The following is a 55,868-nucleotide window of genomic DNA, read 5'->3' on the forward strand; positions in this document are numbered from 1 at the left end:
ATCGGCTAAACGGAACTGGACACCGGAACCGGCGGAAAATGATCGGACCAGCGATTGGGCTGGTGAAACGAACAAGCAGGAAGGCTGTGGAGTTTACCCGGAAATGGGTTTTTCTACAGTCTCGTTAGGTCCTATTAATGAAAGTGTTATTACGCAGATCTTGGTTTCGGATTACGCTAGTTGCTATAGCGCTGATTGCTGTGGCTGCAGCCTATCCACACTTTGATGAAGTCAGGCTCAGAGAAAATGTAACAGATGCCTTACGGTCAACAACTCTTTTGTTCGCCGTCTGCACAGCTCTGTCGTTATCAATGTTGAATAACTACATTAAAGGTTTAAAGGATTCTGCTATCAGCCACATCTCCAACATTAGAGCAATGTTGGAAAGCTATTACGATAAGTTCAATGAATCAGAAGACGAAAATTTGCAAGAGATTGTTAATGAATATATTCTTCCGTTACTTTCCTTCTCTACCCATGAATGGTTGGCACACGACTCACTGAATCCTGTGTTAAGTCGAATTGTCGACCCTCTAACTAGATTGGTTGAGACTAATCCAGAAATCGCCCCACGATATTTTCTGCGACTCGAAGACGAGATTAATGAGCTCGGTATTAATTACGTAAAGCGGGTCATCTCTGGCCTCCATGCAAAAAATCGTGGGGTCTTTTGTTCTCATAAGTGTAGGCATTGTTACCATATTCTTGGTGGCCTTACTGCCAAACAGCTTTAATTTCAATTTTGTTGCCGTTCTAGCCGCGACAGCTGTAATAATGTTTGCGGTCTTAGAGCTTCTGTTGTTAGTGAGTTACCTTCGGCAGGAGGCACGAGAAGAACTCCCAGAGGAAGGAACTGATGAGATGGACGGCGAGAAGACCTAATCAGGGCGTGCACGGTGACGCCCATTACATTGCGACTTCGAATCCATTCCATAGGCGCACGTGCTGCAAGCGTTAGAGGGCAAGGTATGTCTTGCGGTTCGGATGATTTTACGTTCAGAAAATTTCCAGCGAATAGTTGGGAAAAAGAAGTTAAACAATACATCTCCGGGTTGGACTCTTCAACGGACAGGATTTGGTACAGGAGCCCAACCCACAAAAAGCTTAATGAAGAACTAGTTACTCTCGGTTATTACGTCAAATATGATCGAGGTGAGGTCGATCATATTTGGTTCCAATTACTCAGGAGTGCTGAGAGCGCGGACGGTGAAATTGGCGAAGGGGAGGAGGTCACGGAAAGAGTTCAAATTGCTATAGCGCACTATCAAGCAGAAGAAGCAAAGCTAGATGATCGAATGGAGTCTGGCCAGGAACCGGTTGATAGTGGCTGGGCTTCAGAACGCTTGGTTATTTTGCGGGACCGCATTATTGATCGGCTGTCAAAGAAAGCTAATAAACACTATTCGGGAGTTGGGACACTGTGTGTCGGCTCAAAAGGTTGGTTCGTGCGAAGGGCACTAGCAGAACACCCCTCTTTAATCGAGGATCTCAGAACTCATTGGAAAACGATAAACGACGGCACCTTCAGGAAAGTGGTGATCGTTGACACGGATTTAGTCGGTAGTGGGACGTACTGTGTCCTCTAACAAGGTGGTCAACGGGACGCTGGACTTCCCCCACTTTGCGGCTCCAAAACCGCTGCAAAGCTTAACGTTGATGTCACAACATTCCGTGCTGCGCCTCCTCCAGGCGTGTCCGGAACTTCAACGCAGAAACACTGCTGCAAGTAAATTTGTGCTTTTCGTCGCTTTTAACGAGCTCGCTACCAATTTTCCGGATCTGTTTGAGTGACCACTTGATGCCGGGCCTGGCGCCAACAGGGGCCACCGGCTTGGGGACGTAGTCCATCCATTCCGAACAGTCCCTGGATTCGGCAACCATCTGGCCGACCACACGGACTACGTCTTCGTTAATGGGTGAAATGCGCGCGGCCATACCCTCGTTGATGAAAGCACCGATAACTTTACGGACGTAGGTGCGATCTCTGTCCTTGATCTCGACTTGCTCAGACATGGTTTACCTCCTTGTGATGGATTCAATAACGGTGTCGAAAGAGCGGTCCGTGGCTTCCACTATCATGAAGAAGCGCTCGCTCTTTTCGTCGGCAATGTAGGCCGTGTTCCTGGCCTCCGAGCGGAACAGGTAGCCATTTATGCCTTCCTGGATCTCAATGACCTCGTGCTCTTCCGCGTCTTCCAGCATGCTTTTGCGTGCCGGGAGAAAGTCGGGGTTATCGGGTTCTTCTTCGCCATAGACGGCTTTGACGAACTCAGAGGGGGTAAGGTCCTGCGGAAAGGAGGATTCCTGGTAGTCGATCACGGAGAGCGTGATTCTGGAATCATCCTTGAAGCGGACTGAGAGGCTGTCCTTGATAACGCCCAGCTGATTGATTTCGGCTTCCGGCAGGGTGATTGAGTGTTGCCAGATGCTGACCGGGATTCTGTTGGCGGTATCAGAGCACCCTTGCAGGGCAAGAAACAGAAGTACGGAAAGGCAGGTAATGGAGAGCGTTTTCCATTTCATGTGGGTTCATTCCTTTGAAGATCGCTGATGCAAAATCGTGTTGATTGGGGGAATGATACTTGGCCGGATTTTTGTGTCAATTTGAAGGGTATGGGTGCCGGTCTGATGGCCAACCTAGACGCCATCGGCCTCGATGCCAGCGCCATCGACAGAGTCCTCACCACTCACAAGCATTCCCGCCATGTCGGCCGGAGTCATGTAGATTTCAGAGGGCTGGTCTTGCTGCGATCGACTAAAAACGCAACGTCAGCCCCGCGCTCGCTTCCACCTGAATAAAGCCACTGCTATCAAAGACGGCCGTACACCCGCCGGAGCAGAACACAGCGCCGCCACTGTCGAGGACTGTGTAGATGCCTCGCAGATCAAATCGCATCAGCAGGTTCTCTTGCAGAGGCAGTTTGTAGCCTCCGCCCAGGGAGATGGAAGCACGGTTATGGTCTCTGAGGCCATTCGGTTTGGGCTCCAGCCGGGTCAGACCCGCCACGCCGGACACAAATGGGCCGGTCGTCCCGCCTTCGGGGAAATACAGGCCCCCGAGCTGCAACTGGTAGATCACCACATCCAGGGCAGTAGCCGGCGGGGTGAAAAGGGGCTCGGAGGAACGGACCCGGGTTTCCTGTCGGGCGACGTAGAGTTCCAGCTGTTTGCCCGGCTCCGCCAGATCCGCGTTCAGGGTCAGGCCCAGGCTGCGGGAGTCGTCGAAGGTCAGATCCTCCGTGGTGCTGGCGCCGGCAGTGCGGACTTCAAAATCCCCGCCCAGCCGGTATCCGACAAACGGGGTCAGCTCCACGCCGGCCTGTGCAGCCATGGGCAGCAGGCAGGCGGAAAGCACCAGGCTGTGGCGTCGACCCATGGCGAGTCTCCTCTGGAATAGGGAACCGTTATTCCCTGAGCTTCAGAACCAGTTGACCGTCCTCAACATGAACGCTGTCGATGCCCTCTGAAAAGGATCGCCAGAATCCCGGGTCGTCAGCGAACTCGTTGACCAGATCAACGTTCTTAAGGTTGCCCAGCCACGCGTTGGGAAGGGGCACACCCATGACGCTGACGCCCTTGAGTCTGACGACGCGCTTGTCGTTGTTAACGGCCAGCTCCACACCGGCATGAACCCGCAGGGTCTGCCCGCCGAGCACGGGGAAACCCTCCTCAAGCGGCACCAGCAGCACGACACTGAGCAGGTCCTGGGACAGATCAACCGCCAGCTTCCGGGCCAGATCCGTGTTGTTCGCCAGCATCCCGTTGAGTTCACGCTCACTCAAGCGAACCTCCCTGCTGGCGCCCTCCTCGCTGTAGGGTTCGGGCTCCGCGGCAGGATTTGAGGGTTGCCGCGCATCAACGCCCAGGACCTGCAGCTTGCTCTGGAGTGTTCGCTGTTCGGAGGTGTTCAGTTCAACGGGCTCGAACGCTTCAACAAAGACATACTGGCTCAAGACCCAGTAACTGATCCCGGCGGTGACAACCATGGCGAGCAGTACAATCCCCAGTACCTGCCAGCCACTGAAGCCCTTTTTGACAGCTTGGCTCTGTGCCTGCTGACCGGATTCGTCCATAACGGGCTCGTCTCTCACGGATGCCTCACCTTACCCCTCTTCACGGTTCATCTTCTCGCAATCCTGCCCAGGCCGCTACCACCCGCCGGATCATGACCGGATCGGCCAAGTCCCGGGAACTGGTCGGCGAGCATCATTCGGATTTTCCGGGGATGGGGTTGGGTTTTGCCACATGTTTAACGGCCTACGCTTTAGCGCACCCAGGTCCTGAGTGCAGTATTCCCCTTATCTTTTCGGTGCGGTATCGTTTGGGCTCAGGAGGTGTTTTATGAACCCAAGTATCAGAGACTTGCCCGTAGACGAGCGTATCCAGCTCGTGGAAGACGTCTGGGACAGCATCGCTGAAGATCAGCAAAAGCTTGAGTTGACTCAGGCGCAGCGCGAAGAACTGGATCGAAGGCTGAATGCTTATGAGCAGGATGGCCAATCAGGCAGTGATGCTGGAGCAGTTCTGGAAGGGATACGCCGGAGACTATGACTTACAACGTTCGGATTCGTCCGGACGCCGAGAGGGATATTGAAGACGCAGCCCAATGGTATGAGTTGCAGCGCCAGGGATTGGGGCATGAATTCATGGATTCGGTGGAGCAGACACTGAATCGCATCAGTGAGAACCCTTCCCTTTACCCTGTTGTTCACAGAGACTCACGCCGAGCTCTGATCAGGAAATTTCCTTTTGGCGTTCATTATGTGGTTACCGGGGATTCGGTTGTGGTGATTGCGGTTATGCACGTACGCCGTGATCCGCGCCGATGGAAAAGTAGAACCTGAACTCAGGACCAATATGCTTCTCAAGCGCAGAAAAACAAACTAGAAGCTGCGTACAGTGGTGTTCGGCGATGCTGGAAAAGTTCGTATCCGAGAAAACGGTGCTCCTTTGGATCATCTCCACTTTCAGCTTTACTCTCGTTCTCGCACTGCTGGGCGGTTTGATTATCCTCGGAATCGACGGCTGCTGGCCCATAGGCAGCAGCCACGCGGCGAGCAATTGTCTGTCAGGAATAGAGCCAGGTTTCCTATCTTTTATGCCCTCCATACTCGGAGCAATAGCTGGCACCGTCTGGACGATCAGGGAGCGAAAGGTACCCTGAAAAGGAGATTGTAAGCCTCTAAACAGTAGATCCTGAGAGCGTGCTACCGGGCCACTCGCCGGACCATTCCGGGAACTGATCGCCGGGCACCATCTGGATTTTCCGGGGATTGGTCATCTGGCCGAGGACAGTGGTGAATTTCGGTTTTTGCCGCATGTTTGGAGGCCTACGGTTTGATCAGAACCAGTTAGGGTTGTAGCTGGTTTAAGATTTCTCTATTTTGTTAAGTATGGCTATACGAAATAGAGAAAAACTAAACCAGTTAACCCAATTACTTCCGGAAGGCCTCCTGGTGGATGCGGCGTGGCTGGAGCGGCATGGTTATTCCCGTGCGCTACGTAGTCAGTACGTTACTGCTGGCTGGCTGGAGCAGCCGGTACGAGGTGTGTTTCGTCGGCCGCGAGGGGAGGTGAGTTGGGAGCAGGTTGTAATCTCCCTCCAGACCCTGCTGCAGTACCCGGTTTCAGTAGGTGGCCGCACTGCTCTGGAATTTCAGGGCTATGCCCATTATCTCCCGTTCCAGCAGCTGCAGGTCCATCTTTACTCGGATGTGAAGTTGCCAGGCTGGGTGAACAAACTTCCGATTGAACCGGAGTTTGTGGTGCATAACCGTCAGCGGTTTCTGCCCGCCGTGGAATTGCCATCCTGGGCAACTTCTTTGACAGACTCATCCGCTGGAAGCGGGACGCCGCTTCCGGGAGCTTTAAGGGTTAGCTCCTGGGGCCACTGGAGCTGGCCCTTGATCGTTTCCACGCCTGAGCGCGCCTACCTGGAGTTCCTGGATGAGTTACCGAACCGAGGGACCTTTCACATGGCGGATACGTTTATGGAAGGGCTGGGCAACCTTCGGCCCCGGTACTTGCAGTCGCTGTTGGAATCCACACGCAGCATTAAGGTGAAGCGGCTGTTCTTTTTCTTCGCTGACCGCGAACGTCACGCGTGGCTTAAGCGTATCGACCGAAACCGGATTAATCTGGGATCCGGGAAGCGAATGCTGGTTAAGGGGGGAGTCCTGGACCAGGAATATCAGATTACCGTACCGACTGAATTTGCCAGGGAGGAAGGCAATGGCATTTAACGAGCAATATCGACGTCAGGTTGAGTTGCTGGTTCGAATCCTGCCACATGTGGCTGAGGAGGGCTGTTTCGGCCTGAAGGGCGGCACTGCCATCAATCTCTTTGTCAGGGATATGCCCCGTCTATCGGTGGACATCGATCTGACCTATCTGCCCATCGAGCCATGGGCTCGTTCATTGGCCGAAATCGACGCGGCACTGAAGCGCATTGAATCCCGTATCCAGTCCTCAGAGCCTGACGCTCGGATAACGCGGTCAACACCCGCCAGCCAGGATGAGATCACCAAACTGCTCATCCGCTCCCGGGATGGTGTACAGATCAAAATTGAGGTGACTCCGGTCCTGAGAGGCGCGGTCTATGAGGCTCAATGGATGCCGGTCTCACAGTCGGTGGAAGATGATTTTGGCTTTGCAGAGGCACAGGTTCTTTCCTTTGCGGATCTCTATGCCGGGAAGATTATTGCGGCCCTGGATCGTCAGCACCCAAGGGATCTGTTTGACGTTCACCATCTACTCGCGACCGAAGGGATCAATGAGTCGCTTCGAGCCGCGCTGATCGTCTACTTGGTCAGTCATGACCACTCGCCTCATTCCCTGCTTGATCCAATTCGGAAGGACATCACCCAGGATTTCATGCAGAGTTTTGCTGGTATGGCTGATGACGGGGTAACTCTGGAACAGTTGATAGAGGCCAGGGAACAGGTGATCGCGGACGTTGTGAAAAACATGCCGGATTCCCACAAGCAGTTTCTTCGGTCATTTTACCAACGTAAACCGGACTGGGAGCTGGTTGGGCTCCAAGGAGCCGAAAAGCTTCCCGCTGTACGCTGGCGAGAGCTGAACCTGGATCGATCCGGGGAGGGGACTTGTGATGCGATCCTGCGTAAGCTTGAAAACGTTATTTGAGTGGTGGAGGGAATATGGACAACATCAAATTGGAACAGGATGAGCAGGAAGTTCTGGACGCGTTTGAGGCCGAGGAGTTTGTGTCTGCCCTGGATGACGAGCGTCGCGATTACATCGCTAAAGCTGCAGAAGAATCCCTTAGAGAGGGTTGAGCCTTGAGGCGTTGCAGCGGCGCGCCCTGACAGAATGCTTCCAGGCCGCGCACCGCGTCATCGCCGCCGCCGGTTTGTCGTATTCCTCGTACTCAAGCAATGTTTTGACTGTGTTTAAAGGAAACACATACTACCCTTTGTTTTGTTGTCTTTCTCTCGGAGCGGCGTATGTACCGAGTCAGGCGTATTGTGTTTCTGGCGGCCATAGTGGCTGTGGTTGGCTGCACAAATGATCAGGGGCAGGCCCGTACCCTTCAGGCCATCAAGGAGGAGGGGACACTGGTGGTGCTGACCCGTAATGCGCCGACCACCTGGTATCTGGGGCGGGATGGCAAACCCACGGGGCCCGAGTACGATATGGTCGAGGCCTTTGCCTCGCACCTGGGTGTTGACGTGTCATACAACATCAAGCCGTCGATCCGCTCCATCATCGAAGGCATTGAAAACGGCGAAGGGGATCTGGCCGCGGCTGGGTTGACGATTACCCCCAAACGCCAGGAACGCTTTCGTTTCGGGCCGCCCTACCAGGATGTGACCCAGCAGGTTGTGTGCCGTCGCGATAACGTCCAGCCCGAGTCTGTTGAGGAGCTGGTGGGGCTGGAACTTACTGTGATCGCGGATAGCAGCTATGTGGAGCGACTGGAAGCGCTTAAAGAGAGCCATCCTGAGCTTGAGTGGCAAACCGTGGATAACCGCTCGACTGAGCAGCTCCTCTACGACGTCTGGCAGCGCGAGATCGACTGCACCATTGCGGACTCCAATATTGTCGATCACAACCGGCGTTACTTCCCGGAGCTGATCGCGCCGTTCAACCTCAACCGTTCAGAGTCACTGGGCTGGATGATGGCGCAGCCGCGCAAGGACCTTGAGAGCGCCGTTGCGTCCTGGCTGGAATCGTTCAGGAAGAGCGGGCGTTTGGAGGTCGTGAAAGAGCATTATTACGGCTACTTTGAGGTTTTTGATTACGTGGACACGCGCCGTTTGATCCGCAGGGTCGACGAGCGCTACCCGAAATACCGAAGCTATTTCGAGACGGCCGCTGAACAATACGATCTTCCTTATATTCTGCTTTCCGCCCAGGGGTATCAGGAGTCGCACTGGCGTGCACGTGCCCGCAGCCCGACCGGGGTCCGGGGGATCATGATGCTGACGCTGAACACGGCAAAAGAAGTGGGCGTGGATAACCGGCTGGATCCCAAACAAAGTATCTTCGGGGGTGCCAAATACCTGGCGAAGCTTAAGAATGAGCGCTTCTCGGATAAGGTAGAAGAACCGGACCGCACCTGGCTGGCACTGGCGGCCTATAACGTCGGGCGTGGCCACCTGCATGATGCCCAGCGGCTGGCGCGGGAACAGGACCTCAATCCGCACCGCTGGGGCGACGTCAAGCAGGTATTACCCCTGCTTTCGAAGAAGTTCATTTACCAGAATCTCAAATACGGTTATGCGCGAGGTTACGAGCCGGTGCGTTATGTCCAGAGGATTCGCGAGTATCAGCATATCCTGGAAAATGAGATTGAGGTGTTGTCAGTCGAGCCGCCGGATCCCGAATAACAGGGCATGCATCCCGCCCATGTGTCCGGGACTGGCTGATGTCGACTTTTTTTACATCATTGTTGGAAAACACCGGCAGCACCTGCCGGATCATGGACTAACCCTCTATGTTCCCTGCATTTATTTTTTATGGCCTCAGAATTGCTTTCAGAGGAAGAGACATTCAATTTCATGCAGAGGAAGCAGTCCATGAAAGCTACAGCATTCACCCGCAAAGGTCTTTTCTTCGGTGCGCTTTTGCTCGCCGCCGGTACCACAAACGCCAACCTGATTGGTAATGGCAGTTTCGAGAATCCCAATATCGCACCGGGCACCTGGGAATATTTTGAAGGCGCGGACACTGTTGATGTGCCGGATTGGGAAGGCAACAGCATCGAAATCTGGGATAGCGGCATGGTCAGTTTTGAGGCCAAAGAGGGCGATCAGTTCGCCGAACTGAATGCTCACCCCGACCTTGGTTCAGATTTCGGTATCTACCAGGACTTCAGTACTGTCACCGGGCAATGGTATGACCTCTCGTTTGCATACCGTGCTCGCGTAAACAGCCTCGAAGTTTTCAGCGTCGCGGTTACTGACATGATCATCAACAACCTGAGCGAAACAATGGATGACCACACCACGTCAGGTTGGTCGGTTTATGAAGGATCGTTTAAGGCGACCTCTGCCAGCTCACGCCTGAAGTTCGCCAGTGTCGCCCCGGACGGAACACTCGGCAACTTTCTGGATGACGTATCCGTGACAGCCTCGGTGCCTGAGCCCGGCACCCTCGCGCTGCTCGGACTCGGTCTGGCGGGCCTTGGTATCTCAGCGCGTCGTCGATAAGTTGTCCCCTTTAGCGGGCGCGGCGACATCCCTGAGAGTGCGCCCACCATGCTGACGCCTTTTGGTTTCATCACGGGCCGGTCATTATGAACGGCCCGTTCACCTCCCACGAACGTCTCCCGGCAGCCTTATTCAGGGGTCATCCGGTTGCTTGAACCAATCTGCCACACAGGCGCGCCTTGCAAAGGAAAACTTTCCTGAATGCTGCGGGGATTCGCTGACTGGAATCGTTTGTGAATGCGGGGCCATCGATTATTCTGGCTACTTGAGCCCCCTTCCCGAGTAACGCGATGAAACAATGGTCAAGAGCAACCCTGCAGGAACATCGTTCAGCGCTCACCGCTGCATTGATTCTGCTGGGCGTGATTCTCTGGATGCTCTCGGGCACGCTCCGGGATTCGACATCCCAGATCGAGCCGTCGGTGTCGGACAAGGCTGATAACCGCATGTCCGTGCGCGTCCTGGAGTCCACCAACCAGACCATTCGGGACCAGATCATCATCAGTGGTCGAACGCTGGCCGACCGATCGGTGGCTGTGAAAGCGGAAACCGACGGCGTTGTCCAGAGGCTCCATTTCGAGCGCGGCGATCGGGTGAACGAAGGCGATATGCTGGTTGAGCTGGCCATGGAAGATCGCGAAGCTCGCTTGCTCGAGGCGCGCTCCCTGGTGGAGCAGCGTGAGATCGAGTATCGCGGCGCGCAGGCGTTGCGACAGAAGGACTCGATTGCAGAGAACGAGCTGGCCCGGGCAAAAGCAGCGCTGGAGTCGGCGCGGGCTCAGCTCAGGATGGCGCTGGAGGAAGCCAGGCGCACACGGCTGAAAGCGCCCATTGAGGGTGTTGTGGAAACCCGGGACGTTGAGGTGGGCGATTTCCTGAACCGCGGCGCACCCGTGACCACCCTTGTGGATCTCAACCCGATCCGTGTGAAAGGCTCTCTGTCGGAACGCTATCTGAATCGCATCGAGCCCGGAAGCCCTGCCAGCGTGACACTGATCAACGGCTCCGAGCACGAGGGCGAGGTGGCCTTTGTGGGTCGTGTCGCCAGTCCAAAAACCCGGACCTTCCCGGTTGAAGTGGTTATCGACAACCCCGAGGGGGACATCATTGAAGGGCTTACCGCCGAAGTCACCCTCTCTGCGGGAACCGTGGTCGCCCACCGTCTGCCTTCGTCAATATTGACTCTGGCGGATGACGGCACACTCGGCGTTAAGGGGGTGAGCGACAACAGCGAGGTCGTCTTTTACCCGGTGGAGGTTGTGCGTGACACGCCCGAGGGCGTGTGGCTCACCGGACTCCCCGAGACGGTCCAGCTCATCGTCGTGGGGCAGGAATTCGTCAGTGCCGGTCAGAAGGTCGAAACCGTGCCCTATGAAGGCCTGGCTGCGCCAGGAGCATCGGGATGAGCGGCTGGATTGAATGGCTGTTCACCCGCCACCGGGCCGTATTATCCGCACTGGCGCTCTTGTTGATTGCAGGGACCTGGGCCTACACCGATATCGCCAAGGAGGCGGAGCCGGATGTGGACATTCCCTTCATCTTCGTTCATCTGGGCCTGGAGGGGGTATCACCCGAGGATGCCGAGCGCCTGCTGATCCGGCCCATGGAGGTGGAGCTGCGTGGCATTGATGGGCTGAAGGAAATGCAGGCGACCGCCACCGAAGGCGGTGGTCAGATCGTGCTGGAATTCGACGCCGGTTTTAATGCTGATGCGGTGCTCCAGGACGTTAAGGATGCTGTCGACAAAGCCGAGCCGGAACTCCCTGCCAATGCCGACGACCCTGTGGTCGAGGAGGTCAACACCAGTATCTTCCCGGTGTTGCTGGTCACACTCGCTGGCGATCTGCCGGAACGAACGCTTCAGCAGCTGGCTCGCACCACCCGGGATGAAATCGAGTCCATCACCAGTGTGCTGGATGTGACCATCGCGGGTGAGCGCGAGGAGGTCGTGGAGGTCATCGTCGATCCACTGAAAGTGGAAAGCTACGGCTTACAGGTCGGCGAGATTATCCAGTACCTGAGTCGCTCCAATCGGCTCGTGGCCACGGGGAATCTGGATACCGGGGAAGGGCGCTTCGCGATCAAGGTGCCGGGGCTGTTCGAGACCGCTGAGGACGTGCTCAACATGCCGGTGAAGGTCGACGGCGATGCCGTCGTGCGATTTCGCGACATTGCTTCGGTCAAGCGGACCTTCAAGGACGCCGATGGGCATGCCCGCGTGGACGGCTTGCCGGCGGTGACGCTTGAGGTCACCAAGCGCACCGGTGAGAACGTGATCGATACAGTGGCGGCGGTGCGCGCCAAAGTTGATGCCCTGGAAGCCGACTGGCCTTCGAATCTGGTGGTCTCCTACAGCCAGGATCAGTCCGAGTTCATCGAGATGATGCTCACGGACCTGGAGAACCACGTTGTCAGCGCCGTGGTGCTGGTGATGGTTGTGGTTGTCGGCGTACTGGGGCTGCGCTCCGGGCTGCTGGTGGGCATTTCCATTCCGGGGTCCTTCCTGGCCAGCATTCTTGTTCTCCATCTGCTCGGTTATACCGTGAACATGGTGGTGCTGTTCGCGTTGATCCTGGCCATCGGGGTTCTGGTGGACGGTGCCATCATGGTGGTGGAGTACGCCGAACGCCACATGGCAGCCGGTGAAAGCCGCTACCGTGCCTATGTCCTGGCGGTGCGGCGCATGAGCAGCCCCATTGTGTCAGCCACCCTGACCACGCTGGCCGCCTTCGTGCCGATGCTGTTCTGGCCCGGGCTTGTGGGTGAGTTCATGCGCTACTTCCCCATCACCCTCATAACGACGCTGACAGCTTCCCTGCTGATGGCGCTGATCTTTGTGCCCACCCTTGGAGCCCATATGGGCAGGGCCGGTGCTGAAGCAGCATGGCAACGGCGCAACCTGCAGGCGGCTGAAAACGGTGACCTGAGTCAGATTACCGGCCCGGCTCGGCATTACCTCAGGGTGCTGGACAAAGCATTGGATCATCCGGGGCGCGTGCTGGGGCTTACCCTCGTGGGCCTGCTTGCTGCCTGGTTGCTCTACGGTGCTTTCGGTAAGGGCGTCGAATTCTTCCCCAAGGTGGAGCCGGATTTCGCGACCCTGATGGTCCATGCCAGGGGTAACCTCTCCGTTGAGCAGAAGGACGCTTTGGTTCGCGAAGTGGAGGCCGAAGTGCTCGCTTTCGATGAGGCTTTCGAGAGTGTCTACGCACGCACCGCCGGCGACAGTGGCTTCAGTTTCATGGGCGACGTGGCTGAAGATGTAATTGGACGTGTTTCCATCGAATTTGATGACTGGGACAAGCGCCCGCCCGCCAATGAGATCCTGCAGGCGATTCGCGAACGCACGGATCAGCTGGCCGGGGTTCAGGTCGAAGTGCGTAAGCTGGAGGCCGGCCCGCCCGTCGGGAAACCGGTTCAGTTACTGTTGAGCGCGAACAATCCGGGCCTCCTGCCAGAGGCGGTTGGAATCGTGAGCCAGCGTTTCAGGTCCCTGAAGGGACTGACGGACATCGAGGATGACCGCCCGTTGCCCGGGATCGAGTGGGAGCTGCAGGTGGATCGTGCCCAGGCGGCCAAGTTCGGGCTTGATGTCACCACCATTGGCAACGCTGCCCAGCTGGTCACCAATGGATTGCGCATCGGCAGCTATCGGCCCGACGACACGGATGAAGAGATCGACATTGTGGTGCGCTACCCCGAACGTTGGCGGACCCTGGACCAGCTGGATCAGCTCCGGGTTACCACGGCTGGCGGAGCGGTGCCCATCAGCAACTTCATCGAGCGCCGGGCCGAACCCAAGGTGGATAACCTGCGACGGGTGGACGCCGTTCGTGCCATGTCGGTGCGCGCGAATACCGCCCCCGGCGTGCTCGCCGACGATAAGGTCCGCGAGCTGCGCGATTGGCTTGCCACGGATCCGCTTCCGGATGGCGTCAGCTATGAGTTCAAGGGGGAGGATGAGGAGCAGCGTGCTGCTGAAGCGTTTCTTGTTCGTGCCCTTTTCGTCGCGCTTTTCCTGATGGCCGTGATTCTGGTGACCCAGTTCAACAGCTTCTTCAGCGCCGCCCTGGTGCTTTCCGCCGTGGTGGTCTCAACCATCGGGGCCTTCCTCGGGCTGCTGCTGACGAATCAGGCCTTCTCCATTGTCGTAACCGGTATGGGCATCATTGCGCTTGCCGGGGTTGTGGTGAACGACAACATCGTGCTGATTGATACCCACGACCGGCTCCAGAAGCGCGTCGCCGACCCACGGGAAGTCATACTGCGCACCGGCCTGCTGCGACTGCGCCCGGTGGTGCTGACCACCGTCACCACGATTCTGGGCCTGATGCCCATGATGCTGCGCGTGAATATTGACCTGTTTAACCGCGAAGTGGCCTTTGGGGCGCCCATTACCGAATGGTGGCTGAGTCTGGCCACGGCCATTGTGTTCGGGCTGGCCTTTGCGACGATCCTGACGCTGATTATTACGCCCTGTGCTCTGATGGCGCGGGTCAAACTGCGGCAACGCGCCTGGGGCTGAGCTCATGCTCGTTGATTAAATTGTGCGGTTCACCATCTCCGTTCAACCGCCGGTGTTGAACAGGTGGAAGTACTGCAGAAGGATCTCGTTGCCCATGGTTCTGCCGACCGCGTCGGCCGCGGCGTTGTGGGGCGCCTCCAGGTCGCGGATGCGGTAGGAGAGGGTCCACTGGCTTTTGATGGGGTGGTTCCAGTACTGCAGCCCCAGGGTCAACGTGGAGAACCGCCGCTCCGGATGTCCCTGGTTGGCGAATTCATCCGCATCGAATTCGTTGAGCCGGTTCAGGACGTCGTAGCGCGCCTGTAGCGCCAGCTTGTTGGGCTTTACGAACCAGGCGGCGTCCAGGTACCAGCCGTCGAACTCGTTGTCCTCGCCGGGGGCCATCCGCGGAGTGACGTCGCCGATGTCCTCACCCGGGTTCGCGAAGGGCGGATTGGTGCCGTTGTAGACCATGCCGTTGCCGAAGACGTACTCCCCGGAGAAGCGCCAGGGCTGGCGGTAGTAGTGGAAGCCCAGGCCGTAGCGGTTGCGTTCGAACTCGTCGCCTTCGTCGATGGTGCCGTCCCCGCCGGCATCGAAGACCCGCTCCCCCTGCTGGCCCCAGGCGAAGAACTTGATGTCCTCCCGGCGCGGGTTGCCGCGGTGGACGCCGTCGAAGACGTAGGCAGCCTGGGCGCGCATGTAGAGGTCGCGGTTGTCGTCGTTGTCGCTGCGGTTGATGCCGTTGCCATTGCCCAGCCCGGCGGCCCAGGTGCCCTCCCAGTGCTCGGAGATCCGGAACTCGTCGAAGGCCATGGCGCCGATATCGCGGTAGGAGCTGATGGAGCCGTCGAAGCCGGTGAGGCTCTCGTCATTACCACCAGGGTTCTGGCGCACGTACCGCTCCAGGACCTGCTGCCGGCTCACCTCCGAGAAGCTGATGTAGTCGTAGGCGGGAATTGCGCGCAGCCCCTCGTCCACCAGCGGCCACTGGAACTGGCCGATACGCAGGCTGACACCGGGCTCCCAGATGTCGTCGCTGCCGCCGCCAGCGAAATGGCGGAAGGTCATGGAGGCATCGGTGAGCTGGGGGCTGGGGCTGCCGCCGTCGGGGTCGGCCAGGCGGGTGATGCCGTTGTTGCCCCACTCGGTGAGGAAGAAGTAGTGGATGTCCTCGTCAGTGTTGTTCAACGCTCCGCGCACGCCAACCCGAGCCTGGGAGAGGTTGAAGCCGGAGCTGCTGGAGCGGTCCGGGGAGAGAGTGTTGAAGATGGGGCGCTGACCGTTGGGTGCCTTGTCGCTGTCGTCGATGTCGCGGTAGGTCGGCTGGATGAAGCCGAAGACCGACATGGTCGGGGCGCCCTCGGGCGCCTCGGCGCTGTTGAGTACCAGCCAGTTGGCGGCGCCGGCTGGCGCGGTGACCAGGGCCAGCGCCGTCGCGAGCGCGAGGCGCACGTGGGTGCCGTTCATGATGGATTCCTCGTGGCTGTTCGCGATCACATGTCCGGGTCGTTACTGCGTGCCCTCTCCAAGGGTGTGGCCGCGTACCTCCTGGTTGTAGAGACAGGCGTGGTCATGCCACTTCTCTGCAGTGCTGGCCTTGTCGCCCTCCCAGCGGGGATCCTGGGGCCGCTCATGGCTGTTCATATAGGCGGACACGTCCCACGCTTCCTGGTCGGAGAGGGCGGCGTGCTTTTTCACGGGGTTGGCCTTGCCCAGGGGCATGTTGTACTTGATGAAACCGGCTGCGGTGTTGATGCGGTGCATGCCGGCGCCCCAGTTATAGGCCTTCTCGCCCCACAGAGGCGGGAAGATCTGCTTGCCGTCGGCGGTGAACTTGCCGCTGCCGTCCCCGGAGTGGCAGACGGCGCATTGGGCCTCGTAGATGGACTTCCCGCGGGAGATGGAGTAGCCGTCCTCCGGTTTCTCGACACTGCGGTAGCCACGCCCGGGCAGGTTCTCGCCGAGAGGGGCGCCCCTGGCGGACCAGAACATGAATGACTGCATGTCTTTCAGGAGCTGACTGTCCGGCTTCGGCGGGCCGCCGGCCTCGGAGGCTCCAGCGTTCATCGAGTAGGTGAAGCAGCCGCGGATGCGCTCATCCATGGTATTCACGTGGTCGTTCTTGCCACGGTATTTGGGGTAGATCCCCCAGGCGCCCCACATGGGCGAGGAGTTGGCGGCCATGCCGCCACCCAGGTGGCAGTTGGCGCAGTTCTGGCCGTTGCCTACGTGGCGTTTGGCCTCCGGGTGCTGCAGCGTGTTGACGAAGGCCTCCATGCCGCTGCGTACGGCTTCGCCGAACTCGCCCTCGGGCAGCTCGTCCATGCCGGGGTAGTCGAAGTAGCTCTCGCCCTTGGCCTCGGGCGCCTCTTCCAGCTCCACCTGCTTGGTGAGGGTCTCATCGTCCTGGGCGAGCGCCGAAGCGGGGATGAGAAGGGCGGCTGCCAGGAAAAGCGCGGTGTGGCGGGCGAGCCCGTTGGTATCCTGATGGGTCTTGTTCACGATGGCCTCCACGATGGCTATTCGGCGGACGGACGGGCGGGCTGCGAGGCGAACCAGGCGGCCACAGCCTTGATCTCTTCCTCGGTCAGGCGCTTGGCCACCGAGGCCATGAGGTCATTGGGGTCGTTCTGGCGGTTGCCGTCCTGCCACGCGGTGAGCTGGTTCTCGATGTAGCTCGCGTGCTGCCCGGAAATGGCGGGAAAATCGGCACCCACGCCGTCACCACCGGGGCCATGACAGGCGACGCAGGAGGGAACCCCCTTGCGCCACAGGCCCTGCTGGGCAATAGCCTGGCCGCGTTCCAGAACGGACTTGGCGGCATCGGTGCCCGGCGCCTCCGCCGGCACTTCCATCTCGGCGTAGTATTCGGCCACCGCCCGGCGTTCCTCGGCGGAGAGGCCGCTGGCAATGGGTTTCATGGTGGCGTTGTCGCGCTCACCACTGGCCATGTCGTCGAGCTGCTTGGCGAGGTAGTCGGCATTCATGCCGGCCATGCGTGGCCAGCCGGCCGCGCCGTTGCCGCCCCCATCGGCTCCGTGGCAGGTGACGCAGGCAGCCGCGCCGTTGTCATTGCCCTCCTTCGCCAGTTTCTCGCCGAGATCGTTGGCTGCGGCTGTTGCCGGCGCCAGTGCGATGAGTAACAGCGCTGGCAGGGGCCCGAGTCGATGGCGACGTTGCATGCGCTCGCTCCTGGATGGGTTTCGGCTTTCCCGGTGCCTGACTGACCGGCCTTCTATTAGAATATGAATAGATTCTAATGCGCGGACTGTCAAATCAGAGAAGAGCAGAGCAGGCATCTCCCCACGTCCCTGGGGGTACTGAACTGGATCCAGGGAGCTGGACCGCTTGCAGGTCACCTTTACTCTGGTGCAGCTCTGGAGTGTGGTGGGGGAGGGGGTTGAATTCGCCCTCGCGCCCACGCACATCTCTGATACAGGGCATTCACAGTGATGCCATTTCTCCAGATGATATTCCAGCCAACGGGAGGAAGCATGGAAAAGCGGGCATTCGGCAACACAGACATTCAGGTGACGCCCGTCGGGCTTGGGACCTGGGCCATTGGTGGCTGGATGTGGGGTGGTACGGACGAAGCCCAGTCCATCGATACCATCCACAGGGCCATCGACAAGGGGATCGGTCTGGTCGATACGGCGCCGGTTTACGGTTTCGGGCGCTCCGAGGAGATTGTGGGCAAGGCGCTGGCCGACGGTCGTCGGGATCAGGTGGCGCTGGCCACGAAAGTCGCCCTGAACTGGAACGATGATCACGATAAGGTCTGGCGGGACGCGAGTGCGTCGCGCATTGAACAGGAAGTAGACGATTCCCTCAGGCGTCTGCAGACGGACAGGATCGACATTTACCAGGTCCATTGGCCGGATCCGGAGACGCCCATGGAGGAGACCGCCCGGGCGCTGGAAAAGCTCTACCGGGCCGGGAAGATCCGCGCCATCGGTGTCAGCAACTTCACGCCCGCGCAGATGGACGAGTTGCAGAAGACCGTGCCCCTGCACAGCCTGCAGCCCCCCTATAACCTGTTTGAGCGGGACATCGAGCAGGAAGTCCTTCCCTATTGCCGGGAGAACGGCATCGCGACCATCACCTACGGCGCCCTGTGCCGGGGCCTGCTGACGGGCAAGATGCGCGAGGATACCCAGTTCACCGGTGACGATCTGCGTAAGAACGATCCCAAGTTCCAGGGTGAACGCTATCGCCAGTACCTGAACGCCGTGGCGGAACTGGACCGGTTCGCCCGGGAGCGGTACCAGAAGAACGTCCTCGCGCTGGCGCTTCGCTGGCTGGTGGATCAGCCCGGTGTGACGACGGCGCTCTGGGGTGCCAGGAGACCGGAGCAGCTGGATCCGGTCGGTGAGATCGACGGCTGGTCGCTGGATAAGGAAGCGATGACTGCCATCGATGAGATCCTGGCCCGTTGCATTGATGATCCCGTTGGGCCCGAATTCATGGCGCCTCCGAGTCGGTAATGGGGGGTCTTCTTTGGCCGCGGGCTGGCCATTGGTATGGCACTGGTGGAGCAGGAAAACCTGTCCCGCCCCTGATATCTGCTTTATCCTGCGCCACCATCCCATGAGCCAAGGAACCTCCTACGTTGAGCCAGATGTCTTTTTCCACCCTGGGGCTGCAGCCGGCGCTGCTTGAGAGCCTGTCGTCGCTGGGCTACGAGACCATGACGCCGATCCAGGCTCAGAGCCTGCCGCCCATCCTGGCCGGGCAGGACGTCATCGGGCAGGGCAGGACCGGTTCGGGCAAGACCGCGGCCTTTGGTCTGGGGCTGTTGAACCGGCTCAATGCCGAGCGCTTTCAGGTTCAGGCGCTGGTGCTTTGCCCCACGCGGGAGCTGGCGGACCAGGTAGCGCGGGAGATCCGCCGGCTTGCCCGGGCGACGGCCAACGTGAAGGTGCTGACCCTGTGCGGTGGCACGCCCATTGGGCCGCAGATCGGCTCGCTGGAGCATGGCGCCCACATCATCGTGGGCACGCCGGGGCGGATTGAGGATCACCTGCGCAAGCGCACCCTCGACCTGGGCCGACTGGAAACCCTGGTGCTGGATGAAGCGGACCGGATGTTCGACATGGGTTTCGAGTCCGCCCTTGAGGCGGTTTTCGGGAGTGTTCCGGGCAAGCGCCAGAACCTGCTGTTCAGCGCCACTTTCCCCGATGCGATCCAGGCCGTTGCGGAACGCCACATGCACAACCCGGTTCGCGTCCAGGTGGAGGAAAGCCACGACGACAGCAGTATCCGCCAGCACTTCATCCGCCTGCCGGATGAGCAGCAACGCATGACCGCGTTGCGCCTGCTCCTGCTGCAGCTCCGGCCGGCCTCTGCCGTGGTCTTCTGCAATACCAAGCGCGATACCCGGGATCTGGCGGATGAGCTCTGCCGGCACGGCTTTGATGCACTGGCCCTGCACGGGGATCTGGACCAGAAGGAGCGCGACCAGACCCTGGTGCGCTTCGCGAACCAGAGCGCCTCGATCCTGGTGGCCACGGACGTGGCGGCCCGGGGGCTGGACATTGACGCGCTGGACGCGGTGTTCAACTATCACATCGCCCGTGACAGCGACGCCCATACGCACCGCATCGGCCGCACGGGCCGTGCCGGGGAGCAGGGCAATGCCTATACCCTGTATACCGGGAAAGAGAGCCATAAGGTGGTTCGGCTGGAGGCCGAACTGGACCTGAGCATTGAGCCTGAGTCACTGCCGCCGTCTGAACGGCTTGAGGAGCGCGCCTACAAGGCGCCGATGGTGACGCTGCAGATTGATGGCGGCCGGAAGCAGAAGGTCCGCCCCGGCGATGTGCTCGGGGCCCTTACCGGCGACAACGGGATTGCCGGTAACCAGGTCGGCAGGATCGATATCGCCGAGAATTGGGCCTATGTGGCCGTGGCACGCGAGGCGGCCAAACCCGCCCTGCAGAAACTGCGTGACGGCAAACTGAAAGGTCGCTCATTCCGGGTCAGGGCGATCTGAATCCCGCGGGACAATCCCCAGCTGCCCGTTGACCTCATCCCGGATGGCCCGGTATCGCTCGGCGTTATGGATCAGCGTTTCCAGGTCGTCTTCAGGGAAGATCTCCTTGCGTTTCTTTTGCGCCTCTTCCGTCGAGAAGATGGATGGCAGAAGCTGTTCCAGGCAGCGCAGCATTACCTCGGGCGAGACCGAGGCACCCGGTGAGGCCCCCAGCAGCGTTCCATAGGTCTTATCCTCGGACACCACGATTTCGGTTCCCATCTGCAGGTCGCCGTCCTTGATGATCTGCACCCGCTGGCCGGCCTGGATGGGCTTCCAGTCGAACTTCTTACTCATACCGGGTGCGAACTGCTCCAGCTCCTCGAACATGCTCTTGCTGCCCTTGAAGGATTCGGAGAGCAGGTACTTCACCAGCGGGAAGTGTTCCATCGCCACGGAGAGAAGGCTGGGGATGTCGTGCACGCGCAGGGCCCGCAGGTAATCAAAGAAGCCGCGGCCTTTCTCGAGGATGGGATTGAACGAGGCGAAGGGGCCAAACAGCAGGTAATGCTTGCTCTCCACCACCCGCAGGTCCAGGTGCGGAACGGACATGGGCGGCGCGCCGACTTTCGCCTTACCGTAGGTTTTGGCGGTGTAACGTTTGGCCTCTTCCGCGCTGATCTCGGCCTGCAGGAAGCGCCCACCCACGGGGAATCCCGCGTAGCGGCTGCGGAACGGCAGGTGACTTTTCTTCAGCAGCGGGAAGGCGCCGCCGCCGGCACCGACGAACAGCACGTCGGCCTTGTACTGCACGGGCTCTCCGTGGCGATACGCTTCGACGAGCCAGCTCCCTGTGGGACTGCGGTGGGCCCGCTTCACATGCACCCCGTGTTCAATGGTCACGCCGAGGTCCTGTACCAGGTGGCTCGCGATCTGGCTGGTCAGGGCGCCAAAATTGATGTCCGTGCCGGTTTCGACAACGGTGGCCGCCATTTTTTCATGGCGGGGCCGGTCTTCCATGGTGTAGGGAATCCAGCGCTTGATCTCATCAAAGTCTTCCGAGTAGCGCATCTGCTCAAAGAAATGATGCGCGGACATGTCCCGGTGGCGCAGTTTTAACAGGTCAATGGCCTGGGATGGGACGATGGTGCAGTGTTTGGTTTGATTGATGAACGTTTTGGGGTCGTTGATGATGCCCTGCCTGACCAGGTATGCCCAGTACTGTTTGGCGACATTGAACTGCGCGTGAATCTTCAGGGCTTTATCGACCGAGATGACTTCTTCGTCGACCGGTGTGTAGTTGAGTTCGCAGTTCGCTTCGTGGCCGGTGCCGGCGTTGTTGAAGGCGGACGAATTGCCCGCTCCCACACTGTCCGTCCGTTCCAGAATCGTGATGTCGAGTTCGGGGGCCATTTCCTTTGCCAGGGCGGCAAAAGTGGTTCCCATGATCCCCGCGCCGATGACGATTACGTTCATAATATCTGCCCGTCCGCGTATCCGGTGGCGCGTGGCGCCACCCGGTTTCCAGAATGAATCTAACACGGCCATGGTATGCCGTGAATGAAGGTTATGAACGCCCGCGTCAGGGGGCGAGCGTCAGGGTCAATCCCTGGTCGGGGTTGATGCGCCCTTCCAGGGTATCCTCATACGCCTGGGCCACAGCCTCAGCGCCGCGCACGTCACGGATTGTCATCCAGCCTTCCATGGACGCAACCAAAGGCGCCCAGAGGCCTGCAAAACGCTGCATGAGCGCGGCTGTGCCGTATTCCCCGGCGGCCTGTTCCCAGTATTTGGGCGCGAAAAACAGCTCCGGCTTGGGGCCGGGCAGGCCCTTGCCGCCACCGCGCTGGTCCCAGTGGGAGGCACCCACCAGTGAGCTGAACTGCAGCTGGTCGCCGAAGTGCTCATGCAGGCGGCCAAGCACCTGGCCGTTGCCGGCGAAGTCCACGGAGACGCTGGCCTGGTCCGCATCCAGCGTCTCCAGTTCATCATAGGGCACCACCCGGTCGTAATAGCCCAGCCGGCGCACGAATCCGGCATGGCCGGGGGAGGTCAGGGCGGTCAGGACCCTGGGCCCGCCGCGCGTCTCACGCTGATGGTTGAGCATGAACGCCAGCCCCAGCGCTGTCTTGCTGGAGGCACTGGTCAGGATCACCTGCTCCGCCTCAAAAAAGGTCTGCCGGGCCAGGAAGTCGTCCAGCAGGAAGGAGGTGACCAGAAGCGGGCGCAGCAGCATCTGGAAGGCTTCGTGTTCCGGCCGGTAGGCCGGGTCGTTGGCGGTGAACACGTACTGGTTGTAGATGCCCGGAAGGTCCTGGCGATGGGCGGCGATGTCAGTGAAGCCACTCTTGCTGACACGCCCCGGCTGCACCCTGAGCTGGCGCGCCATGGGCAGGTAACCGTAGATCCGTGTGCCTTCCGTCACGTCCGGATGCCGTGATGCGGCCACATCGGCGAAGCCCCAGACCGGGATCTGGCCCCACGGCTTCTCGACGGGGAAGAAATCCCAGTAGTGAAATGCATCGCCCAGGGCGGCGTAGGTGATGTTGTTGGCGGTGAAGGAGAACCGGTCAATGGCCAGCAGCACCTCGCCCTCGGCCAGGTCCCCGGGCTGGATGGGATCCTGTTCCAGAACACTGTGTTCGTGGAGGTTCTCGCGGTTGACCACAAAGGTGGTATTGGAAGAAAGGGTCATGGGTGTACCTTCATGGGTCAGTCGACAGTAGCAGTCCTGTATTGTTAGCAACCACTTTACTGATCTTCGCGGGGAAGACCCAATGCAGTTTTGCATGGATCGGTATTGTCTGGCTGTGGTCCTCCTTGGCCATTTGAGCTTGGAGTTGTAGATTGCAGGCAGTGAACTGTCGAAATGAGTGCCGGAAATAGGGGCTATGCCATGCGGATTGGGTTTATCGGAATCGGGGCCATGGGGAATCCCATGGCAAAAAACCTCATCGATGCGGGCTTTGATGTCACCGTCTGGAATCGTTCCGGTGAAAAATGCCAGCCACTGGTAGCCGCCGGTGCCAGGCAGGCCGACTCGCCCGCGGAATGTGCCACGGCCGATGTTCTTATAACCATGCTGGCCGACGATGCGGCGCTCGATGCCGTACTGCGGGAGCATGATCTGATCGGGGCCATGGCTGCGAAGACCGTGCATGTGAATATGGCCACGGTTTCAACAGCGACCGCCGTTGAGCTGGCGCAACGTCACGCCTCTGCCGGAAAAGCCTATGTGGCGGCACCAGTGCTCGGACGGCCGGATCTGGCAGCGGCTGCCAAGCTCAACATCGTGGCCGCGGGGCCTGCTGATGCGATTGAGCAGGCACGACCTGCGCTGGGCAGGATCGGGGCGAAAGTCTGGCCCTGTGGTGACGAGCCGGTTCGCGCCAATGCCATCAAGCTCGCCACCAATACCATGCTGGTTTCAGCGGTCGAGTCCATGGCTGAAGCCACGGCCATGACAGCGGCCCACGGGATCGAGCCGGGCGATTTTCTGGAGATCATTACCAGTTCCATCTTCAGCTGCCCTGCTTACCTGGGGTATGCCCCGGCAATGGAGAAACGGGATTACGACAACCCCCAGGGCTTCAAGCTGAGGCTTGGTGCCAAGGACATTGACCTGGCACTGACCGCAGCACATGCCGGCAATGTGCCCATGCCCATGAGCGCGACGGCGCGGGAGCGGCTGGCCGAGGCCATGGCGGCAGGCGACGGGGATAAGGACCTGTCAGTGCTGGCTGAGACGGCGCGGCGCAGAGCGAATGTATAACGAGTTTTTCGGGTTCCGCGAGTCGCCGTTCACGATCGCGCCCGACCCCCGCTATCTCTACCTCAGCGAGCGCCACAAGGAGGCGCTGGCGCATCTGTTGTATGGCGTTTCCGGGCAGGGCGGATTCGTGGTGCTGACCGGGGAGGTGGGCACCGGGAAGACGACCCTGTGCCGGCGGTTCCTGGAAGAGATCCCTGAGAACGTGGACATCGCCCTGGTGTTCAATCCGAAGGTCAGTGCCCGGGAGCTCCTGGCCACCATTGGCCGTGAGCTGGGCCTTCCGGAAGTCAGCCGGCACTCGACCATGGAGATGATCAACCAGCTCAACGATTACCTCCTGAAGGCCCATGCCGAGGGCCGGCATACGCTGGTGGTGATCGATGAGGCCCAGAACCTCTCGGCGGACGTTCTGGAGCAGGTGCGACTGCTGACGAACCTGGAAACCTCGGAGAAGAAGCTGGTCCAGATCGCCCTTCTGGGTCAGCCGGAGCTGGCAACCCTGCTGGACAGCCCCCGCCTCCGCCAGCTTTCCCAGCGCATCACCGCGCGCTACCACCTGGATCAGTTGAGCCGCAGGGAGACCTGTAACTACATTGCCTACCGTCTGTCCGTTGCGGGCCAGAAAGGCACGATTTTCAGCCGGCGTGCGCTGGCGGCGGTTTACCGGCACAGCCATGGCATTCCCCGGCTGATCAACCTGATCTGCGACCGCAGTCTGCTGGGCGCCTATACCCGCAATTCCCTGACGGTGAACGCGGCCACCGTTCGCCGAGCGGCGCGGGAGGTTCGTGGTGATGAGCGTGCGGGGCGTTCCCGCCTGGGCTGGTTCAGGCGAGGGGCTTCCCAGTTCAGGCTGGGCGTTGGTGTGTTTGTGCTGACGGTGGCGGCGGGCCTGATGCTTGCCGAGGGCGGGCCCGAGAGCCCGGCGGTCGATGAAGGCGATGCCGCAGGCGAAGGGCGTGTTGAGCGAGAAACCGGTCCCGGCACCAACCAGCAGGAAGCGGGCCTTTCCCTTGGCTCGCTGAGCTCCGATGCTTCACGCACCCGGGCCTATAAGACCCTGTTCGATGTCTGGGGTTATGATTACCGCCCGAGTGAGCACGGCCAGGCCTGTGACTGGGGCCAGACCCGCGGGCTGGGGTGCCTGCACCGGCAGGGTAACTGGAGCCGTCTGGCGGTACTCGACCGGCCTGCCGTTCTGGAACTGATCAATCAGCAGGGAGAGCCGGTGTCGGTGGTTCTGCTGGCGCTGGAGCCTGGCCGGGCACGCTTGGAGGTGGGAGGCGAACGGCAGTGGGTTTCCCGTGAAGCCGTGGAAACGGTCTGGTTCGGTGGCTACTCGCTGCTGTGGCGTGTACCACCGTGGGAGTCCCGGCTGATCGAGCCCGGCAGCACCCGGAACCGTGAGCTCTGGCTGAAGCAGGCCCTGAGCAGGGCGGAGGAGGCGCTGTCCCTGGAGCCCGGCGCGCCCGGTGATGCGCTTGAGCCGCGGATCACGGCCTTCCAGCGCCGCGAGGGGCTGCGGACGGATGGGGTTATCGGCCCCCTGACGATCATCCGCCTGAATCACTACATGGGGCGTTCCGTTCCGACGCTTTCCCGTGCATCATCCGATCCGTTGTCAGGCTGAGGCAGTCCCATGTCCTATATCCTGGATGCCCTGAAAAAATCCGAGGCCGAACGTTCCAATACGGAACCGGGTGAGGCCGGTCACCGGGTATCCTTCGCGTCCACGCCAGGCAAACAGCGCGAGCTCTGGCCCTACCTGCTGGCGCTGGCCCTGATGGCCAACGCCGCCGTGGTGGCCTATCTGGTCTGGCCTGAATACGCTCCCGAAGACGAGGCTGCGGTGCCTGAGCATGTGGCGCCGGTACAGAGCCCCCGGCCCGCGGAAGAGACAACGGCAGAGCAACCAACGAAGTCCGCCATGGAATCGACCGCCCCCTCTTCCGAGGCGCCGGACCAGAACCCGCCAGATAGCGACTCCTCCCCGGACCGCACGGCGGATGCCCCAGAGGAAGAGGTGCCATCGATCCATGACATGCCCCGCTCAGTCCAGCAGCGCGTGCCGGAGATGACGTTCAACGGCCATGTCTGGTCCTCCAGGGCCTCCTCCCGGAGCGTGATGATCAATAACCGGTTGCTGCGCGAAGGTGCCCGTTTCCAGGGGCTGGTCATTGAGAAAATCACCACCGCCGGCGTGGTTTTCCGGCTGGATGGGCACGTCTTCGAGATCGATATCGTGAGGGACTGGCAGGGAGGCTCCTGAGGCGTTACTGCTGGCGGCTTTTCGGGCCGGCCTACTTGCGGATCGCTGGATCCTTGGCGCACTCTGGCAGTCCATTCCCCTTCTGGAGCTCCTTCATGCGCGTTTTCGCCAACCCGGTCGGTGCCGGCTCGCTCTGGTTCGATAACCTCGCCACGGCCGATGGTACGCCAGTCGCCTATGATCCCCAGGCGCGGGCGTTTCTACCAATGCCGCCGTTCTGCGCCAACCGGGACCGCATCGGCTGTAACTGGATCGCGCCTGAGAAAGGGGCTTTCTGCCGCTCCTGCGCCATGACCGAGCTGGCGCCTGATCCTTCCATTCCCAATGCCATCCCCAACTGGGCGCAGACCGAGGCGGCCAAGCGCTGGGTGCTGGATAACCTGGGGCGCTGGAACTGGTTCCGGCCCGAGGACCCCGGAGCACGCCCCGTTTTCCATCTGCTCGCCGAAGGGGCGACCCCTGTTCCCATGGGGCATGTTGGGGGCGTGGTGACCATCAGTGTGGCGGAGGTGGACCCGGTGCTCCAGACCACCCGCCGGGAGGCACTGGAAGAGCCCTACCGCACCATGGTCGGCCACATGCGCCATGAGATCTCTCACATGCTCTGGTGGCGGCTCAGCCTGCGCGAGGACTTCCTCGATGCGTTCCGTGGCATGTTTGGCGATGAACGGATTGATTACCAGGGAGCCCTCCAGTACCACTACGAGAATGGCCCGCCGGCGGAGTGGAAGCAGCATTACCTGACGAGTTATGCCTCCGCTCACCCCCATGAGGACTGGGCGGAAACGGCCGCGCACCTGCTGCACCTCACGGATATCGCCGACAGTTTCGTGGCCACGGGGCTGTCGTCGCCCGAGATCCCATACCCCGGGTGGGACCCCTATTCGGAACCGGACCCTTACCGGCTGATCCAGATTGCGGCGTCGCTCACCGTGGGGGTGAATCACGTGAACCGTTCCATGGGGCTGTCGGACATCTATCCGTTCGTCCTCTCGGAGCATGCCCGTCATAAGCTGGCATTCGTGCATAACTGGCTTCGCCGTGGAGCGCAGGGGCTCTGAACGCAGTACCCCTTAAGCCTCAATAATTGTTACCGTATCGCGCCTGAGGGCGCGATCACCCGCCGAGTCCCCGCAACCGCTCCACCCAAAAACCGGTACCGTTCATGGAAATCAAGGTCAACTTCCTCGAAAACCGCCGTCTTGAGGCGAAATTCGACGATTTCAGCGTAATATCCGATCAGCCCGCACGTTATAAGGGCGATGGCTCGGCCCCTGGCCCCTTTGATTTCTTCCTGGCGTCCTCGGCACTGTGTGCCGCCCATTTCATCCGGGTATACTGCCTGGCGCGTGATATTCCCACCGAGAAGATCCGCCTGTCCCAGAACAACATCGTGGATCCTGAGGATCGCTACAGCCAGATCTTCCGGATCCAGGTGGAGCTGCCGGAGGACCTGTCCGAGAAGGACCGCAAGGGCATCCTGCGTTCCGCGGAGCGGTGCACTGTGAAACGGGTGGTGCAGAACGATCCCACGTTTGCGATCGAGGCCGTGGATAACCTGGATGAGGATGCCCAGGCGCTGCTGACCATCCAGCCGGACGGGGAGCGGACCCGCATCCCGGGCAAGGACCTGCCCCTGGAGGACACCATTGCCAACATCACCGGCATCCTGGAAAAGCTGGGCATGCAGATCGAAGTGGGCTCCTGGCGCAACGTCGTGCCCAACGTCTGGTCCCTGCATATCCGGGATGCCGCTTCGCCCATGTGCTTCACCAACGGCAAGGGGGCCACCAAGGAAAGCGCCCTCTGCTCAGCATTGGGGGAGTTCATCGAACGGCTGAGCTGTAACTTCTTCTACAACGATTTCTACTGGGGCGAGGCGATTGCCAGCAGTGACTTTGTCCACCGCCCGGATGAGCGCTGGTTCCCGCTGCGCTCCGATGACCTTTTGCCGGAAGGCCTTCTGGACGAGCACTGCCGCGCCATCTATGACCCCGATGGCGAACTCTGCGGCTCCCACCTGATCGATACCAACTCCGGGCGGCGTGACCGGGGTATTGTGGCCATGCCGTTCGTGCGCCAGTCGGATGGCGAGACGGTGTACTTCCCGTCCAACCTGATCGAGAATCTGTTCCTGAGCAACGGCATGAGCGCGGGCAATACCCGCCATGAGGCCCAGGTCCAGTGCCTTTCCGAGATCCTTGAGCGGGCGGTGAAGAAGGAGATCATCGAACAGGAGATGGCACTGCCGGAAATCCCCCAGGAAGTGCTCGCGAAGTACCCGCATATCCAGGAAGGCATTGAGGCGCTGGAGGCCCGGGGCTTTCCGGTGGTGGTCAGGGATGCCTCGCTGGGCGGCCGTTACCCGGTGGCCTGCGTCACGCTGATGAACCCCCAGACCTGTGGTGTCTTTGCCTCCTTCGGGGCGCACCCCAGCTTCGAGGTGGCCCTGGAACGCAGCCTGACGGAACTGCTCCAGGGGCGCAGCCTTGAAGGCATGGATGACCTGCCGTTGCCGACCTTCAATTCCATGGCCGTCACCGAGCCCAACAACTTTGTGGAACACTTCATCGATTCCAGTGGTGTGGTGTCCTGGCGCTTTTTCAGTGCCCGCTCGGATTACGCGTTCTGTGAATGGGATTTCTCCGGGACCAGCGGGGAAGAAGCCGACCACCTCTTCGGCATCCTCCGGGACATGGGCAAGGAAGTGTACGTGGCCATGTACGAGGAACTCGGGCTGCCGGCGTGCCGGATTCTTGTGCCGGACTACTCGGAGATCTACCCGGTGGAGGACCTGGTCTGGGACAACACCAACATGGCACTGGATTTCCGCGAGGATATCCTGAACCTGCACCGGTTGCAGGACGACCAGCTGCGGGCGCTGGTGGAGCGCCTGGATGACAGCGACATTGATATCTATACCGGCATCGGCACCCTGATCGGAGTGATGTTCGATGAGCACAGTGTCTGGGGGCAGCTCACCATTCTGGAACTCAAGCTGTTGATCCATCTGGCGTTGCAGGAGCATGAGGAGGCGCTGGATCTGGTGGAGATGTTCCTCCAGTTCAACGACAACCACGTCACCCGCAACCTGTTCTTCCGCGCGGTCCAGGCGGTGCTGGAAATCACCCTGGATGATGAGCTGTCACTGGCGGATTACCGGTACAGCCTTGGGCGGATGTTTGGTGAGGACACCATGGCGGCGGCGGTCGGTTCGGTGGACGGCAGCGTCCGCTTCCACGGGGTGACGCCAACGAACACGCAGCTGGAAGGCCTGGAAAAACACCAGCGGATGCTGGAGAGCTATCGCAAGCTGCACGCAGCGCGGGCCAGCGGCGGTGTTCAGTCAGGCGTCAGCCAGCCAGGTGCTGCCCAAGGCTCTGCCACAGCCCAACGCCACTGATGGTCAGCAGTACGCCACCCAGTACCCGGTAGAAGATTGGCGTTTCCGCTTTCAGGATGCGGTCGTGCGCGTAGAGCCCGAGGACGTGGCCGAGTGCGGCGCAGGGCAGGAGCCAGGTGTGGTGGATCAGCTGGAGATCCACCCCGGCGTAGATGAAAGCGGCCATCTTGATGGTGACCAGAATGAACCAGAGCGCGAACAGCGTATCGCGCAGTTGATGGCGCTCAAGATGCTGCGCGGCCACCGCGATGATCAGTGGCGCGCCGATGAGTGAGGTGCCGCTGATGTAGCCGCCCAGCACCAGGAACACCACATCCAGGGCCCGGCTGTTGCTCCGGAAGGGGCGGTTGAGCAGGTAGGACAGCGAGTAGACCGAGACAATCCCGAAAATGATCAGGCTCATGATCGTATTGGGCAGGGTAATCAGCCCCAGGACCCCGATGATCTTGGGCACGATCATGATCGCCAGTATCCGCCCCAGGTACCGCCAGTTCACTGTGCCTCCGTGGCTCTCCGGCGCGTTAAGGGCAGCGGCCCGGTTGTTCCGGGCGATGGTCAGGGAGGCGAAGACCAGTAGCTGCACGGAGATGATCGGCAGGAAGACCAGCGGCTCATTGTGGACCAGCAGCAGGAAGGGGAGTGAGAGCACGGCTCCGCCGAAGCCCAGCCCGGACCGGACGAACCCGCTCCAGACGAAAATCAGCGCGATCAGCCCGTACTGCAGTGTGGTCAGCTCAGCCATGCATCATCCGGTCTCTGAATAAGGCCGGTCCATTCTACAGGAAGTGTCCGTAGCTGGGCTGGCCAACAGTAAAGGCCGGATTACCTGCCAATGGCTTCAGCGGCACTGGGCCCGATTCTGTGGGGTCCGTCTCCGGGGGTATCGCCGCCCGCTCGCAGTGCCTCCATATACGCTCTCTTGAGCGCCTCGATGCGGCCTTCCTGTTTCATGGCCCTGAAGCGCCGGTTGAACTCATCGATCAGTTCCGCGGCTCCAGGGCGTGTTTTCGGAACCATGAAATGAAGGGATACCTCTTCGACCACGAAAGGCAGTGGTCTGACCGCCTCGGCTGACAGCTCACTCTCCGAAACAATGTGCTCCGCCACATGGTGATTGATCTTCACGAAATCCACCCGCCCGGCCGTGAGCATCCTGAAGCAGCTTCTTAGGTTGGCCGGTTTGACGCGGGTGATCTGACCTTTCTCACGCATCGTCTTGAGCGCATCCTCGTCCGTGAAGCCCACCGGGTTGCAGTAGGTCAGCCCCTTGAGTCCCTCCAGCGAGCGGGCATCCAGTTCCGAGTCGGCCCTCACGTACGCGAAGGTATCGGTCCTGAAGATCGGGACAGAAAACAGGTAGTCTTGCTGGCGGCTGGGTGTTTCGATGTAGGGGAGAGCGGCGTCATAGCGGCCCTTCAGGGTCTCGCGATAGGCCCGTCTCCAGGGGCGCATGTCAACGGTGACGGTCCTGTTGCTGTCTTCCAGGATGCGGGTCACGAGGAAAGGGCCGAGGCCGTTGTGCGGCAGGTAATCGGCCGCATAGGGAGCGTAGTGGGGGCCGGTAACCAGCCGCAACGGGCCGCTGGCCGCGGGGGCCGCCTTGGCGGTTACGGAGGTGGCCAACGCGGCGAGCAGCCAGACAACAATTGCTCGATGGGTAAGCCCGTGGATCATTGTTCGTCTCCCTTTTCTTTAATGATACGCACTGGGTTGGTTTCTGGCCCAAACCGGTTGGGGTTTGGTTCCGGGGCGGGGGCTGAGAGAATGGCGTATTCAACACTGCGACCCCGAGTGACACCATGACCCAGCGCCAGCCCGCCAACGTCCACCAGATGCGCATCGGTGATTTCATCCTGACCACCCTGCTTGATGCCCAGATGGAGGGCAGCTTCGGGCTGATCCAGTCCATCAGCGAGGAGGAGGTCCAGCGCCTGCACACGGAAAGCCGCCGCCCCACGCCGCCCCGGGTCACCCTGAACGCTTACCTGCTCCAGGGCCGTGACCGGACCGTCCTGGTTGATACCGGTATCGGGGCTTTTGCCGGGGATGCCGGTCCCTACCTGATGGAGGGGCTGGAGCGCATCGGCGTAAAGCCAGCTGATATCGATACCATCCTGATCACCCACATGCACCCGGATCACGTCGGTGGACTGATCGATACGCAGGATCAGCCGGTCTTCCCGGACGCGGCGATTCTGGTTCCGGCCGGTGAGCTGGACTACTGGGGTGGCGACATTCCGGAAGACGCCTCCGGCATGCTGACGAACCAGTTCCACGCGGCGCACCGCGTACTCGCCGCCATGGGCTCCCGGATGCAGCGCCTGGAGGGCACGGATGTGCTGCCGGGCATCACGCGTGTACCGCTTCCGGGCCATACGCCGGACCATTCCGGCTATCGTGTGGTCTCCGGTGAGGACCGGGTGCTGCTCTGGACGGACATCGTCCACCTGCCGCACATCCAGTTCCCGCGCCCGGATGCCACGGTCGCCTTTGATGTGGATCCGGACCAGGCCGCGGCCACCCGGCAGCGGATCATGGCCGAGGTGGCTGAGTCCGGGGAGCTGGTCGGCGGTCATCACGTCGACTTCCCCGGGGTGGGCTACGTCGCCGTGGACGGAAAGGGCTACCGCTTCCTGCCCCACGTCTGGCAGCCGCTGGTGTAACGTTCTGTTGGCGGTCTGAACTCTTCCTGCCGCAGCCGCGTAAAAGGCCACAGGTTCAGTAAACAGCCAGTGTAAAGGCAGGTGATCCAGTGGCTTCAACAGAGACCGGAAGCAAGCACCCGGTTAGCGATACAGGGCACAGTGATGCCGCGCTTGCGGCGCGCATGGCGGCGATCGAGTCGTCCATCCCTAAGATCGAATTCACGCCGGATGGCATCATTGCGGACGTCAACGATCATTTCCTGAGCGCCGTGGGTTACCAGGCTGACGAGGTGCTGGGGGCGCATCACCGGATCTTCTGCGATGCGGATTACATCGAATCCCGGGCGTACCGTGAGTTCTGGAAGCAGCTGCGTTCCGGGCAATCGCACAAGGGCACCTTCCCGCGCGTGACGGCCAACGGTGATCGGATCTGGCTGGATGCGACCTATTTCCCCATTCTGGATGACCAGGGGCGCGTTAGCCGGATCATGAAGATCGCATCGGATGTGACCGAGGAACATGAACTGCTCATGGACCAGCAGGCCGTGTTCGATGCCATCAACCGTTCCATGGCGGTGATCGAGTTCCTCCCGGACGGCACCATCCTCCAGGCCAATGACAACTTCCTGAATGTGATCGGCTATCGCGCCCAGGACGTGGAAGGGCGCCACCACCGGATCTTCTGCTTTGATGCCTTCTACGAGCAGAATCCGGATTTCTGGGAGCGTCTGGGCAACGGTGAGTTCATGACAGGCCAGTTTGAGCGGCGCCGGGCGGACGGCAGCAAGGTCTGGCTGGAAGCCTCCTACAACCCGGTTCTGGACGAAGCCGGCAACACCCTGAAGGTGGTCAAGTTCGCCAGTGACATCACGGCGTACATGGAGCAGTCCCTGCGTACCCAGGAGGCCGCGTCGGTGGCCTCTTCAACCGCCTCGGAAACGGCGGACATCGCCCGGCGGGCCGGCGAATCCCTGAACCAGTCCCTGGAGACATCCACCCAGATCGACGACGGCGTTGCACGGGTCAGGAGTGTGGTTGAGCAGCTCAACCAGAAGACCGAAAGCATTGAGGAGATGGTGACCACTATCTCCGGTGTGGCCGAGCAGACCAAGATGCTGGCGCTGAACGCTGCGGTTGAGGCGGCACGGGCTGGAGAACACGGGCGTGGCTTCGGCGTGGTGGCCGAGGAGGTGCGCAAGCTCGCCTTCAACTCCCGCGAGGCGAGCCGTGATATCTCGGGCGTGATCAATGCCATTGTGGAGCTGTCGTCGGACGTTGAGAACCAGATCGACCGCGTGGGCACCGTCGCCACCGAGGGTCGCAGCCAGATGAACGACGCCGTCGCCATCGTTGACGACATCCGCAGTGGCGCCCAGCGCGTGCTGGATGCCGTCGAGGGCATCAACCGGGGCCAGTAGAACTCCGGATGCTACCCGCCCCCTTTTCGTGTATGATGCTGCGCTTTTAACGGAGCCGGCTCAGCCCCCTCCGTTCCCTTCCCAGGATCAGGCTGTACCATGTACGAAAAAATAAAGCGGGGTTGGTTTTCCAACCTCAAGGGCGATGCACTGTCGGGCATCGTCGTGGCCCTCGCGTTGATTCCCGAGGCGATTGCCTTCTCCATCATTGCTGGTGTGGATCCCAAGGTGGGGCTCTACGCCTCCTTTGCCATCTGTGTGGTGATCGCCTTCACGGGCGGGCGCCCCGGGATGATCTCGGCGGCCACCGGGGCCATGGCCCTGCTGATGGTCACGCTGGTGAAAGAGCACGGGCTGGAGTACCTTCTGGCGGCCACTCTGCTCACCGGTGTGCTTCAGATTGTCGCCGGTTATCTCAAGCTCGCCGACCTGATGCGCTTTGTCTCGCGCTCGGTGGTGACCGGCTTCGTCAACGCTCTGGCGATACTGATCTTCATGGCCCAGCTGCCGGAGCTCACGGACGTCACCTGGCACGTCTACGCCATGACGGCGGCGGGTCTGGCCATCATCTACGGCTTCCCGTGGTTGCCCCGCATTGGTCGCACCATTCCTTCCCCGCTGGTGTGCATCGTGGTGCTGACCGCGGTCTACATGATCACCGGCATGGAGATCCGCAGTGTGGGTGACATGGGTGAGCTGCCGGACAGCCTGCCGGTCTTCCTGTGGCCGGACATCCCGCTCAACCTGGAAACCCTGACCATCATTTTCCCGACCGCCCTGATGCTGACGGTGGTGGGTCTGCTGGAATCGATGATGACCGCCACCATTGTGGATGACCTGACCGATACCGCGAGTGACAAGAACCGCGAGTGCCGGGGGCAGGGCATTGCCAACATCGGTTCTGGGCTGCTGGGTGGCATGGCTGGCTGCGCGATGATTGGTCAGTCGGTGATCAACATCAAGTCCGGCGGCCGCAGCCGCCTTTCCACCCTGTTTGCGGGGGTGGCACTTCTGATCATGGTGGTCTTTCTGGCGGACTGGGTGTCGCAGATCCCCATGGCGGCCCTGGTCGCGGTGATGATCATGGTGTCCATCGGCACCTTCAGCTGGGAATCCATCCGTGACCTGAAGAAACACCCCATGAGCACGAACATCGTGATGCTGGCGACGGTGGCGGTGACCGTGGGCACCCACAACCTGGCGATCGGTGTCTTCGTGGGCGTGCTGCTCGCGGCGATGTTCTTCGCCAATAAAGTGGGCCAGATCCTGTATGTGGGCTCTGAGGAAACCGACGAGGGCGAGCACCGTATCTACCGCGTCGTGGGTCAGGTATTCTTTGCCTCATCGGAGCGTTTCATGGACGCCTTCGATTTCAAGGAGACCGTGGAGCGGGTCACCATTGACCTGTCCCGAGCCCACTTCTGGGACATCACCGCCGTGGAGGCGCTGGACCGGGTGGTGATCAAGTTCCGCCGCGAAGGCACAGCGGTGGAGCTGATCGGTCTCAACGAGGCGAGCGCCACCATCGTCGACCGCTATGCCGTGCATGATGATCCGGCTGCGGTCGAGAAACTGATGGGAGGCCACTGATGACTCAGGGCGATAACAACAACAGGAATGACATGACCGAACAGGTAATGGCCGCCATCGACGGCTCACAGTTCTCGGAAGCGGTCTGCGACAGTGCCGCCTGGGCCAGCCAGGCGCTGGGCGTGCCGCTGACCTTCCTGCACGTGAATGACAATCATACCGCCCCCGAGGAGCAGGATCTTTCCGGCAACCTCAGCCTCGGGGCGCGTGAGCACCTGATGGAAGAGCTTTCACGCCTTGATGAGGAACGGGCCCGGGTGGCCCAGGAGCAGGGGCGGCTCATGCTGCAGGCGGCGAAGGAGCGTGCCCTTGAGGACGGTGTGGCCGAGGCCGCCACCCGCCAGCGCAACGGTACCCTGGTGGAGACCCTGGAGGAGCTGCAGAGTGAGATCCGCCTGCTGGTACTGGGTAAGCGGGGCGAGGGCGTGGACCAGGCGAGTGAGCACCTCGGCTCCAACCTCGAACGGGTCATCCGTACCCTGCATCGCCCCATACTGATGGTACCGCCGGCTTTCACCCGCCCCGAGAAGGTGATGATCGCCTTTGACGGCAGCAAAACCACGCGCAAGGGTGTGGAAATGCTGGCCCGGAGTCCTCTGTTCGAGGGGGTGACGGTGCATGTGGTGATCGTGGGCGCGGACCTTGCCGACAACCGCTCCCATCTGGACTGGGCCCTGGAGACCCTGCGTGGGGCCGGCCACGATGCCGAGGGTGCCATCCGTCCGGGCGAAGTGGAGGGCACCCTGCACGCCTACCAGGAAGAGCAGGGCATCGACATGCTGGTGATGGGCGCCTACGGCCATTCCCGCATCCGGCACCTGCTGGTGGGCAGCACCACCACGGATATGCTGCGCCGCACCCGGATACCGTTGCTGCTGCTCCGATAGGCCCAGTCTCCGGGTCAGTGCTTCAACCGGAACCATCGGGAGGGCGTATGCAGCCACCGCTTGGCATCATCGAGGGGTTCTACGGGCCACTCTGGTCCTGGCGGGAACGCCGGCGTGTGATGGAACGGCTGAGCCATTACGGCTACTCATTCTACCTCTACGCCCCCAAGGGCGATCCCCTGCTGCGTGAGCAGTGGTTTGAGCCCGTGCCCGCGGATACCCGGGCCGACATGGAAGCATTCGCCTCGGCCTGTCGGGAGCAGGGCGTCCGCTTCGGGGTCGGGTTGAGCCCGCTGGGCGCACTGGAAGCCTTTGACGACGTCATCCGCCAGGCCCTGCTCCACCGTCTGAAGACCCTCGATGGGATCGGGGTCCAGGATCTGGTGATCCAGTTTGACGATGCCCTGGCGGAGCTGCCGGATCTGGCCGCGCGCCAGGTGGAGCTGGTGCACTGGGTGCGTGAGCATTCCGCCGCCGAACGGATCATTGTCTGCCCCAGCTACTACTCCGACGATCCCATGCTGGATGCGCTCTTCGGCACCCGTCCTGAAGGCTACCTGGAGACGCTGGGCGCCTCCCTCGATGACCGCATCGAGGTATTCTGGGCGGGTGAGGAGATCTGCGCCCGCCAGTGGTCCCCGGGGCATCTGGAACGGGTGACGGAACAGCTCCAGCGCCGCCCCTTCCTGTGGGATAACTACCCGGTGAACGACAGCGCCAGCATGGTTGATCACCTGCACCTGCGGGGCTTTACCGGCCGCCCGGCCGCGATGGGCCCACTGTGTTCCGCTCACGCCATCAACCCCGCCTTGCAGCCCACGCTTGCCTGCATTCCCGCGCTTACGCTGGCGGACAGCTATCGCCAGGGTGAGGCCTACCAGTACATGGAATCCTCGCTCACGGCGATGGTCGAGGTACTCGGGGAATCCCTGGCTGCGCAGATGTTTGCGGATCTTCCGGCACTCCAGGACGCGGGGCTGGCAATGGGCAGTGTGCAGAAGCAGCATCTGCGTGCCATCTACGCCGGCTGGGAGCATCCTGCTGCGCGTGAGGTGGTGGACTGGCTGGACGGCCGGTTCAGGGGAGAGGGGGCGCCCTCGCTGTGAGGCCGCCCCGCCACAGCGTCCTATGACGCTGTGGTGATCAGAAGTTGTACTGGACAGCCGCGGAGGCCATGTCCAGATCCGTATCCTCAAGGGTGAAGCGCTCATACTGCAGGCGCAGGTCCGTATGCTCGGTCAGGGTGAGGCGGACGCCGGCGCCATAGAAGGGATCATCGCCACTGTCACTGCTGGTGATTGGGCCCAGACTGCGTTCACGGTCCCAGGAGAGGTTGCCCACTTTCGCATAGGGCGCGAATGTATCGGTCAGCGGCAATGCCACCATGCCGGAGATGGTCTGGCCGTCCGCCTCCATGTCAGCGTTGCCGTCGCTGGTTTCGCCGAAGTCGATGTGCCCGGCCTGGAGGCTGAAGATCCGGCCGAATTCGACACCGCCAAAGGCCCGCCAGGCACTGTGGTCATCCTTGAGGCGGTCGTTCTCGTTCAGAAAATCCTCATCGTCCAGCCGGTAGTAACCGATGCCGCCACCCAGGTACGGGCGGATCTCACGGTCACCACTGGTCTGCGAAACAGCTACTGGTGTGGCGAGCGACAGGCTGATGCCGATGATTGCGATATTGAGGGTGCGTTTCATGACTCGCTTCCTCCATGACGGGAGTTGGGTTTGAGCTCTGTTTCACCTCAGGTCTTCCTGTTTTTCATTGTTTGACTTGTACGCTACCGGGGGCAGTCAGCTGTCCAAAATACAATCCATTCAGGCAGCGGTAATGGACAGGCGCCCGGTTAATCCGGGGAGGAGAAGCGGTACCATGCGCTGTGCGGGGTGGCGGACCGGTTGTGGACGGTAAGGGGGAATTAACGTCTGACAGGGCGCTGTGCGTCCTGTAATGCCTGGAACAACCCCCGGAACCCATGCCGGTTGCCTTGAACTGTGCGCACTGACACGCCGGCTTGTTGGCGTCCGTGTTAGAACTGAGCTTTACTGCATGCATCAATAGCGCGTCACCTCCAACAATAATCCGATACGACGGGGCTTTACATGAAACACACGGTGGTACTGGTCATTGCGTCGCTGGCCCTGACGGGCTGCGCTGGTGGTTACTGGCAATGGGATTCCGACGAGCGCACCACCGGATCCCAGGAGATGGAAGCGCGGGACACGGCGGAGACTGCGCAGGCATCGGAATCCGCGGAGCCGGATCGTCAGGACGATGCCGCAGCAGAGGAGAGCCAGAGCACCACCTCCGGGGCTGATACGGACACCGCGACAGAGGCGACGGCAGCCGCTTCCGAAGAGGAAGCCGTAAGCACGGAGGCCGGGGCGTCTGGAGCAGCGGATGATGAGCAGATGGCTGACGCCTCAACAGACCCGGAGCCAGCACCTGAGCCCGAGCCTGCGTCCGATCCTGAACCGGAACCGCAGCCTGAACCCGAGCCTGAGTCGGCACCTGAGCCTTCATCCGAGCCGGAGCCGGAGCCGGAGCCGGAGACTGAGACTGCATCCGCTTCTGACGCGGAGCCCGCGACCGACACCGGTGCCGAGGAGCAGGAGGTTGGGAACAATCCAGGCAGTAACCTCATGTGCAGTCTGGGTGGTGGGCCTGCGGCCTACGTCAACATGAAGCCCTCGGAACATCCACCGCTGACGGACGGTGAATACCAGCGTCTCCAGCAGCAGCTGCAGGAGCGTGCAGCGGCCGGTGAGGATGTCGCCAAGTATCGTGAGGAGATCGAACGCGGGCGTTCGGAAGGCGGTGTGATGGCCTGGTTCTACCGCTGCTGGCTGGAGACGTCCTGAACGCTGGTATCGCACTTGCATATACTGCCGGGTCATTCACCCGGCAAGGCAGGGCGGCTCCGCATTCATGGCATCCAGGCTGACGGTCTCCATTGGCCAGTGTTCCAGAAAGGGGCACAAAGGCGTTAATCAGGATTTTTACGGTGCATGCCGGCCACAGGGGTCGGAACTGGAGACCAAGGGGATCGCTGTGGCCCTGGCGGACGGCATCGGCAGCAGTGATGTCAGCCAGGTGGCCAGCCAGGCAGCAGTTACCGGGTTTTTCGAGGACTATTACGCCACGCCCGAGGCCTGGTCCGTCAGTAACGCCGCCCAGCGGGTGATTGCCGCCACCAACTCCTGGCTTCACGCCCAGACCCGCCGCAGCCAGTACCGCTACGACATGGATCGCGGCTACGTCTGTACCCTCAGTGCCCTGGTACTGAAGGGCACTTCCGCCCACCTCTTTCATGTCGGTGACAGCCGCATCTACCGGCTCCAGGGCAGCGCGCTCGAGCAGCTCACCGAGGATCACCGCATCCGGGTCTCCCCGGAGGAGAGCCACCTGGCACGGGCCATGGGTGGGGATGAGCGAGTGGAGATCGATTACCAGCGTGTACGCATCGAGCCCGGTGATGTCTTTGTGCTCACGACCGATGGCGTGCATGAATTCCTGAGGCCCGCCGCCATGGCGCGGATGATCGCCGGAGGTGGGGGCGACCTTGATGGGGTGGCCTGCCAGATCGTCGATCAGGCCTACGACGAGGGCAGTGATGACAATCTGACCGTGCAGGTGGTGCGCATTGATTCGGTGCCGGAACAGGCGCAGCCCGCGGAGGCCGTACAGAACCTGATCGGACTGCCGTTTCCCCCGGTGCTGGACCCGCCCGTGATATTCGAGGGCTATCGCCTGCAGCGCCAGCTCCATGCCAGCGCCCGCAGCCATGTCTATCTGGCGGTGGTGGAAAGGACCGGCGAACGGGTCGCACTCAAGACACTGGCCACGGAGATGCGCGATGATCCGGGGCAGGTGGAACACTTCCTGATGGAGGAGTGGATTGCCCAGCGCATCAATCATGCGCATGTGGCCGGCGCCCGTGCGCCGCAGCAGGAACGGCACTATCTCTACACCGTCATGGAATTCATTGAGGGGCGCACCCTGGCCCAGTGGATGACCGACAACCCGCAGCCGACACTCGAGGCCGTACGGGACATCGTGGAACAGGTCGCCAGAGGGCTGCAGGCCTTCCATCGCCTGGAGATGGTGCATCGGGATCTGCGCCCGGCCAATGTCATGATCGACCAGGAGGGCACCGCCAAGCTGATCGATTTCGGCTCGACCCGGGTCCCGGGCGTCCTGGAAATGGTTCCGGTGACCGTCGATGAGGGCCCACTGGGCACTGCCGCCTATTCCGCGCCGGAGTATTTCCTGGAGGGTGAGGGTACGATGCGCTCGGACATCTATTCCCTGGGGGTGATCACCTACCAGATGCTGACCGGCCAGCTGCCCTACGGTACGGAGGTGGCGAAGGCCCGGAGCCGTTCTGCCATGCACCGGCTGCGTTACCAGTCGGTGCGCCTCTATAACCCGGAGCTACCGGTCTGGCTGGATGGAGTGCTGCGAAAGGCACTGCACCCGGATCCCTACAGGCGCTACGAGGCCCTTTCGGAATTCACCTTCAACCTGCGCCACCCCGGCCGCGAGGCCTACAGCCAGGCCCCGCTGCCTCTTGTGGAGAGGGACCCGGTGCGCTTCTGGCAGGGCATGTCACTGGTCCTCGCGAGCGCGGTGGTGGCCCTCCTTGTGTTGCTGTTTGTCTGACGGCTCAGCGCTCCAGGTCGGCGTAGCGGACACCGGTCAGGTCCTCGGAGACGGACCAGAGCTTGTGGGCGACTTCCTGGTTGCGGGCCAGTCGCCTTATATTGGCTTCCGCTGGCATGCCCCAGAGCTCCTGGAAACCATGGGGGCCATAGTACTGGCCAGGCTCCGCCTGGGGTGAGGTGGCCGCGAACACGCTGGGGTAGGCCCCCTTCTCCTGGGACTGCGCGGTCACCGCGTTGAACAGGCTGTGCCCGGGAATGGTGCGCTGCAGGTTGGTCGCTGAGTAGCCCGGGTGTACAGCGATTGACTGGATGGTGTCCCGGGCGCTGCGCAGCCGCCGGTCAAACTCCAGGGCGAACATCAGGTTGGCCAGCTTGCTCTGGCCGTAGAACCGCCAGCGCTGGTAGCCCCTGCTGGCATCCAGGTTCTCGAAATCGAGGCTGCCAATGCGGTGGGCCAGGCTGCTGACGGTCACCACGCGAGCGCGCTCCGCCGCCCGCAGTCGATCCATGAGAAGGCCGGTGAGGGCGAAGTGGCCCAGGTGATTGGTGCCGAACTGCATCTCGAAGCCATCCCGGGTGTACTGCAGGGGCGGCGCCATGACGCCGGCGTTGTTGAGCAGTATGTCCAGCTTCGGGTAGTGGTCGTTGATGCGCTGGGCAAAGTCCCGTATCGAAGACAGGTCTGACAGGTCCAGCTGCATCAGGTTGAGGTCGACATCCGGGGCACGGGCCCGGATGTGGTCCATGGCTGACTGCCCCTTCTCCCGGTTGCGGCATGCCATGATGACGTGGGCGCCCCGTTGGGCCAGCCTGCGCGTGGATTCCAGTCCGAGCCCACTGTTGGCACCGGTAATCAGCACCGTGCGGTCCGTGAGATCCGGAATGTCCGCGGGCGTCCATGGAATGGGGTTGCGGCTCATGGATTGTCCCTCCTGTAGGTTCCTTTCCGCATCAGCCTATACAAGCGCAGAGGCCGGGGCCAGGCATGTCGGTCCTGTTATCCGCCTGTCCCCCGGTCGGCCATTCCTTTACCATGGCGGAGATTCTGCCAGCGAACGACGGAGATGGACTGAATGTTCCTTGCGATACTGATTGGCGGCCTGATTGGCTCGGCCTTCGGCCTGCCCGGTGCCCTCATCGGTGCCCTCATTGGTGGCGGCCTGGTGTACTGGGGGCGCATGAAGCTGTACCGGCGCGTACGTGAGGTCCAGTCGCGCTTCATGGAATCCGTTTTCGCGGTGATGGGGGCCGTCTGCAAGGCCGATGGTGTTGTCACCCAGGACGAGATCCAGGTGGCCGAGGCCCTGTTTGAGCGCTTCCATCTGAATGAAAGCCAGCGCGAAGCCGCCAAGGCCGCCTTCAACCGCGGTAAGGCCGATGACTTCGATCTGGATGCCGAGCTGCGTGAATTCCTGCGCCGCAGCGGTGGCCAGTCCGGCCTGCTGCAGATGTTCCTGCAGGTGCAGGTCGCCGCCGTTGCCGCGGACGGGGAAGTGCACGAGAACGAGCATGACATGCTGGTGCGCGTGGCCCGTGGGCTGGGACTGTCGGAAAGCCAGGTGGAACAGCTCGAGGCCATGCTGCGCGGTGGCGCCGCCGGCGGTGCCGCGGAACAGCAGCAGTCCCTGGAGGATGCCTACAAGGTGCTGGGGGTTTCCCCGGAGGTGAGCGATGCCGAACTCAAGAAGGCCTATCGCAAGCTGATGAGCGAGAACCACCCGGACAAGCTGGCCGGGCGCGGCATGCCCGATAGCATGCGCGAGATGGCCGAAGAAAAGACCCAGGAAATCGCCAACGCGTACGACCGTATCAAGAAAGCGCGCGAACAGGCGGCCTGATTACAGCGCCACGAGAAGGGCCAGCAGCACCAGTTCCGTCAGCACGATGGCCGCGCCGAGCGCATCCCCGGTGTAACCTCCCAGCGCCCGGTGCAGCTGCCAGCCCCATAGAAGCCCGACCAGGGCCGTGGCGACCACGAAAGCCATCATCAATCCCGGCAGCCAGCAGACAGCCACCCCGGCCAGCAGCACGCTGAACACCGTGGCCACCGTCAGCCGGGGCAACGGGAACGTATCCGCGACCGGTTTGGTCTTGCTCGTATCCGTGTCCGTCACATAGGGCATCAGCGCCATCAGGAACAACGGCGTCACGCGCGCCAGCGCCGGCGTGACCAGCAACACCACCCAGATTGGCAGGGGCGCGAGCTCCACCAGCAGCGCCACCTTCAGTGCCAGCGCCCCGACCAGCGCCACCGTCCCGTAGGTCCCGATGCGGCTGTCCTTCATGATGGTCAGACGTTTCTCCACCGTGAACCCGCCGCCCAGCGCATCCACCGCATCCGCCAGCCCATCCTCATGAAAGGCGCCGGTCAGCCAGAGGTGGAAAATCACCACCCCGATGACACTTACCACCAGCGGAAAGAACGCCGCCAGCACCTGGTACCCCAGAGCACAGAGCGCTCCCAGAACCAGTCCCGCCAGCGGGAAGTACATACTGCTCTGGTTCATCAGCTGCTGCGAATAATCAATCCGCACCGGCATCGGAATACGGCTGATGAATCCCAGACAGAGCCAGAAGGCCTGCCACTCGTGCTGCAAGGTGGTTTTCATAATGATTCCCGGTTTGTTTCCCATGTAGGAGCGAGCTTGCTCGCGATAAGACAGGAATCGCCTGCAAGCAGGCTCCTACAGTGGCGGTGCATCGATCTAGACCCTGACGGGAATCAGTGCGCCTCGTCCCAGTTCTTCCCTACACCCGCCTCAACGAGCAACGGCACCTCAAGCTGGGCCGCCCCACTCATCAGCTCCTCAAGCAACGACCCCAACTGCGACACCTGGTCCTCCCGGACCTCCACGATCAGTTCGTCGTGCACCTGCATCGTCATGCGCGCATCAAACCCGGAGTCCGCGATGCGATTCTCGACCATCACCATCGCCTTCTTGATGATGTCCGCTGCCGTGCCCTGCATGGGTGCGTTGATGGCCGTGCGCTCCGCGCCCTGGCGCAGCTGACCGTTGCGGCTGTTGATCTCCGGCAGGTAGAGGCGCCGGCCGAACAGCGTCTCCACATAGCCCTGGTCATGGGCCGTCTTGCGGATGCGGTCCATGTACTCGAGCACGCCGGGGTAACGCTCGAAATAGCGGTCGATGTAGCCCTGGGCCTCATCCCGGGGAATGCCCAGCTGGCGCCCCAGCCCCCAGGCCGACATGCCGTAGATGAGCCCGAAGTTGATGGCCTTGGCATCCCGGCGCTGGGAGTCACTCACGTCCTGACGCGCCACGCCGAAGACTTCCGAGGCCGTGGCCTTGTGGATGTCCTCACCATGGGCGAAGGCGTTCAGCAGCCCCCGGTCGCCGGACAGGTGCGCCATGATGCGCAGCTCGATCTGGGAATAGTCCGCCGCGATCAGCCGGTAGCCCTCCGGCGCGACGAAGGCCTGGCGGATGCGCCGGCCCTCCTCGGTGCGGATGGGGATGTTCTGAAGGTTCGGGTCCGAGGACGAGAGCCGCCCGGTGGCCGTCACCGCCTGGTGGTAGGAGGTGTGGATACGCCCGGTGCGTGCGTTGATCACCTCCGGCAGCCGGTCCGTGTAGGTGGACTTGAGCTTGCTCAGGCTGCGGTGCTCCAGGATCACGCGCGGCAGTTCGTAGTCCACCGCCAGTTCCTGGAGCACCGGCTCGGCCGTGGAAGGCGCTCCCTTGGGCGTCTTCTTGAGCACCGGCATGCCCAGCTTCTCATAGAAGATCTTCTGCAGCTGCTGGGGCGAGCCCAGATTGAACTCCTCGCCGGCCTGCTCCCAGGCCTGCTCCTCCAGGGCCTTCATGCGCTCGGCCAGTTCGCCACTCTGGGTGGCCAGAAGGTTGGCATCCACCAGGGTGCCGCGGTATTCCATGTGGGCCAGCACCGGCACCAGCGGCAGCTCGATGTCGTGGTAGACCGACTCTAGGGACGGGTCGTCCTTCAGGCGCGGGCGCAGCGTCTCATGCAGCTGGAAGGTGATGTCCGCGTCTTCGGCAGCATAGTGGGCGGCGGTTTCCAGCTCGATCTCGTCGAAACGTTTCTGCTTGGCACCCTTGCCGGCGATGCTTTCGAAGCTGGTGACCTCGCGCTCCAGGTAACGCTGGGCCAGGGTGCCCATGTCGTGGCGCGAGCCCGATGAGTTCAGCACGTAGGACTGGAGCATGGTGTCTTCGATGCCGCCGCGCAGGGTGATGGCGTGGTTGGCTAGCACATTGATGTCGTACTTGAGGTTCTGGCCGATCTTGACCCGTGCCGGGTCCTCCAGCAGTGGGCGCAGCTGCTCCAGTACGTCGTCGCATTCCAGCTGATCCGGTGCGCCCAGATAACTGTGCCCCAGGGGTACGTAGGCGGCGGTACCGGACTCGACGGCAAAGGAAACGCCCACGATGCGCGCGTCCATGTAATTGAGGCTGGTGGTTTCCGTGTCGAAGGCGAACGCCGGCGCATCGCGCAGCGTGGTCAGCCAGGCATCCAGCGCTTCCTGATCCAGGACAGTGTGGTAATCCGTGCTCGCCGGTGTGTTCGCGGTGTTCGGATTCTCGCCTGCGTCGGATTGCGGTTGCTCGCCGCCGCCGTTTTCCAGTTCCCGGATCCAGCCGCGGAACTCCATCTCCCGGAACTGCTCCAGCAGTTGATCCCGGTCCACCGGTTCAGGATCCAGCGCTTCCACGCTGTAGCCCAGGTCCAGCTCCGTGCGGATACGGGCCAGATCCCGGCTCAGGGGTAATTGGTCAAGGGCCGCGCGCAGGTTCTCGCCGATCTTGCCGCCCACTTCATCCGCATGGGCCATGAGGTTGTCCAGGTTGTCGTACTGCTGGAGCCACTTCACGGCCGTCTTGGGCCCGCACTTGGTTACGCCGGGGATGTTGTCCACGGTATCGCCCACCAGTGCCAGGTAGTCCACGATCTGCTCCGGGGTCACGCCGAACTTCTCGATCACGCCCTCCCGGTCCATCGTGGTCTCATTCATGGTGTTGATCAGCGAGACATGGTCGCTGACCAGCTGGGCCATGTCCTTGTCGCCGGTGGAGATGATCACGTCCACCCCCTTGTCCGTGGCCTCGTTGGCCAGGGTGCCGATGACGTCATCCGCCTCCATACCCTCTTCGATCAGCAGCGGCAGGCCCATGGCGCGGATGATGGCGTGGATGGGCTGGATCTGGCCGGCCAGCTCCTCGGGCATTTCCGGGCGGTTGGCCTTGTAGTCCTCGTACAGCTCGTGCCGGAAGGTTTTGCCGCGGGGGTCGAAGACCACGGCAATGGGGGAGCCGGGATAATCCTGCTGCAGCCGGCGGATCATGCTGATCACGCCCTTGACCGCACCCGTGGGCTGGCCGTTGGAGGTGGTCAGTGGCGGCAGGGCATGGAAGGCGCGGAACAGATAGGAAGAGCCGTCCACTAGGACGACAGGGCGGTCTTTGCTGAGCTCAATCATGGAGGTGTCGCTTCAGGGTATGGTAACGCGGAGTGTTTCAGAACGGGGGCTTTCCAGTCCAGAGGTGTCCAGGGTGGAGACGGCGAACTGGTATTCCCCTGAGGGCAGCTGAGAGGGCTGCCACTGAGTGGTGCCGGCTTGCTCAATCACCTGGACATCGAAGTCGGGGTCCCCCGATTGGCGGTAATAGACCCGGTACCCCTCGATTTCCCCGGGGTAGAGCTTGCTGCCGTCGACGCGGGTAAGCGGTGCCTCCCAGCCCAGGGTTACGGTGTTGTCCTCGTCGCTGCTGGACACGCACCCTGAAATCAGAAAGACGGGGATCAGGGCGTATAATCTCAGGCGGAATCCGAACATGGACGCCATTATGAGGTTATTTCCGGCGACTGCAACCCGCTTTTTTACACCATTAGTATGTGTATTCTAATTATTCCCCGTAGTGTGCATGGTGAAGTAATCAATGGGCGCAGGCGCGCCGAATGATCCATTCAAAGGAGGTTCATCATGAGTAAGATCCGCGATTATCAGCAGCAGGTACAGGACGTGATCGAAAAGGGCATCAACACTGTTGAGAAGCAGCACAAGACCCTGGCCGAGCGGCCCTTCGAACTTGCCGAGAAGGTTGAGCAGCAGGCCAAGAGCTACAGTGTGAAGTCCGTGCGCGCCAAGCACGACGACTACGCCAATACCGCGTACGAAACCCTGCGCGTGTGGAACCAGCGTCTGGGCGACTATGCCAACAGCCTGATCGGCCGCTTCGACAAGGAAGCAGCTCCGGCTGAGAAGCAGGCTGAGCAGAAGAGCGCCAGCAGTGCCCAGTCCGGCGCCCAGAAGAAGTCCGCATCCAGCGCCAGCAAGCAGTCCAGCGGTGCCAAGAAGAGCACCGGCGGCGCGAAGAAGCAGACTGAGAGTCAGGCTTCCGCGTAAAGCCTCAGCCTTCGGGCTGAAATGGAACGGGCAGTGGCGCGAGCCGCTGCCCGTTTTTTTATGGAATGTCAGTCGCCCATCGTGGCCAGTTCCTCGCGGGCCGTCTCTTCCTCCGGGATGGTCAGGGGTAAACTGCGCTTCTTCCCGGTCAGCTTCTCAAGGCGTTTGATCTTGTCCCGGTAGTCCTCACGGGTCTGTTCCGCCCTGCTGATCTCTTGCTGGATCTCGTTCAGCAGAGCGGTTTTTTCGGCGCGCTGGGTTTCCATCTTCTCACGCAGTGATTCCGGAACCTCCTGGCCGGTACGTTCCTGGTTGGCGGCACGTTTCTGGAGGTTCGCGATCTGCCCTTCGATATTTTTTATGTTGGCCAGCTTCAGGCGCACGGTTCCGAAGCGCTCGCGCAGCTTGCGCTGAAGGGCGCGCACCGCGTCATCCGGTGAGCTGTACTGGCGCAGCAGCCGCCGGTCCTCTTTTTTCTGTTCCTCGCGTTCCTTTTCGAGCCGTTCCTGGCGTTCGCGTTCCCGACGGCGTTCGGCCAGCTCTTCCTCGGTCGGCGGTGGCGGGACCTTCTCGATGACGCGGCCACTTTTGTTGAGCACTTCATAACCCTGTTTGAGCGCTTCCCGGGGCAGTGTGTTGCTCATGACCGTCCTGCCCTCGTCGGTCTCATACCGGTACATCTCGCCGAAGACGGGCGCGGTCAGGGTCAGGCACAGTGCAGTCAGTAACCATCGGTACATCGGGGGTTCTCTCCAGTCCGCGTGCTCACGCCACGCCGTAGGTGTCCCGGTAGCGGGCTACTTCTTCAGCATAGTCCGACATGTCCGGCAGTTCGCGCAGGTACTCCAGGATCTGGTCGAGGCTGATGATGCTCACCACCGGTATGTCGAATTCCGCCTCCACCTCCTGGATGGCGGAGCGTTCCGCCTGGCCCTTTTCCTGGCGGTCCAGAGCCACCAGGACGCCGGCCGGTGTTGCGCCTGCGGCCTGGATGCGCTCGATGGATTCACGCACGGCGGTGCCGGCGGTGATCACGTCGTCCACGATCAGGACCCGGCCTTCCAGCGGGGCGCCCACGATGTCGCCGCCCTCGCCGTGGGCCTTGTCTTCCTTGCGGTTGAAGGCCCAGGGCAGGTCCAGGCGATGGTGGGTGGCCAGTGCCGAGGCGGTGGCGGTGGCCAGGGGAATGCCCTTGTAGGCCGGGCCGAAGACCATGTCGCACTCCAGGTCGCTGCGTGTCAGCGCCTGGGCATAGGCCTGGCCGAGCCGGGCCAGATCGCTGCCGCGCTGGAAAAGGCCCGTATTGAAGAAATACGGGCTGGTGCGGCCGGATTTCAGTTCGAACTCCCCGAAGCGGAGCACTTTGCGGGCAATGGCGAACTCGATGAACTCTCTCTGATAGGTTTCGATCATAGGGGCCTTCGGGGTCAGCGTATTTTGTCCATTGGCAAGCATGGGTATGATACACACAAATCGATACTGGAATCATTTATGCGGGTCGTTACAGTCAGTGTCAACGGATTGCGCGAGGCAATCAGCAAGGGGTTTTTCGAGTGGCTCGCGGAGCAGGATGCGGACGTGGTGGCGGTTCAGGATCACCGGGTGCGGGTCGCGGAGATCGAGGATGATCCGGCGCTGACCCCCGAGGGCTATCAGGCCTGGTTCGTGGATGCGGAGAATCCGGAAAGCGGCGGTGTGGGGTTCTACACCCGGCATTTCCCCAAGGCCATCATCTACGGCTTCAACTACGGGCCCGGGGATATGGAGGGCCGTTATCTGCAGGCGGACTTCCAGAAACTGAGTGTGGCGTCCGTGCTGGCGCCGGCGGCCGACGAGGCCGGTGGGGAGCAGGCCCGCGACGCCTTCATGGAGGCCTTCCTGACCCATACCGGCAAGACCGCCCGGAAGCGGCGCCAGTACATCATCTGCGCCAATCTGCGCACCGCCCACCGGGACGAGGACGCCGACTCCTTCTTCCACCGCCAGCCTGTTTCCGGATTCCTGCCCCATGAACGGGCCTGGATGGACGAGCTGTTCAACCAGCAGGGCTACCTGGATGCTTTCCGCTCACTGGAGGCGGATGACAGGGCAGCCTCCTGGTGGCCGGAGTGGGCGCGCAACTGGCGTCGGGCCGCCGGCTGGCGGACGGACTACCAGATGCTGACACCGGGCCTGCACGATGCGCTTGAGGATGGCTGGATCGACACGGACGCGGGGTTCTCCGACCACGCGCCCGTGGTGATGGATTACCGCATCTCGCCGGAGTGATTACCCGGCAAGCGCGGCCTTCTGGGCCTCGAACAGCTCGTTGATGCCCTTGCGTGCCAGACCCAGCATGGCATCCAGCTCCTGCTGCTCGAACGACTCGCCTTCCGCCGTACCCTGGATCTCGATGAAGCCGCCCCTGTCCGTCATGATCACGTTCATGTCGGTCTCCGCCGAGGAATCCTCCGGATAGTCCAGGTCCAGAACGGGCGTGCCGTCATAGACGCCCACCGAAATGGCGCCGACCATCTGCTTGAGCGGGCTGCGGCTCAACCGGCCGTTGGCGACCAGGGTGTTGAGGGCATCCACCAGGGCCACACAGCCGCCGGTGATCGCCGCGGTACGGGTGCCGCCATCGGCCTGGATAACGTCGCAGTCAATCACGATGCTGTGCTCGCCCAGCGCTTCCAGGTCCACGGCCGCGCGCAGTGAGCGTCCGATCAGGCGCTGGATCTCGATGGTGCGCCCGCCCTGCTTGCCGCGGCTGGCCTCACGGCCCATGCGGTCGCCGGTGGAACGGGGCAGCATGCCGTACTCGGCGGTTACCCAGCCCTGGCCCTGGCCTTTGAGGAAGGGGGGCACTTTGTTCTCCACACTGGCGGTACAGATCACGCGGGTGTCACCGAACTCGGTCAGGACGGCCCCCTCGGCGTGCTTGGTGTAGTGGCGGGTCAGGCGGATATCGCGCAGTTGATCGGGGTTTCGGCCACTCGGGCGCATGCTCGCTCCTCAGGGTTGATGGATGGTCAGGGCGCAGAGTCTAGCATGCCAGCCGGGGTACGGGCGTGCGCTTGCCAGCGGTGATATACTGCGCGGTTCATGCTCGAGCGCAACGGGAGTGGCCATGGCCACACTGAACAGCATGACGGCGTTCGCGCGCCGCCGGAGCCAGGCGGCGTGGGGCACGCTGACGTGCGAATGCCGCACCGTGAATCACCGCTATCTGGATCCATCCCTGCGTCTGCCGGAACCGCTGCGTCACCGGGAGATGGCGTACCGGGAACGCCTTGGCCGGCGTCTCTCACGGGGGCGGGTGGAACTCCAGTTCCGGCTGGAGGAGGCTGAGCGGGCGTCCGGTGAGGAGCCGGACCCGGTGGCGCTGCGCCGCCTGCGCCAGGCCATGGTCCGGGTGGAGCAGGAGATCGGGGACACGGCACCGGTCTCACCACTGGATGTCCTGCGGTGGCCGGGCGTGCTCGCCGGTGGCGAATTGCCGGAGGAAGCCGTTGTGGCAGCCGCGGACGAGCTGCTTGAGCTTACCCTTGATGACGTGGATGAGCAGCGCCGCCGGGAAGGTGAGCGCCTGGTGCCCCTGCTGGAGGAACGGCTGGGTGCCATTGAGGCGTACGTGGCGGAACTGCGTCGGAGCATGCCGGAATGGCGAGAGCAGCAGCGCCAGCGGTTGGTGGAGCGTCTGGCGGAGCTTGGAGCTGAACCGGCGGATGAGCGCCTGGCGCAGGAACTGGCAATCCTGGCCCAGAAAGCGGACGTATCCGAGGAGCTGGACCGGCTTGATGCCCATGTTGCGGAAGTCCGGGCAGCGCTGGAACAGACCGGTCCGGTGGGTCGGCGCCTGGATTTCCTGATGCAGGAACTCAACCGGGAGGCCAACACCCTCAGCAGCAAGTCCACGGCGGCGGAACTGACCCGTGTGGCGGTGGAGATCAAGGTGCTGATTGAACAGACGCGCGAACAAGTACAGAACGTGGAGTAATCCGATCATGAGCGAGCAGCCTTACCTGGGCACGCTATTTGTGGTGTCGGCGCCTTCCGGGGCGGGCAAGACCAGCCTGGTATCCCAGGCGCTGGAGCGCGACCCGGCACTGACCGTTTCGGTGTCGCACACCACACGGCCGGCGCGCCCGGGCGAGCAGGATGGCGTCAACTATCACTTCGTCACCGAGCAGGAGTTCCTGTCGCTCATGGAAGCGGGCACCTTCCTGGAGCACGCGCAGGTGTTCGACAACTACTACGGCACCTCCGGGGACTGGGTGGATGAGCAGCTTGCCGCCGGCCTGGACGTGATCCTGGAGATCGACTGGCAGGGCGCGCAGCAGATCCGGCGACTGCGCCCGCACGCTGTCTCCGTGTTCATTGTGCCGCCCTCGCCGGAAGCGCTGCGCGAGCGGCTCCAGGGGCGCGGCCAGGACAGTGACGAGGTGATCGAGCGCCGGCTGCGCGAGGCCGCTGAGGAGTGCCGGCATGTGGCCGAATACGATTACTTGGTGGTCAATGACGACTTTGAACGGGCCCTGGATGAACTGCTGGTGGTCTTCCGCGCCCAGCGCCAGTGCCTGAGCCGTCAGAGCCAGCGTCATGAGACCCTGCTGAGGGCCCTCTCCCTGGCCGATCAGTGATGGCCAGAAACCGATCACTGGGTTACACTGTGCGATCCGCAGTGACCCAAACACGAACAGAGGTACTCCATGGCACGCGTCACCGTTGAGGACTGTCTCGACCACGTCGACAACCGCTTCCAGCTTGTCATGCTCTCCACCAGGCGGGCCCGCCAGCTGGCCACCTATGGCAGTGAGCCCAAGGTTCCGCCGGAGAACGACAAGCCCACGGTTCTGGCACTGCGCGAGATTGCCGCAGGCAAGATCAGCTTCGAGAGCGTCGAAGCCGATGAGCGGGCAATGCAGGCGGAATCCGCGGAGTCGCCCTCACGCAGCACCGAGGCCGCATCCGGCGAGGAAGGCGAAGCCGCAGGCTGAAACCAGCCGGCCGTGATCCTGTAAAAACCGGGCCCGACCCGGTTTTTTTATGCCTGTACACGCTATAATCTGGGAAGAGGGAATTCGGAAACTTGCAGCAGGGCAGGGAGGAAGCCGGCTTAACACCACCTTGCGGAGCATCCTGAACAGCCGATGTCGACGATCGAGTCTCTGGCGGAACGCCTCGGAAACTACCTGGATGACCAGAAGGTCAACCAGGTACGGAGGGCCTATTTCTATGCGGAACAGGCCCATGAGGGGCAGTATCGCCGCAGTGGTGAGCGCTACATCAGCCACCCGCTGGCGGTGGCCAACATCCTCGCCCAGCTCAACCTCGATCACCAGAGCCTGATGGCGGCCATGCTGCATGACGTGATCGAGGATACCGGCATTCCCAAGGATGCCCTGATCGAGCAGTTCGGGGCACCAGTGGCCGAACTGGTGGATGGCGTCAGCAAGCTCACCCAGATCGAATTCCGCTCCCGCGCCGAGGCTCAGGCCGAGAATTTCCAGAAGATGACCTTGGCCATGGCACGCGATATCCGCGTGATCCTGGTCAAGCTGGCGGACCGGCTGCACAACATGCGCACCCTGGGGCCGCTCAACCCCGAGAAACGCCGCCGGATCGCCACCGAAACCCTCGACATCTATGCGCCCATCGCCCACCGCCTGGGTATGCACAGCCTGTGCGTGGAGCTGGAGGATCTGGGCTTTGCCGCCATGTACCCGATGCGCTCACAGTACATCGCCAAGGCGGTGCGCAAGCTGCGGGGCGACCATCACGAGATCATCAACGAGATCCGCGCCGGACTCGAGGACAAGCTGCGTGAGCGCGAACTGCCCGGGCGTATCCTGGGGCGCGAGAAACACCTGAACTCCATCTACAACAAGATGAAGTTCAAGCACAAATCCTTTGGCGAGATCATGGACGTCTACGCCTTCCGGATCATCACCGACTCTGTGGACGACTGCTACCGCATCCTGGGCGCGGTACACAGCCTCTACAAGCCACTGCCGGGGCGCTTCAAGGACTACATCGCGATGCCCAAGGCCAACGGCTACCAGTCCCTGCACACTACCCTGTTCGGCAAACACGTGAATATCGAGATCCAGATCCGCACCGAGGAGATGGAAAGCGTGGCCAACCACGGCATCGCGGCGCACTGGATGTACAAGCACGATTCCGAGGTGGGCGAGGTCAACCAGAGGCGGGTCGACCGCTGGCTGGAAGGGCTGATGGAGATGCGTGAGCGGGCGGACGACTCGCTGGAGTTCATCGAGCACGTGAAGGTGGATCTGTTCCCGGACGAGATCTACGTGTTCACGCCCAAGGGCCGGATCATGGAGCTGCCGCGCGGGGCCACGCCCGTGGATTTCGCCTATGCCATCCATACGGACATCGGCAACGCCTGCGTCGCCTGTCGTGTGGACCGTCAGCTGGCGTCACTCAGTCAGCCGCTGCATAGCGGCCAGACGGTGGAGGTGATCACCGCGCCCGGCGCCCGGCCGAGCCCGGTCTGGCTCAACTACGTGGTGACCGGCAAGGCGCGTTCGAGCATCCGCCACGCCCTCAAGACCCAGCAGCGGCGCGAGTCCGTGGAGCTTGGCAGGCAGCTGCTCAGCCGCTCTCTGAACAGCCTCGGGTCACGCCTGGATGAGCTCGGTGACGCGCGCGTCCAGCGGGTTCTGGAGCACAACCAGGTGGATAGCTTCGACCGGTTGCTGGCGGACATCGGGCTGGGCAACCGCATGGCCTACATCGTCGCCCGGCAGCTGGCACCGGATACCGGACAGGACAGCGACGCCGCGCCGGCGCTGGAGGATACCCGCGCCGGGCAGACCATGACCATTGCCGGCAGCGAGGGCTCGGTCATCCAGTTCGCGGACTGCTGCCAGCCCATTCCGGGGGACCCCATCGTGGGCCGCATGAGTTCCGGCAGCGGCATGGTGATCCACTCCGAGCGCTGCGAGAGCGTGCGCCATCTGGACGCGGACTCACCCCAGCTGATCTATCTGAGCTGGGCCAAGGACATCACCGATGACTTCTCGGTTGAGCTGCGTGTGGAGACGGCGCGGAAGCGGGGGCTGATTGCCGAGCTGGCCAATACCGTGGCCCTGGCGGAAGCCAACCTCGAGGGGATCAACGTGGACGAGTACGACGCCCGCCACAGTGTCGTCGTCATGACCCTGCATGTGCGCGGACGTACCCAGCTGGCACGGATCATGCGGCGCATCCGCAACCTGCGCACGGTCAAATCCGTTACCCGGGTACGCCGTTGACAGCGCCGCGCCAGCGGGCGAGCATCGTGTTTTTCCGCTACAGACGACAGGAACGCCGCAACCCATGACGAACAAGTCCATTATCCAGACGGATACCGCCCCCGAAGCCATTGGCCCCTATTCCCAGGCTGTGAAGGCGGGGGATACGGTCTATCTCTCCGGCCAGATCCCGCTGGATCCGCGGACCATGGACCTGGTGCCCGGCGGCTTTGAGGAACAGGTCAAGCGGGTCTTCGAGAACCTGAAGGCCGTCTGTGAGGCCTCCGGGGGCAACATCCAGGATCTGGTCAAGCTCAATATCTACCTCACCGACATGGGCAACTTCGCCATCGTCAACGAGATCATGACCACCGTCTTCACCGAGCCCTATCCCGCGCGCGCCGCCATTGGCGTGGCGGCACTGCCCAAGGGCGCGCAGGTGGAGATGGATGCCATCATGGTGCTGAAGTAGGGTCAGACCCGGCTGAGGCAGTCCTTGACCCTGGGGCCGTCACCGCCGAAGTGGCGGGCCCAGGCCATGAAGAGTTCCCCGCACGCCAGGGCATCCTCCAACGCATTGTGCGCATTGGTTTCCGGCAGGCCGTAACGCTCGCGGCACCGGTTCAGGCGCAGGACATTCCCCGGCATTGTCTGCTCGCGCTGGAACAGGCGTTTTTTCTCCAGCACCAGTGTGTCCGCCGTGGGCTGGAACCAGTCCATGCCGAACTGTTCCCGGTAGGCGGCGCGCAGAAACCCTGTGTCCAGAGGTGCATGGTGCATGACCGGGAGGCGGTCGGTCATCGCCCTTGCCAGCATGCGTAATGCGGAGGGCAGATCCACGCCTTCGCTGCGGTCCGTGTCCCGGATGTGATGGATGGTGGCGCTGTCGCCCACCAGGTTGCGGCTGTCGATCAGCAGGTGCCGGGCCGTGTCCAGCCGGATCCGGCCGCGGTCCACCGCCACCCAGCCGAAGCTGATGATGTAGCCGGTCTTCGGGTCGAGGCCGGTGGTTTCCAGGTCGATGGCCAGCCAGTCCACCTCATCCCAGAGGGCGTTGGTGTCCGGCCAGGGGCTTGCCAGGAGGCGCTGCAGCGTCGGGTCCGGGAAGGGGTGGCGGGCATAGCGGCGCCGTGCCCGCTCCCGGCGGGCGCGGGTCAGCCACATCAGCGCATCCCCTGGCGGTAGGCCAGGCGCACCGACTTCTGGGCGCTGTCCACCAGCTGGAAGGCGTCACGCAGCTGTTCGCGGGCCAGTTTGGGCAGGTTGCGTGGGTTGCAGTAGTTGCTCAGCTCCTCGCCCTCACGGATCTGGTCCGCCTGTACCTGGAGCCGCACCTGCATCAGAAAGCGCAGGGCGTCCTGCAGGTTGCGTGCGTCATACCGGGTCATGTGCTTGCCGCGGGCCAGCTCGTCCAACCGTTCCAGCGTGTTGATGCGGTCAACCCCGGATG

Annotated in this window: 54 protein-coding genes (1 of these 54 running past the window's edge); 33 read left to right on the forward strand and 21 right to left on the reverse strand. The window is 61.8% G+C overall.

What is annotated here, in order from left to right; all coding sequences use genetic code 11:
- Positions 1-137 precede the first annotated feature (137 nt).
- Together GLW01_RS00005 and GLW01_RS00010 are read left to right on the forward strand one after the other, a co-directional pair.
- Positions 138-734: a hypothetical protein gene (locus GLW01_RS00005; RefSeq protein WP_160897668.1), complete on the forward strand. Its 597-nt coding sequence runs from the start codon at positions 138-140 to the stop codon at positions 732-734.
- A gap of 234 nt (positions 735-968) precedes the next feature.
- The gene (locus GLW01_RS00010) at positions 969-1,586 is read left to right on the forward strand and encodes a hypothetical protein (RefSeq protein ID WP_160897669.1); all 618 of its coding nucleotides are present in this window, start codon (positions 969-971) and stop codon (positions 1,584-1,586) included.
- A gap of 73 nt (positions 1,587-1,659) precedes the next feature.
- On the opposite strand, the gene GLW01_RS00015 is transcribed toward GLW01_RS00010, so the two are convergent.
- The 4 genes from GLW01_RS00015 to GLW01_RS00030 form a co-directional block, all read right to left on the reverse strand.
- A complete protein-coding gene (locus tag GLW01_RS00015; protein ID WP_160897670.1) occupies positions 1,660-2,013 on the reverse strand; it encodes a hypothetical protein in 354 nt (117 codons plus the stop codon).
- Between the two features lie 3 nt (positions 2,014-2,016).
- Entirely contained in the window at positions 2,017-2,523 is a 507-nt protein-coding gene (locus tag GLW01_RS00020; protein WP_160897671.1) for a hypothetical protein, read from the reverse strand.
- A 232-nt stretch (positions 2,524-2,755) separates the two neighbouring features.
- Positions 2,756-3,376, reverse strand: a complete 621-nt coding sequence (locus GLW01_RS00025) for a hypothetical protein (protein ID WP_160897672.1) — start codon at positions 3,374-3,376, stop codon at positions 2,756-2,758.
- A gap of 28 nt (positions 3,377-3,404) precedes the next feature.
- Entirely contained in the window at positions 3,405-4,091 is a 687-nt protein-coding gene (locus GLW01_RS00030) for a hypothetical protein (RefSeq protein ID WP_202405489.1), read from the reverse strand.
- Positions 4,092-4,341: 250 nt separating this feature from the next.
- On the opposite strand from GLW01_RS00030, the gene GLW01_RS00035 reads away from it, so the two are divergent.
- The 9 genes from GLW01_RS00035 (at position 4,342) to GLW01_RS00075 (ending at position 14,199) form a co-directional block, all read left to right on the forward strand.
- Complete coding sequence (locus GLW01_RS00035; protein ID WP_160897673.1) at positions 4,342-4,551, forward strand: addiction module protein; 210 nt, start codon at positions 4,342-4,344, stop codon at positions 4,549-4,551.
- Complete coding sequence (locus tag GLW01_RS00040; protein WP_160897674.1) at positions 4,548-4,844, forward strand: type II toxin-antitoxin system RelE/ParE family toxin; 297 nt, start codon at positions 4,548-4,550, stop codon at positions 4,842-4,844. Before GLW01_RS00035 ends, GLW01_RS00040 begins: the two co-directional genes overlap by 4 nt.
- 549 nt (positions 4,845-5,393) lie before the next feature.
- Positions 5,394-6,242, forward strand: a complete 849-nt coding sequence (locus GLW01_RS00045) for a type IV toxin-antitoxin system AbiEi family antitoxin domain-containing protein (protein WP_160898096.1) — start codon at positions 5,394-5,396, stop codon at positions 6,240-6,242.
- Positions 6,232-7,146 (forward strand): nucleotidyl transferase AbiEii/AbiGii toxin family protein, encoded by a 915-nt coding sequence (locus GLW01_RS00050; RefSeq protein WP_160897675.1) that lies wholly within the window; start codon positions 6,232-6,234, stop codon positions 7,144-7,146. The genes GLW01_RS00045 and GLW01_RS00050 overlap by 11 nt, the downstream gene beginning before the upstream one ends.
- Positions 7,147-7,160: 14 nt before the next feature.
- Positions 7,161-7,298: a hypothetical protein gene (locus tag GLW01_RS00055; protein ID WP_160897676.1), complete on the forward strand. Its 138-nt coding sequence runs from the start codon at positions 7,161-7,163 to the stop codon at positions 7,296-7,298.
- A 168-nt stretch (positions 7,299-7,466) separates the two neighbouring features.
- On the forward strand, positions 7,467-8,852 hold the full coding sequence (gene mltF, locus GLW01_RS00060; RefSeq protein WP_160897677.1) for a membrane-bound lytic murein transglycosylase MltF: 1,386 nt from the start codon (positions 7,467-7,469) through the stop codon (positions 8,850-8,852).
- A 189-nt stretch (positions 8,853-9,041) separates the two neighbouring features.
- Positions 9,042-9,674, forward strand: a complete 633-nt coding sequence (locus GLW01_RS00065) for a DUF642 domain-containing protein (RefSeq protein WP_160897678.1) — start codon at positions 9,042-9,044, stop codon at positions 9,672-9,674.
- A 290-nt stretch (positions 9,675-9,964) separates the two neighbouring features.
- The gene (locus GLW01_RS00070) at positions 9,965-11,080 is read left to right on the forward strand and encodes an efflux RND transporter periplasmic adaptor subunit (protein ID WP_160897679.1); all 1,116 of its coding nucleotides are present in this window, start codon (positions 9,965-9,967) and stop codon (positions 11,078-11,080) included.
- Complete coding sequence (locus GLW01_RS00075; RefSeq protein WP_160897680.1) at positions 11,077-14,199, forward strand: efflux RND transporter permease subunit; 3,123 nt, start codon at positions 11,077-11,079, stop codon at positions 14,197-14,199. Before GLW01_RS00070 ends, GLW01_RS00075 begins: the two co-directional genes overlap by 4 nt.
- Positions 14,200-14,241: 42 nt before the next feature.
- Here the strand turns inward: GLW01_RS00075 and GLW01_RS00080 are convergent, their stop codons facing one another.
- Genes GLW01_RS00080 through GLW01_RS00090 form a run of 3 tightly spaced genes read right to left on the reverse strand, consistent with a single transcriptional unit; the run spans position 14,242 to position 17,363 of the window.
- Positions 14,242-15,648, reverse strand: a complete 1,407-nt coding sequence (locus GLW01_RS00080) for a hypothetical protein (RefSeq protein ID WP_160897681.1) — start codon at positions 15,646-15,648, stop codon at positions 14,242-14,244.
- Positions 15,649-15,690: 42 nt separating this feature from the next.
- Positions 15,691-16,683 (reverse strand): c-type cytochrome, encoded by a 993-nt coding sequence (locus tag GLW01_RS15770; RefSeq protein WP_202405491.1) that lies wholly within the window; start codon positions 16,681-16,683, stop codon positions 15,691-15,693.
- A gap of 17 nt (positions 16,684-16,700) precedes the next feature.
- The gene (locus GLW01_RS00090; protein ID WP_160897682.1) at positions 16,701-17,363 is read right to left on the reverse strand and encodes a c-type cytochrome; all 663 of its coding nucleotides are present in this window, start codon (positions 17,361-17,363) and stop codon (positions 16,701-16,703) included.
- A 312-nt stretch (positions 17,364-17,675) separates the two neighbouring features.
- On the opposite strand from GLW01_RS00090, the gene GLW01_RS00095 reads away from it, so the two are divergent.
- Together GLW01_RS00095 and dbpA are read left to right on the forward strand one after the other, a co-directional pair.
- On the forward strand, positions 17,676-18,665 hold the full coding sequence (locus GLW01_RS00095) for an aldo/keto reductase (RefSeq protein WP_160897683.1): 990 nt from the start codon (positions 17,676-17,678) through the stop codon (positions 18,663-18,665).
- A gap of 134 nt (positions 18,666-18,799) precedes the next feature.
- On the forward strand, positions 18,800-20,173 hold the full coding sequence (gene dbpA / locus GLW01_RS00100) for an ATP-dependent RNA helicase DbpA (RefSeq protein WP_202405492.1): 1,374 nt from the start codon (positions 18,800-18,802) through the stop codon (positions 20,171-20,173).
- Here the strand turns inward: dbpA and GLW01_RS00105 are convergent.
- Together GLW01_RS00105 and GLW01_RS00110 are read right to left on the reverse strand one after the other, a co-directional pair.
- A complete protein-coding gene (locus GLW01_RS00105) occupies positions 20,150-21,628 on the reverse strand; it encodes a malate:quinone oxidoreductase (RefSeq protein WP_160897685.1) in 1,479 nt (492 codons plus the stop codon). The two genes, dbpA and GLW01_RS00105, sit on opposite strands and share 24 nt — an antisense overlap.
- A gap of 106 nt (positions 21,629-21,734) precedes the next feature.
- On the reverse strand, positions 21,735-22,847 hold the full coding sequence (locus GLW01_RS00110; protein WP_160897686.1) for a DUF2855 family protein: 1,113 nt from the start codon (positions 22,845-22,847) through the stop codon (positions 21,735-21,737).
- A gap of 174 nt (positions 22,848-23,021) precedes the next feature.
- On the opposite strand from GLW01_RS00110, the gene GLW01_RS00115 reads away from it, so the two are divergent.
- The 5 genes from GLW01_RS00115 (at position 23,022) to GLW01_RS00135 (ending at position 29,596) form a co-directional block, all read left to right on the forward strand.
- Positions 23,022-23,924 carry an NAD(P)-dependent oxidoreductase gene (locus GLW01_RS00115; protein ID WP_425356586.1) on the forward strand — a complete coding sequence of 301 codons (903 nt, stop codon included), beginning with the start codon at positions 23,022-23,024 and terminating at the stop codon, positions 23,922-23,924.
- Positions 23,917-25,554 (forward strand): AAA family ATPase, encoded by a 1,638-nt coding sequence (locus GLW01_RS00120; RefSeq protein ID WP_151441183.1) that lies wholly within the window; start codon positions 23,917-23,919, stop codon positions 25,552-25,554. Before GLW01_RS00115 ends, GLW01_RS00120 begins: the two co-directional genes overlap by 8 nt.
- A 9-nt stretch (positions 25,555-25,563) precedes the next feature.
- A complete protein-coding gene (locus GLW01_RS00125; protein WP_160897687.1) occupies positions 25,564-26,193 on the forward strand; it encodes a general secretion pathway protein GspB in 630 nt (209 codons plus the stop codon).
- 95 nt (positions 26,194-26,288) lie between these two features.
- Entirely contained in the window at positions 26,289-27,254 is a 966-nt protein-coding gene (locus GLW01_RS00130; protein WP_160897688.1) for a zinc-binding metallopeptidase family protein, read from the forward strand.
- A 104-nt stretch (positions 27,255-27,358) separates the two neighbouring features.
- Positions 27,359-29,596, forward strand: a complete 2,238-nt coding sequence (locus tag GLW01_RS00135; protein ID WP_160897689.1) for an OsmC domain/YcaO domain-containing protein — start codon at positions 27,359-27,361, stop codon at positions 29,594-29,596.
- Here the strand turns inward: GLW01_RS00135 and GLW01_RS00140 are convergent.
- Positions 29,547-30,338, reverse strand: coding sequence for a sulfite exporter TauE/SafE family protein (locus GLW01_RS00140; RefSeq protein WP_151441187.1), 792 nt, complete (start codon positions 30,336-30,338; stop codon positions 29,547-29,549). The genes GLW01_RS00135 and GLW01_RS00140 overlap by 50 nt on opposite strands.
- An 80-nt stretch (positions 30,339-30,418) precedes the next feature.
- Positions 30,419-31,270, reverse strand: a complete 852-nt coding sequence (locus GLW01_RS00145) for a substrate-binding periplasmic protein (RefSeq protein ID WP_160897690.1) — start codon at positions 31,268-31,270, stop codon at positions 30,419-30,421.
- A 125-nt stretch (positions 31,271-31,395) separates the two neighbouring features.
- On the opposite strand from GLW01_RS00145, the gene GLW01_RS00150 reads away from it, so the two are divergent.
- The 5 genes from GLW01_RS00150 (at position 31,396) to GLW01_RS00170 (ending at position 37,242) form a co-directional block, all read left to right on the forward strand.
- Positions 31,396-32,259: an MBL fold metallo-hydrolase gene (locus GLW01_RS00150; RefSeq protein ID WP_160897691.1), complete on the forward strand. Its 864-nt coding sequence runs from the start codon at positions 31,396-31,398 to the stop codon at positions 32,257-32,259.
- An 89-nt stretch (positions 32,260-32,348) separates the two neighbouring features.
- Positions 32,349-33,659 (forward strand): methyl-accepting chemotaxis protein, encoded by a 1,311-nt coding sequence (locus tag GLW01_RS00155; RefSeq protein WP_202405493.1) that lies wholly within the window; start codon positions 32,349-32,351, stop codon positions 33,657-33,659.
- Positions 33,660-33,758: 99 nt separating this feature from the next.
- Positions 33,759-35,249, forward strand: a complete 1,491-nt coding sequence (locus tag GLW01_RS00160; RefSeq protein ID WP_160897692.1) for a SulP family inorganic anion transporter — start codon at positions 33,759-33,761, stop codon at positions 35,247-35,249.
- Between the two features lie 32 nt (positions 35,250-35,281).
- Positions 35,282-36,136 (forward strand): universal stress protein, encoded by an 855-nt coding sequence (locus GLW01_RS00165; RefSeq protein ID WP_151441252.1) that lies wholly within the window; start codon positions 35,282-35,284, stop codon positions 36,134-36,136.
- 47 nt (positions 36,137-36,183) lie between these two features.
- Positions 36,184-37,242 (forward strand): beta-N-acetylglucosaminidase domain-containing protein, encoded by a 1,059-nt coding sequence (locus GLW01_RS00170; protein WP_160897693.1) that lies wholly within the window; start codon positions 36,184-36,186, stop codon positions 37,240-37,242.
- A 37-nt stretch (positions 37,243-37,279) separates the two neighbouring features.
- On the opposite strand, the gene GLW01_RS00175 is transcribed toward GLW01_RS00170, so the two are convergent.
- Complete coding sequence (locus GLW01_RS00175) at positions 37,280-37,831, reverse strand: porin family protein (RefSeq protein WP_160897694.1); 552 nt, start codon at positions 37,829-37,831, stop codon at positions 37,280-37,282.
- Positions 37,832-38,236: 405 nt separating this feature from the next.
- On the opposite strand from GLW01_RS00175, the gene GLW01_RS00180 reads away from it, so the two are divergent.
- Positions 38,237-38,995, forward strand: a complete 759-nt coding sequence (locus GLW01_RS00180) for a hypothetical protein (protein ID WP_160897695.1) — start codon at positions 38,237-38,239, stop codon at positions 38,993-38,995.
- 67 nt (positions 38,996-39,062) lie between these two features.
- On the forward strand, positions 39,063-40,796 hold the full coding sequence (locus GLW01_RS00185; RefSeq protein WP_160897696.1) for a bifunctional protein-serine/threonine kinase/phosphatase: 1,734 nt from the start codon (positions 39,063-39,065) through the stop codon (positions 40,794-40,796).
- Between the two features lie 4 nt (positions 40,797-40,800).
- Here GLW01_RS00185 and GLW01_RS00190 read toward each other — a convergent pair whose 3' ends face one another.
- On the reverse strand, positions 40,801-41,718 hold the full coding sequence (locus GLW01_RS00190; RefSeq protein WP_192497379.1) for an oxidoreductase: 918 nt from the start codon (positions 41,716-41,718) through the stop codon (positions 40,801-40,803).
- Between the two features lie 153 nt (positions 41,719-41,871).
- On the opposite strand from GLW01_RS00190, the gene djlA reads away from it, so the two are divergent.
- The gene (gene djlA / locus GLW01_RS00195; protein WP_160897697.1) at positions 41,872-42,636 is read left to right on the forward strand and encodes a co-chaperone DjlA; all 765 of its coding nucleotides are present in this window, start codon (positions 41,872-41,874) and stop codon (positions 42,634-42,636) included.
- On the opposite strand, the gene cobS is transcribed toward djlA, so the two are convergent.
- The 3 genes from cobS to GLW01_RS00210 form a co-directional block, all read right to left on the reverse strand.
- Positions 42,637-43,407, reverse strand: a complete 771-nt coding sequence (gene cobS, locus GLW01_RS00200; RefSeq protein ID WP_160897698.1) for an adenosylcobinamide-GDP ribazoletransferase — start codon at positions 43,405-43,407, stop codon at positions 42,637-42,639.
- 113 nt (positions 43,408-43,520) lie between these two features.
- The gene (gene polA / locus GLW01_RS00205; RefSeq protein ID WP_095616476.1) at positions 43,521-46,253 is read right to left on the reverse strand and encodes a DNA polymerase I; all 2,733 of its coding nucleotides are present in this window, start codon (positions 46,251-46,253) and stop codon (positions 43,521-43,523) included.
- 12 nt (positions 46,254-46,265) lie between these two features.
- Positions 46,266-46,619, reverse strand: coding sequence for a fibronectin type III domain-containing protein (locus GLW01_RS00210; RefSeq protein ID WP_151441194.1), 354 nt, complete (start codon positions 46,617-46,619; stop codon positions 46,266-46,268).
- A gap of 138 nt (positions 46,620-46,757) precedes the next feature.
- Here GLW01_RS00210 and GLW01_RS00215 point away from each other — a divergent pair, with 138 nt between their 5' ends.
- Complete coding sequence (locus GLW01_RS00215; RefSeq protein ID WP_151441195.1) at positions 46,758-47,180, forward strand: hypothetical protein; 423 nt, start codon at positions 46,758-46,760, stop codon at positions 47,178-47,180.
- A 68-nt stretch (positions 47,181-47,248) separates the two neighbouring features.
- On the opposite strand, the gene GLW01_RS00220 is transcribed toward GLW01_RS00215, so the two are convergent.
- Positions 47,249-47,920, reverse strand: coding sequence for a DUF4124 domain-containing protein (locus GLW01_RS00220; RefSeq protein ID WP_160897699.1), 672 nt, complete (start codon positions 47,918-47,920; stop codon positions 47,249-47,251).
- 25 nt (positions 47,921-47,945) lie between these two features.
- On the reverse strand, positions 47,946-48,593 hold the full coding sequence (pyrE, locus tag GLW01_RS00225; RefSeq protein ID WP_202405495.1) for an orotate phosphoribosyltransferase: 648 nt from the start codon (positions 48,591-48,593) through the stop codon (positions 47,946-47,948).
- A gap of 78 nt (positions 48,594-48,671) precedes the next feature.
- On the opposite strand from pyrE, the gene GLW01_RS00230 reads away from it, so the two are divergent.
- Positions 48,672-49,448 (forward strand): exodeoxyribonuclease III, encoded by a 777-nt coding sequence (locus GLW01_RS00230; protein ID WP_095616480.1) that lies wholly within the window; start codon positions 48,672-48,674, stop codon positions 49,446-49,448.
- On the opposite strand, the gene rph is transcribed toward GLW01_RS00230, so the two are convergent.
- Complete coding sequence (gene rph, locus GLW01_RS00235; RefSeq protein ID WP_151441197.1) at positions 49,449-50,165, reverse strand: ribonuclease PH; 717 nt, start codon at positions 50,163-50,165, stop codon at positions 49,449-49,451.
- Positions 50,166-50,289: 124 nt separating this feature from the next.
- Between rph and GLW01_RS00240 the strand changes: the two genes are divergently transcribed.
- From GLW01_RS00240 to GLW01_RS00260, 5 genes are all read left to right on the forward strand, one after another.
- Complete coding sequence (locus GLW01_RS00240; protein WP_237416448.1) at positions 50,290-51,159, forward strand: YicC/YloC family endoribonuclease; 870 nt, start codon at positions 50,290-50,292, stop codon at positions 51,157-51,159.
- Between the two features lie 7 nt (positions 51,160-51,166).
- Entirely contained in the window at positions 51,167-51,802 is a 636-nt protein-coding gene (gene gmk / locus GLW01_RS00245; protein WP_160897700.1) for a guanylate kinase, read from the forward strand.
- Positions 51,803-51,871: 69 nt separating this feature from the next.
- Positions 51,872-52,159 carry a DNA-directed RNA polymerase subunit omega gene (rpoZ, locus tag GLW01_RS15705; protein WP_095616495.1) on the forward strand — a complete coding sequence of 96 codons (288 nt, stop codon included), beginning with the start codon at positions 51,872-51,874 and terminating at the stop codon, positions 52,157-52,159.
- 153 nt (positions 52,160-52,312) lie between these two features.
- The gene (locus GLW01_RS00255) at positions 52,313-54,439 is read left to right on the forward strand and encodes a RelA/SpoT family protein (RefSeq protein ID WP_160897701.1); all 2,127 of its coding nucleotides are present in this window, start codon (positions 52,313-52,315) and stop codon (positions 54,437-54,439) included.
- Between the two features lie 64 nt (positions 54,440-54,503).
- Positions 54,504-54,890: a RidA family protein gene (locus GLW01_RS00260; RefSeq protein ID WP_095616497.1), complete on the forward strand. Its 387-nt coding sequence runs from the start codon at positions 54,504-54,506 to the stop codon at positions 54,888-54,890.
- A gap of 2 nt (positions 54,891-54,892) precedes the next feature.
- On the opposite strand, the gene GLW01_RS00265 is transcribed toward GLW01_RS00260, so the two are convergent.
- Both GLW01_RS00265 and GLW01_RS00270 read right to left on the reverse strand, forming a co-directional pair.
- Entirely contained in the window at positions 54,893-55,582 is a 690-nt protein-coding gene (locus GLW01_RS00265) for an exonuclease domain-containing protein (protein WP_095616498.1), read from the reverse strand.
- Positions 55,582-55,868, reverse strand: the end of a protein-coding gene (locus tag GLW01_RS00270; protein WP_151441201.1) for a putative nucleotidyltransferase substrate binding domain-containing protein. The gene runs 1,573 nt beyond the window's last position; 287 of the gene's 1,860 nt are visible here — the last part of the coding sequence; its start codon lies off the right edge, out of view; it ends in the stop codon at positions 55,582-55,584. Before GLW01_RS00270 ends, GLW01_RS00265 begins: the two co-directional genes overlap by 1 nt.

It is taken from the genome of Vreelandella halophila, assembly GCF_009856365.1.
Taxonomy (GTDB): domain Bacteria; phylum Pseudomonadota; class Gammaproteobacteria; order Pseudomonadales; family Oleiphilaceae; genus Halospina; species Halospina utahensis_B.

What these genes read in the sequence shown, in the direction of transcription:
- GLW01_RS00005 (WP_160897668.1), top strand. Translation starts at nt 138, where the DNA reads ATGAAAGTGTTATTACGCAGATCTTGGTTTCGGATTACGCTAGTTGCT.
- GLW01_RS00010 (WP_160897669.1), top strand. Translation starts at nt 969, where the DNA reads ATGTCTTGCGGTTCGGATGATTTTACGTTCAGAAAATTTCCAGCGAAT.
- GLW01_RS00015 (WP_160897670.1), bottom strand. Translation starts at nt 2,013, where the DNA reads ATGTCTGAGCAAGTCGAGATCAAGGACAGAGATCGCACCTACGTCCGT.
- GLW01_RS00020 (WP_160897671.1), bottom strand. Translation starts at nt 2,523, where the DNA reads ATGAAATGGAAAACGCTCTCCATTACCTGCCTTTCCGTACTTCTGTTT.
- GLW01_RS00025 (WP_160897672.1), bottom strand. Translation starts at nt 3,376, where the DNA reads ATGGGTCGACGCCACAGCCTGGTGCTTTCCGCCTGCCTGCTGCCCATG.
- GLW01_RS00035 (WP_160897673.1), top strand. Translation starts at nt 4,342, where the DNA reads ATGAACCCAAGTATCAGAGACTTGCCCGTAGACGAGCGTATCCAGCTC.
- GLW01_RS00040 (WP_160897674.1), top strand. Translation starts at nt 4,548, where the DNA reads ATGACTTACAACGTTCGGATTCGTCCGGACGCCGAGAGGGATATTGAA.
- GLW01_RS00045 (WP_160898096.1), top strand. Translation starts at nt 5,394, where the DNA reads ATGGCTATACGAAATAGAGAAAAACTAAACCAGTTAACCCAATTACTT.
- GLW01_RS00050 (WP_160897675.1), top strand. Translation starts at nt 6,232, where the DNA reads ATGGCATTTAACGAGCAATATCGACGTCAGGTTGAGTTGCTGGTTCGA.
- GLW01_RS00055 (WP_160897676.1), top strand. Translation starts at nt 7,161, where the DNA reads ATGGACAACATCAAATTGGAACAGGATGAGCAGGAAGTTCTGGACGCG.
- mltF (WP_160897677.1), top strand. Translation starts at nt 7,467, where the DNA reads ATGTACCGAGTCAGGCGTATTGTGTTTCTGGCGGCCATAGTGGCTGTG.
- GLW01_RS00065 (WP_160897678.1), top strand. Translation starts at nt 9,042, where the DNA reads ATGAAAGCTACAGCATTCACCCGCAAAGGTCTTTTCTTCGGTGCGCTT.
- GLW01_RS00070 (WP_160897679.1), top strand. Translation starts at nt 9,965, where the DNA reads ATGAAACAATGGTCAAGAGCAACCCTGCAGGAACATCGTTCAGCGCTC.
- GLW01_RS00075 (WP_160897680.1), top strand. Translation starts at nt 11,077, where the DNA reads ATGAGCGGCTGGATTGAATGGCTGTTCACCCGCCACCGGGCCGTATTA.
- GLW01_RS00080 (WP_160897681.1), bottom strand. Translation starts at nt 15,648, where the DNA reads ATGAACGGCACCCACGTGCGCCTCGCGCTCGCGACGGCGCTGGCCCTG.
- GLW01_RS00090 (WP_160897682.1), bottom strand. Translation starts at nt 17,363, where the DNA reads ATGCAACGTCGCCATCGACTCGGGCCCCTGCCAGCGCTGTTACTCATC.
- GLW01_RS00095 (WP_160897683.1), top strand. Translation starts at nt 17,676, where the DNA reads ATGGAAAAGCGGGCATTCGGCAACACAGACATTCAGGTGACGCCCGTC.
- dbpA (WP_202405492.1), top strand. Translation starts at nt 18,800, where the DNA reads ATGTCTTTTTCCACCCTGGGGCTGCAGCCGGCGCTGCTTGAGAGCCTG.
- GLW01_RS00105 (WP_160897685.1), bottom strand. Translation starts at nt 21,628, where the DNA reads ATGAACGTAATCGTCATCGGCGCGGGGATCATGGGAACCACTTTTGCC.
- GLW01_RS00110 (WP_160897686.1), bottom strand. Translation starts at nt 22,847, where the DNA reads ATGACCCTTTCTTCCAATACCACCTTTGTGGTCAACCGCGAGAACCTC.
- GLW01_RS00115 (WP_425356586.1), top strand. Translation starts at nt 23,022, where the DNA reads ATGAGTGCCGGAAATAGGGGCTATGCCATGCGGATTGGGTTTATCGGA.
- GLW01_RS00120 (WP_151441183.1), top strand. Translation starts at nt 23,917, where the DNA reads ATGTATAACGAGTTTTTCGGGTTCCGCGAGTCGCCGTTCACGATCGCG.
- GLW01_RS00125 (WP_160897687.1), top strand. Translation starts at nt 25,564, where the DNA reads ATGTCCTATATCCTGGATGCCCTGAAAAAATCCGAGGCCGAACGTTCC.
- GLW01_RS00130 (WP_160897688.1), top strand. Translation starts at nt 26,289, where the DNA reads ATGCGCGTTTTCGCCAACCCGGTCGGTGCCGGCTCGCTCTGGTTCGAT.
- GLW01_RS00135 (WP_160897689.1), top strand. Translation starts at nt 27,359, where the DNA reads ATGGAAATCAAGGTCAACTTCCTCGAAAACCGCCGTCTTGAGGCGAAA.
- GLW01_RS00140 (WP_151441187.1), bottom strand. Translation starts at nt 30,338, where the DNA reads ATGGCTGAGCTGACCACACTGCAGTACGGGCTGATCGCGCTGATTTTC.
- GLW01_RS00145 (WP_160897690.1), bottom strand. Translation starts at nt 31,270, where the DNA reads ATGATCCACGGGCTTACCCATCGAGCAATTGTTGTCTGGCTGCTCGCC.
- GLW01_RS00150 (WP_160897691.1), top strand. Translation starts at nt 31,396, where the DNA reads ATGACCCAGCGCCAGCCCGCCAACGTCCACCAGATGCGCATCGGTGAT.
- GLW01_RS00160 (WP_160897692.1), top strand. Translation starts at nt 33,759, where the DNA reads ATGTACGAAAAAATAAAGCGGGGTTGGTTTTCCAACCTCAAGGGCGAT.
- GLW01_RS00165 (WP_151441252.1), top strand. Translation starts at nt 35,282, where the DNA reads ATGACCGAACAGGTAATGGCCGCCATCGACGGCTCACAGTTCTCGGAA.
- GLW01_RS00170 (WP_160897693.1), top strand. Translation starts at nt 36,184, where the DNA reads ATGCAGCCACCGCTTGGCATCATCGAGGGGTTCTACGGGCCACTCTGG.
- GLW01_RS00175 (WP_160897694.1), bottom strand. Translation starts at nt 37,831, where the DNA reads ATGAAACGCACCCTCAATATCGCAATCATCGGCATCAGCCTGTCGCTC.
- GLW01_RS00180 (WP_160897695.1), top strand. Translation starts at nt 38,237, where the DNA reads ATGAAACACACGGTGGTACTGGTCATTGCGTCGCTGGCCCTGACGGGC.
- GLW01_RS00185 (WP_160897696.1), top strand. Translation starts at nt 39,063, where the DNA reads ATGGCATCCAGGCTGACGGTCTCCATTGGCCAGTGTTCCAGAAAGGGG.
- GLW01_RS00190 (WP_192497379.1), bottom strand. Translation starts at nt 41,718, where the DNA reads ATGAGCCGCAACCCCATTCCATGGACGCCCGCGGACATTCCGGATCTC.
- djlA (WP_160897697.1), top strand. Translation starts at nt 41,872, where the DNA reads ATGTTCCTTGCGATACTGATTGGCGGCCTGATTGGCTCGGCCTTCGGC.
- cobS (WP_160897698.1), bottom strand. Translation starts at nt 43,407, where the DNA reads ATGAAAACCACCTTGCAGCACGAGTGGCAGGCCTTCTGGCTCTGTCTG.
- polA (WP_095616476.1), bottom strand. Translation starts at nt 46,253, where the DNA reads ATGATTGAGCTCAGCAAAGACCGCCCTGTCGTCCTAGTGGACGGCTCT.
- GLW01_RS00210 (WP_151441194.1), bottom strand. Translation starts at nt 46,619, where the DNA reads ATGGCGTCCATGTTCGGATTCCGCCTGAGATTATACGCCCTGATCCCC.
- GLW01_RS00215 (WP_151441195.1), top strand. Translation starts at nt 46,758, where the DNA reads ATGAGTAAGATCCGCGATTATCAGCAGCAGGTACAGGACGTGATCGAA.
- GLW01_RS00220 (WP_160897699.1), bottom strand. Translation starts at nt 47,920, where the DNA reads ATGTACCGATGGTTACTGACTGCACTGTGCCTGACCCTGACCGCGCCC.
- pyrE (WP_202405495.1), bottom strand. Translation starts at nt 48,593, where the DNA reads ATGATCGAAACCTATCAGAGAGAGTTCATCGAGTTCGCCATTGCCCGC.
- GLW01_RS00230 (WP_095616480.1), top strand. Translation starts at nt 48,672, where the DNA reads ATGCGGGTCGTTACAGTCAGTGTCAACGGATTGCGCGAGGCAATCAGC.
- rph (WP_151441197.1), bottom strand. Translation starts at nt 50,165, where the DNA reads ATGCGCCCGAGTGGCCGAAACCCCGATCAACTGCGCGATATCCGCCTG.
- GLW01_RS00240 (WP_237416448.1), top strand. Translation starts at nt 50,290, where the DNA reads ATGGCCACACTGAACAGCATGACGGCGTTCGCGCGCCGCCGGAGCCAG.
- gmk (WP_160897700.1), top strand. Translation starts at nt 51,167, where the DNA reads ATGAGCGAGCAGCCTTACCTGGGCACGCTATTTGTGGTGTCGGCGCCT.
- rpoZ (WP_095616495.1), top strand. Translation starts at nt 51,872, where the DNA reads ATGGCACGCGTCACCGTTGAGGACTGTCTCGACCACGTCGACAACCGC.
- GLW01_RS00255 (WP_160897701.1), top strand. Translation starts at nt 52,313, where the DNA reads ATGTCGACGATCGAGTCTCTGGCGGAACGCCTCGGAAACTACCTGGAT.
- GLW01_RS00260 (WP_095616497.1), top strand. Translation starts at nt 54,504, where the DNA reads ATGACGAACAAGTCCATTATCCAGACGGATACCGCCCCCGAAGCCATT.
- GLW01_RS00265 (WP_095616498.1), bottom strand. Translation starts at nt 55,582, where the DNA reads ATGTGGCTGACCCGCGCCCGCCGGGAGCGGGCACGGCGCCGCTATGCC.